Source organism: Acidimicrobiales bacterium (genome assembly GCA_035630295.1).
Taxonomy (GTDB): domain Bacteria; phylum Actinomycetota; class Acidimicrobiia; order Acidimicrobiales; family Iamiaceae; genus Iamia.
The window spans coordinates 1-57,671 of sequence record DASQKY010000051.1; the positions used below are offsets into that span (position 1 = coordinate 1).

At 75.2% G+C, this 57,671-nt stretch carries 49 protein-coding genes and 1 pseudogene (1 of these 50 running past the window's edge); 16 read left to right on the top strand and 34 right to left on the bottom strand.

Features of this window, described 5'->3' with window-relative positions; translation table 11 throughout:
• The 16 genes and pseudogenes from VEW93_14120 to VEW93_14195 all read right to left on the bottom strand — a co-directional run.
• Window positions 1-844 (bottom strand): glutathione S-transferase C-terminal domain-containing protein (locus VEW93_14120; protein ID HYI62925.1); only part of this gene is annotated, 844 nt, incomplete at its 3' end.
• A gap of 41 nt (window positions 845-885) precedes the next feature.
• The gene (locus VEW93_14125) at window positions 886-1,257 is read right to left on the bottom strand and encodes a YraN family protein (protein ID HYI62926.1); all 372 of its coding nucleotides are present in this window, start codon (window positions 1,255-1,257) and stop codon (window positions 886-888) included.
• 15 nt (window positions 1,258-1,272) lie between these two features.
• Window positions 1,273-1,641, bottom strand: a complete 369-nt coding sequence (gene rplS / locus VEW93_14130) for a 50S ribosomal protein L19 (protein ID HYI62927.1) — start codon at window positions 1,639-1,641, stop codon at window positions 1,273-1,275.
• Window positions 1,642-1,754: 113 nt separating this feature from the next.
• Complete coding sequence (trmD, locus tag VEW93_14135; GenBank protein HYI62928.1) at window positions 1,755-2,498, bottom strand: tRNA (guanosine(37)-N1)-methyltransferase TrmD; 744 nt, start codon at window positions 2,496-2,498, stop codon at window positions 1,755-1,757.
• Window positions 2,495-2,977 (bottom strand): ribosome maturation factor RimM, encoded by a 483-nt coding sequence (gene rimM / locus VEW93_14140; protein ID HYI62929.1) that lies wholly within the window; start codon window positions 2,975-2,977, stop codon window positions 2,495-2,497. The genes trmD and rimM overlap by 4 nt, the downstream gene beginning before the upstream one ends.
• A gap of 10 nt (window positions 2,978-2,987) precedes the next feature.
• A complete protein-coding gene (locus VEW93_14145; GenBank protein ID HYI62930.1) occupies window positions 2,988-3,344 on the bottom strand; it encodes a KH domain-containing protein in 357 nt (118 codons plus the stop codon).
• Window positions 3,345-3,451: 107 nt separating this feature from the next.
• Window positions 3,452-3,685 (bottom strand): annotated as a pseudogene (gene rpsP / locus VEW93_14150) (30S ribosomal protein S16).
• Window positions 3,686-3,770: 85 nt separating this feature from the next.
• The gene (ffh, locus tag VEW93_14155; GenBank protein ID HYI62931.1) at window positions 3,771-5,243 is read right to left on the bottom strand and encodes a signal recognition particle protein; all 1,473 of its coding nucleotides are present in this window, start codon (window positions 5,241-5,243) and stop codon (window positions 3,771-3,773) included.
• 40 nt (window positions 5,244-5,283) lie between these two features.
• Window positions 5,284-5,526, bottom strand: a complete 243-nt coding sequence (locus VEW93_14160) for a YtxH domain-containing protein (GenBank protein HYI62932.1) — start codon at window positions 5,524-5,526, stop codon at window positions 5,284-5,286.
• A gap of 36 nt (window positions 5,527-5,562) precedes the next feature.
• Complete coding sequence (ftsY, locus tag VEW93_14165; protein HYI62933.1) at window positions 5,563-6,678, bottom strand: signal recognition particle-docking protein FtsY; 1,116 nt, start codon at window positions 6,676-6,678, stop codon at window positions 5,563-5,565.
• Window positions 6,679-6,691: 13 nt separating this feature from the next.
• On the bottom strand, window positions 6,692-8,854 hold the full coding sequence (locus tag VEW93_14170) for an acyltransferase (protein ID HYI62934.1): 2,163 nt from the start codon (window positions 8,852-8,854) through the stop codon (window positions 6,692-6,694).
• 72 nt (window positions 8,855-8,926) lie between these two features.
• Window positions 8,927-9,946: a trypsin-like peptidase domain-containing protein gene (locus VEW93_14175; GenBank protein HYI62935.1), complete on the bottom strand. Its 1,020-nt coding sequence runs from the start codon at window positions 9,944-9,946 to the stop codon at window positions 8,927-8,929.
• 368 nt (window positions 9,947-10,314) lie between these two features.
• Complete coding sequence (locus tag VEW93_14180) at window positions 10,315-11,556, bottom strand: phosphatidylinositol-specific phospholipase C1-like protein (GenBank protein ID HYI62936.1); 1,242 nt, start codon at window positions 11,554-11,556, stop codon at window positions 10,315-10,317.
• An 86-nt stretch (window positions 11,557-11,642) separates the two neighbouring features.
• A complete protein-coding gene (locus tag VEW93_14185; protein ID HYI62937.1) occupies window positions 11,643-12,458 on the bottom strand; it encodes a PIG-L family deacetylase in 816 nt (271 codons plus the stop codon).
• 43 nt (window positions 12,459-12,501) lie between these two features.
• On the bottom strand, window positions 12,502-13,644 hold the full coding sequence (locus tag VEW93_14190) for a CaiB/BaiF CoA-transferase family protein (protein HYI62938.1): 1,143 nt from the start codon (window positions 13,642-13,644) through the stop codon (window positions 12,502-12,504).
• Window positions 13,645-13,658: 14 nt separating this feature from the next.
• Window positions 13,659-14,570: an alpha/beta hydrolase gene (locus VEW93_14195; GenBank protein ID HYI62939.1), complete on the bottom strand. Its 912-nt coding sequence runs from the start codon at window positions 14,568-14,570 to the stop codon at window positions 13,659-13,661.
• Between the two features lie 61 nt (window positions 14,571-14,631).
• Between VEW93_14195 and galK the strand changes: the two genes are divergently transcribed.
• Both galK and VEW93_14205 read left to right on the top strand, forming a co-directional pair.
• Window positions 14,632-15,663: a galactokinase gene (gene galK / locus VEW93_14200; GenBank protein HYI62940.1), complete on the top strand. Its 1,032-nt coding sequence runs from the start codon at window positions 14,632-14,634 to the stop codon at window positions 15,661-15,663.
• A gap of 44 nt (window positions 15,664-15,707) precedes the next feature.
• Window positions 15,708-15,896, top strand: a complete 189-nt coding sequence (locus VEW93_14205) for a DUF6458 family protein (protein HYI62941.1) — start codon at window positions 15,708-15,710, stop codon at window positions 15,894-15,896.
• On the opposite strand, the gene VEW93_14210 is transcribed toward VEW93_14205, so the two are convergent.
• Genes VEW93_14210 through VEW93_14220 form a run of 3 tightly spaced genes read right to left on the bottom strand, consistent with a single transcriptional unit; the run spans window position 15,890 to window position 17,621 of the window.
• Entirely contained in the window at window positions 15,890-16,576 is a 687-nt protein-coding gene (locus tag VEW93_14210; protein ID HYI62942.1) for a helical backbone metal receptor, read from the bottom strand. The genes VEW93_14205 and VEW93_14210 overlap by 7 nt on opposite strands.
• 21 nt (window positions 16,577-16,597) lie before the next feature.
• Window positions 16,598-17,227 carry a PH domain-containing protein gene (locus VEW93_14215; GenBank protein HYI62943.1) on the bottom strand — a complete coding sequence of 210 codons (630 nt, stop codon included), beginning with the start codon at window positions 17,225-17,227 and terminating at the stop codon, window positions 16,598-16,600.
• A 49-nt stretch (window positions 17,228-17,276) separates the two neighbouring features.
• Complete coding sequence (locus VEW93_14220; GenBank protein ID HYI62944.1) at window positions 17,277-17,621, bottom strand: metallopeptidase family protein; 345 nt, start codon at window positions 17,619-17,621, stop codon at window positions 17,277-17,279.
• Window positions 17,622-17,680: 59 nt separating this feature from the next.
• On the opposite strand from VEW93_14220, the gene VEW93_14225 reads away from it, so the two are divergent.
• A complete protein-coding gene (locus VEW93_14225; GenBank protein HYI62945.1) occupies window positions 17,681-19,678 on the top strand; it encodes an ATP-dependent DNA helicase UvrD2 in 1,998 nt (665 codons plus the stop codon).
• A gap of 30 nt (window positions 19,679-19,708) precedes the next feature.
• Window positions 19,709-20,197, top strand: coding sequence for a DUF2505 family protein (locus VEW93_14230; GenBank protein ID HYI62946.1), 489 nt, complete (start codon window positions 19,709-19,711; stop codon window positions 20,195-20,197).
• Window positions 20,198-20,200: 3 nt separating this feature from the next.
• Here the strand turns inward: VEW93_14230 and VEW93_14235 are convergent, their stop codons facing one another.
• From VEW93_14235 to VEW93_14245, 3 genes are all read right to left on the bottom strand, one after another.
• Complete coding sequence (locus VEW93_14235) at window positions 20,201-20,932, bottom strand: PaaI family thioesterase (GenBank protein ID HYI62947.1); 732 nt, start codon at window positions 20,930-20,932, stop codon at window positions 20,201-20,203.
• Between the two features lie 8 nt (window positions 20,933-20,940).
• Window positions 20,941-21,723 (bottom strand): exodeoxyribonuclease III, encoded by a 783-nt coding sequence (locus VEW93_14240; protein HYI62948.1) that lies wholly within the window; start codon window positions 21,721-21,723, stop codon window positions 20,941-20,943.
• Between the two features lie 121 nt (window positions 21,724-21,844).
• Window positions 21,845-23,374: a histone H1-like repetitive region-containing protein gene (locus tag VEW93_14245; protein ID HYI62949.1), complete on the bottom strand. Its 1,530-nt coding sequence runs from the start codon at window positions 23,372-23,374 to the stop codon at window positions 21,845-21,847.
• Between the two features lie 82 nt (window positions 23,375-23,456).
• On the opposite strand from VEW93_14245, the gene VEW93_14250 reads away from it, so the two are divergent.
• Together VEW93_14250 and VEW93_14255 are read left to right on the top strand one after the other, a co-directional pair.
• Window positions 23,457-24,806 (top strand): M20/M25/M40 family metallo-hydrolase, encoded by a 1,350-nt coding sequence (locus VEW93_14250; GenBank protein ID HYI62950.1) that lies wholly within the window; start codon window positions 23,457-23,459, stop codon window positions 24,804-24,806.
• Window positions 24,803-25,435, top strand: coding sequence for an HAD-IA family hydrolase (locus VEW93_14255; GenBank protein HYI62951.1), 633 nt, complete (start codon window positions 24,803-24,805; stop codon window positions 25,433-25,435). Before VEW93_14250 ends, VEW93_14255 begins: the two co-directional genes overlap by 4 nt.
• A 15-nt stretch (window positions 25,436-25,450) precedes the next feature.
• On the opposite strand, the gene VEW93_14260 is transcribed toward VEW93_14255, so the two are convergent.
• The 4 genes from VEW93_14260 to VEW93_14275 are packed head-to-tail and all read right to left on the bottom strand — an operon-like array spanning window position 25,451 to window position 31,350.
• The gene (locus VEW93_14260) at window positions 25,451-26,401 is read right to left on the bottom strand and encodes an amidohydrolase family protein (GenBank protein HYI62952.1); all 951 of its coding nucleotides are present in this window, start codon (window positions 26,399-26,401) and stop codon (window positions 25,451-25,453) included.
• Between the two features lie 32 nt (window positions 26,402-26,433).
• Window positions 26,434-26,898: a hypothetical protein gene (locus VEW93_14265; protein HYI62953.1), complete on the bottom strand. Its 465-nt coding sequence runs from the start codon at window positions 26,896-26,898 to the stop codon at window positions 26,434-26,436.
• 43 nt (window positions 26,899-26,941) lie between these two features.
• Window positions 26,942-30,718 carry a multifunctional oxoglutarate decarboxylase/oxoglutarate dehydrogenase thiamine pyrophosphate-binding subunit/dihydrolipoyllysine-residue succinyltransferase subunit gene (locus tag VEW93_14270; GenBank protein HYI62954.1) on the bottom strand — a complete coding sequence of 1,259 codons (3,777 nt, stop codon included), beginning with the start codon at window positions 30,716-30,718 and terminating at the stop codon, window positions 26,942-26,944.
• A 56-nt stretch (window positions 30,719-30,774) separates the two neighbouring features.
• Window positions 30,775-31,350, bottom strand: a complete 576-nt coding sequence (locus VEW93_14275; GenBank protein ID HYI62955.1) for an acyltransferase — start codon at window positions 31,348-31,350, stop codon at window positions 30,775-30,777.
• A gap of 108 nt (window positions 31,351-31,458) precedes the next feature.
• On the opposite strand from VEW93_14275, the gene ettA reads away from it, so the two are divergent.
• The gene (ettA, locus tag VEW93_14280; protein ID HYI62956.1) at window positions 31,459-33,138 is read left to right on the top strand and encodes an energy-dependent translational throttle protein EttA; all 1,680 of its coding nucleotides are present in this window, start codon (window positions 31,459-31,461) and stop codon (window positions 33,136-33,138) included.
• 205 nt (window positions 33,139-33,343) lie between these two features.
• Here the strand turns inward: ettA and VEW93_14285 are convergent, their stop codons facing one another.
• Window positions 33,344-35,431, bottom strand: coding sequence for a DUF5054 domain-containing protein (locus tag VEW93_14285; protein ID HYI62957.1), 2,088 nt, complete (start codon window positions 35,429-35,431; stop codon window positions 33,344-33,346).
• Window positions 35,432-35,547: 116 nt separating this feature from the next.
• Here VEW93_14285 and VEW93_14290 point away from each other — a divergent pair, with 116 nt between their 5' ends.
• Window positions 35,548-37,581: a glycoside hydrolase family 36 protein gene (locus VEW93_14290; GenBank protein HYI62958.1), complete on the top strand. Its 2,034-nt coding sequence runs from the start codon at window positions 35,548-35,550 to the stop codon at window positions 37,579-37,581.
• Window positions 37,582-37,655: 74 nt separating this feature from the next.
• Entirely contained in the window at window positions 37,656-38,051 is a 396-nt protein-coding gene (locus VEW93_14295; protein ID HYI62959.1) for a hypothetical protein, read from the top strand.
• Here the strand turns inward: VEW93_14295 and cysC are convergent.
• From cysC to cysD, 3 genes are read right to left on the bottom strand one after another with little or no spacing between them, the layout of a single operon-like run.
• Window positions 38,048-38,629, bottom strand: a complete 582-nt coding sequence (gene cysC, locus VEW93_14300) for an adenylyl-sulfate kinase (GenBank protein ID HYI62960.1) — start codon at window positions 38,627-38,629, stop codon at window positions 38,048-38,050. The two genes, VEW93_14295 and cysC, sit on opposite strands and share 4 nt — an antisense overlap.
• A 2-nt stretch (window positions 38,630-38,631) precedes the next feature.
• Window positions 38,632-39,879 carry a GTP-binding protein gene (locus VEW93_14305; protein HYI62961.1) on the bottom strand — a complete coding sequence of 416 codons (1,248 nt, stop codon included), beginning with the start codon at window positions 39,877-39,879 and terminating at the stop codon, window positions 38,632-38,634.
• Window positions 39,879-40,805 (bottom strand): sulfate adenylyltransferase subunit CysD, encoded by a 927-nt coding sequence (gene cysD, locus VEW93_14310; protein HYI62962.1) that lies wholly within the window; start codon window positions 40,803-40,805, stop codon window positions 39,879-39,881. The genes VEW93_14305 and cysD overlap by 1 nt, the downstream gene beginning before the upstream one ends.
• Before the next feature lie 86 nt (window positions 40,806-40,891).
• Between cysD and VEW93_14315 the strand changes: the two genes are divergently transcribed.
• Window positions 40,892-41,668, top strand: coding sequence for a 3'(2'),5'-bisphosphate nucleotidase CysQ (locus VEW93_14315; GenBank protein HYI62963.1), 777 nt, complete (start codon window positions 40,892-40,894; stop codon window positions 41,666-41,668).
• Here VEW93_14315 and VEW93_14320 read toward each other — a convergent pair.
• On the bottom strand, window positions 41,655-44,375 hold the full coding sequence (locus VEW93_14320; protein ID HYI62964.1) for a SpoIIE family protein phosphatase: 2,721 nt from the start codon (window positions 44,373-44,375) through the stop codon (window positions 41,655-41,657). The two genes, VEW93_14315 and VEW93_14320, sit on opposite strands and share 14 nt — an antisense overlap.
• Before the next feature lie 95 nt (window positions 44,376-44,470).
• On the opposite strand from VEW93_14320, the gene VEW93_14325 reads away from it, so the two are divergent.
• Both VEW93_14325 and nucS read left to right on the top strand, forming a co-directional pair.
• Window positions 44,471-46,141 (top strand): AarF/UbiB family protein, encoded by a 1,671-nt coding sequence (locus tag VEW93_14325; GenBank protein ID HYI62965.1) that lies wholly within the window; start codon window positions 44,471-44,473, stop codon window positions 46,139-46,141.
• Between the two features lie 28 nt (window positions 46,142-46,169).
• Window positions 46,170-46,829: an endonuclease NucS gene (nucS, locus tag VEW93_14330; GenBank protein ID HYI62966.1), complete on the top strand. Its 660-nt coding sequence runs from the start codon at window positions 46,170-46,172 to the stop codon at window positions 46,827-46,829.
• On the opposite strand, the gene VEW93_14335 is transcribed toward nucS, so the two are convergent.
• Window positions 46,781-47,968, bottom strand: coding sequence for a glycosyltransferase family 1 protein (locus VEW93_14335; protein ID HYI62967.1), 1,188 nt, complete (start codon window positions 47,966-47,968; stop codon window positions 46,781-46,783). The two genes, nucS and VEW93_14335, sit on opposite strands and share 49 nt — an antisense overlap.
• Window positions 47,969-48,128: 160 nt before the next feature.
• Between VEW93_14335 and VEW93_14340 the strand changes: the two genes are divergently transcribed.
• The 3 genes from VEW93_14340 (at window position 48,129) to VEW93_14350 (ending at window position 53,132) form a co-directional block, all read left to right on the top strand.
• Window positions 48,129-50,105, top strand: coding sequence for a DUF4214 domain-containing protein (locus VEW93_14340; GenBank protein ID HYI62968.1), 1,977 nt, complete (start codon window positions 48,129-48,131; stop codon window positions 50,103-50,105).
• 67 nt (window positions 50,106-50,172) lie between these two features.
• Window positions 50,173-50,676 carry a hypothetical protein gene (locus VEW93_14345; protein HYI62969.1) on the top strand — a complete coding sequence of 168 codons (504 nt, stop codon included), beginning with the start codon at window positions 50,173-50,175 and terminating at the stop codon, window positions 50,674-50,676.
• Window positions 50,673-53,132 carry a glycosyltransferase gene (locus VEW93_14350; protein HYI62970.1) on the top strand — a complete coding sequence of 820 codons (2,460 nt, stop codon included), beginning with the start codon at window positions 50,673-50,675 and terminating at the stop codon, window positions 53,130-53,132. Before VEW93_14345 ends, VEW93_14350 begins: the two co-directional genes overlap by 4 nt.
• On the opposite strand, the gene VEW93_14355 is transcribed toward VEW93_14350, so the two are convergent.
• Both VEW93_14355 and VEW93_14360 read right to left on the bottom strand, forming a co-directional pair.
• Window positions 53,129-54,400 carry a glycosyltransferase family 1 protein gene (locus tag VEW93_14355; GenBank protein HYI62971.1) on the bottom strand — a complete coding sequence of 424 codons (1,272 nt, stop codon included), beginning with the start codon at window positions 54,398-54,400 and terminating at the stop codon, window positions 53,129-53,131. The two genes, VEW93_14350 and VEW93_14355, sit on opposite strands and share 4 nt — an antisense overlap.
• Window positions 54,397-55,569 carry a glycosyltransferase family 1 protein gene (locus VEW93_14360; GenBank protein HYI62972.1) on the bottom strand — a complete coding sequence of 391 codons (1,173 nt, stop codon included), beginning with the start codon at window positions 55,567-55,569 and terminating at the stop codon, window positions 54,397-54,399. The genes VEW93_14355 and VEW93_14360 overlap by 4 nt, the downstream gene beginning before the upstream one ends.
• A gap of 208 nt (window positions 55,570-55,777) precedes the next feature.
• Here VEW93_14360 and VEW93_14365 point away from each other — a divergent pair, with 208 nt between their 5' ends.
• A protein-coding gene (locus tag VEW93_14365) for an FG-GAP-like repeat-containing protein (GenBank protein HYI62973.1) crosses the window boundary here: on the top strand, window positions 55,778-57,671 show its 5' portion. Its footprint extends 302 nt past the window's final position; only the first 1,894 of its 2,196 coding nucleotides appear in the window; it begins with the start codon at window positions 55,778-55,780; its stop codon lies off the right edge, out of view.

Genomic DNA, 57,671 nt, shown 5'->3' on the forward strand with positions numbered 1-57,671 from the left:
TGGTGTCGCCGAACCCGGGTGTCTGGAACAGGTCACGGGCGTAGGCCCACAGCACCGGCATCTCGGTGAGCTTGTTCCGGTTGCACTTGAAGTGGCCGTGGTACACCGGGTCGAAGCGGGCCAGGGTGGTGAACAGACGCACGTCGGCCTCGGTGATGGTGTCGCCCACGAGGTAGCGCTGGCGGGCGAGCCGCTCGACGAGCCGGTCGAGCGCCGCGAACAGCCGCTCGTAGCCGCGCTCGTAGGCGTCCTGCGAGCCGGCGAACCCGCACCGGTAGACGCCGTTGTTGACGTCCCGGAACACCAGCTCCATGACCTCGTCGATCTCGTCCCGCCGGGCCTCCGGGTACAGGTCGGGGGCGCCGGGGCGGTGGTGGGCGGCCCACTCGGTGGACAGGTCGAGGGTGATCTGCTTGTAGTCGTTGGTCACCACCGCCCCGGTGGGGACGTCGACCATGGCCGGGACGGTGATGCCCCGCGGGTAGCCGGGCACCGCGGCCTCGTAGGCGTCCTTGATGCGGGGGATGCCCAGCACCGGGTCCACCCCGCCGGGGTCGAGGTCGAAGGTCCAGCTCTCGGCGTCGTGGGTGGGCCCGCAGACGCCCATGGACAGCACCGGCTCCAGGCCCAGCAGGCGGCGGACGATGATGGCCCGGTTGGCCCACGGGCAGGCCCGAGCCACCACCAGCCGGTACCGCGCGGGTTCGACCGGCCAGCCCTCCCGCCCATCGGCGGTGATGCGGGCCGACAGGTAGCGCTCGTCGCGCTGGAACGACCCTCCCCCGACCACGTAGACGCCCTGCGCCTGCTCCCCGTCGGTCCCGGTCGTCGTGTCGTCGGCCATGGGGCGACGGTACCGAGCGAGGGCCGGGCTCGCGCCCGTCCCTAGAAGGCGGCCTCGATCACCTCGATCTCGCCGGCCAGCACGCAGGCCACGTCGAAGCGCACCGTGCCCCGGGCCCCGCTCTGGGCCAGCCAGGCCGCGGCCAGGCGCCGGATGCGGGCCTGCTTGGCCGGGGTGACGGCCTCGGCCGGGATGCCGAAGGCGGCCGTGGCCCGGGCCTTGACCTCGCACACCACCACCACACCTCGGCGGCCGGCGACCAGGTCCAGCTCACCGAGCCGGCCGCACCGCCAGTTGCGGGCCAGGACGGTCCAGCCCCGCTCCTCGTACCACCGGGCGGCCAGGTCCTCGCCCTGGGCCCCCAGGGCGCGGCGGTGCTGGCCGATCCCCCCCGGCCCGCCCGGTCGCTCCACCGCCACCACCCGCCGTCAGGGGGTGCGCTTCTCCTTGATCTTGGCCGCCTTGCCGACCCGATCACGGAGGTAGAAGAGCTTGGCCCGCCGCACGTCGCCCCGGGAGACGACCTCGATGCGGCTGACGTTGGGGGTGTAGAGGGGGAAGGTCCGCTCCACGCCCACGCCGTAGCTGACCTTGCGCACGGTGAAGGTCTCGCGCACGCCGGAGCCCTGGCGGCGGATGACCGCGCCCTGGAAGATCTGCACCCGCTCCTTGTTGCCCTCGATCACGCGCACGTGGACCTTGAGGGTGTCACCGGCCCCGAAGTCGGGGACGGCCTCGGCCCGGGCCCCGCCGCTGGTGGCGATGGTGTCGATGTCGATCACGTCGAGGCGGTTCATGGCGCGCGTCGGTCCTTCGAGTGGGGTCGGCGAGGGTGCTCGGCCGGGCCTGCGGGCGACGCAGGGGCGACGGACCACGGTAGTCCCCGTCGCCCGCCGGCGGGAAACCCGCCTCAGGCCGGTCCCAGGAGCCCGTCGACGGGCGGGTGGGCGGCCATGAGGGCCTGGTCCTCGGGCCCCAGGCCCCCCCGGGCCGCCACCAGGTCCGGGCGCAGGGCGGCGGTGCGGTGCAGGGCCTGGGCCCGGCGCCAGGCCGCGATGCGGGCGTGGTCGCCCGAGCGCAGCACCTCGGGCACCTCGTGGCCCCGCCAGTCGGCCGGCCGGGTGAACTGGGGGTACTCCAGCAGGCCCTCGGCGAAGGACTCCTCCTCGGCGCTGGCCTCGTTGCCCATGACCCCGGGGACCAGGCGGCCCACCGCCTCCAGGACGACCATGGCCGCCACCTCGCCCCCGGCCAGGACGTAGTCGCCCACGGACAGCTCGCCGTCGACCACGTGGGCCCGGACCCGGTGGTCGACGTCCTCGTAGCGACCGCACAGCAGCGAGAACCCGGTCCCGGCGGCCAGCTCCCGGGCCACGCCCTGGTCGAGGCGGCGCCCGCCCGGGCCCAGCAGCAGCAGCGGCCGGGGCGGCTCCGCGGCCTCGACCACCCGGGCCACGGGCTCGGCCCGCAGCACCATCCCCGCTCCCCCGCCGAAGGGGGCGTCGTCGACCGAACGATGGGGGTCGTCGGTGCCGGCCCGCAGGTCGTGGACCCGGACATCCAGCAGGCCCCGGTCGCGGGCTCGGCCCAGCAGGCTGCGGGCCGCGAAGTCCTCCAGCATGGGCGGGAAGATGGTGAAGACGTCGACCCTCACAGGGAGAGCAGCCCCTCGGGGGGATCGATCACGACCCGGCCGGGGAGGCCCGAGGCGTCGGTGACGAACACCAGCGGCACCAGGCCCCCGCCGTCGAGGACCAGGAGGTCGTGGGCCGGGTTCTCCTGGACGGCCTCGACCGTGCCCACCGCCTGGCCGTCGGGCAGCACCACCGTCGCCCCCACCAGCTCGTGGACCCACAGCGTGCCGTCGTCGACGTCGAGTGGCGCGGCGCGCAGCACCGCGCCCCGCAGGGCCTCGGCGTCCTCGCGCCGCTCCATCCCGGCGAAGCGGACCAGCCACCGCCGCTGGTGGGGCCGCGAGGCCACCACCTCGCGCTCGTCGGGACCCACCCACAGGCGGGCGCCGGGGGCCACGCGCTCGGCCCGGTCGGAGGTGAGGGTGACCACGACCTCCCCGCCGAGGCCGTGCACCTTGTCGACCCGGCCGACCTCCAGCAGGCCGGCGGGAAGGGTCATCGAGCGCTCGTCAGTCGACGAACTCGATGGCGACGCCGGCCTCGTCGTCCTTGGCCGCCGCGGCCCGGCCCACGACGCGGATGGCGTTGGCCACCCGGCCGCGCTTGCCGATGACCCGGCCCATGTCGCCGTCGGCCACGGTGACGTTCAGCGTGATGCCCTCGGTGTCGTCCACCTCGACCTGCACCCCGTCGGGGTCGGCCACCAGGGCCTTGGTCAGGTACTCGAGCACGGTGGCGGCGGTGGGGACCAGCGGCCCGTCGTCGGCACCGACCTCGTCGGCCCCGTCGTCGGTTCCGGCCACGTCGGCGTCCACCTCGGCGTCGTCCATCTCGTCAGCCGTGTCGACCCCGTCGTCGACGCTCACGAGGCCTCCGCGGCGGCCACATCGGCCGCCTCGGCCACGGGGCGGTCGTCGGGGCCGGGCGCCTGCAGGGGCTCGGGCTCGGTGCCGTCCTTGAAGTGGGTCCAGGCGCCCGACACCTCGAGCAGCTTCTGCACGCGGTCGGTGGGCTGGGCGCCGTGGCGCAGCCAGTGGACGGCCCGCACGTTGTCGATGCGGACGCCGGACGGCTCGCGACGGGGCTGGTAGGTGCCGATGATCTCGATGAACCGGCCGTTGCGGGGCGAGCGGCTGTCGGCGGCGACGAGCCGGTAGGTCGGCTGCTTCTTCTTGCCCATCCGCATGAGGCGGAGCTTCACGGCCACGTTTCGCGTCTCTCTCTGTCGTCGATCTCGCCGGCTGGTCTCGATCTCGCCGGCTGGTCATGCTGCCCGCTGGCCGGGCCCCGGTTCAAGTGGGCACCGTCGGACCGGACAACCCGGGGAGCTGGAACCCGCCGCCGTCGGGGCCGGCGAGGCCGGGCACGGCGCGGGGAGCCTGGCCCTTCGGGTGGCCTCCCTTGGGCGTGGTGCGCCCGCCCTTCTTGCCCTTCCGCCCGCCCTTCTTGGCCTTCTTCGGGCCCAGCCCGAAGCTCTTCATCATCTTCTGCATCTGGCGGAACTGGTCGAGGAGGGCGTTCACCTCGGTGACGTCGGTGCCGCTGCCGGCGGCGATGCGCGACCGGCGGGAACCGTCGATGATGTCGGGCTGGAGGCGCTCCTTCCGGGTCATCGAGGTGATCATGGCCTCCAGGCGGCCCAGCTCCCGGTCGTCGATCTCCTGGTTGCGCAGCTCCTTGGGCACGCCGGGCAGCATCCCGATGAGCCCGGAGATGGGGCCCATCTTCTTCACCTGCTGCATCTGCTCCAGGAAGTCCTCGAAGGTGAACTGGCCGTCGATCAGCCGCTGGGCGGCCTCCTCGGCCTGATCCTCGTCGAAGGCCTCCTTGGCCTTGTCGATGAGGGTCAGGACGTCGCCCATGCCCAGGATGCGACCGGCCAGGCGGTCGGGGTGGAACAGGTCGAAGTCGGCCAGCTTCTCGCCGTTGGAGGCGAAGGCGATGGGCCGGCCCACCACCTCCTTCACCGACAGGGCGGCGCCCCCCCGGGCGTCGCCGTCCAGCTTGGTCAGGATGACCCCGTCCAGCTCCAGGGTGGCGTGGAAGTTCTCCGCCGTGGTCACCGCGTCCTGGCCGGTCATGGCGTCGACGACCAGGAACGTGTACTGCGGCTGGGTGGCCTCGGAGATGCGCCGCACCTCGTCCATCAGCTCGGCGTCGATGGAGAGGCGGCCGGCGGTGTCCACGATGACCACGTCGCGGCCCAGGCGCCGGGCCTCGCCCACCGCCCGCTGGGCCACCGCCACCGGGTCGCCGCCCTCGCCACCGATGGCCTCGTCGTCCCGGCTGAGGACGGGCACGTCGACCTGGCGGGCCAGGGTGCGGAGCTGCTCGATGGCCGCCGGGCGCTGGAGGTCGGCCCCGACCAGCAGCGGGTTGCGGCCCTGGGCCTTGAACCAGCGGGCCAGCTTGGCCGAGGTGGTGGTCTTGCCCGAGCCCTGGAGGCCGGCCATCAGGATGACGGTGGGGGGCTTGGAGGCGTAGGTGATGCGCAGCGTCTCGCCGCCCAGGGTGGCGATCAGCTCCTGGTGGACGACGTCGATGACCTGCTGGGCCGGGTTCAGGGCCCCCGACAGCTCCAGGCCCACGCACCGCTCCCGCACCCGGGACACGAAGCCCCGAACCACGGTGAAGCTGACGTCGGCCTCCAGCAGGGCCAGGCGGATCTCCCGGAGGACGTCGTCGACGTCGTCCTCGCCCAGGCGGCCCTTGCCGCGCAGCCGGGAGAAGATGCCCTCGAAGCGGTCGGTCAGTGCGTCGAACATGAGCCGGCGATGCTACCCGCCCCCCGGCGGGCCCGGGCCGTCAGACCTCGGGGGTGACCGCCTCGCCCGCCACCTGGGCCGGGGTGACCGGCTCGGCCACCCGATCCATGCGCTTCTCGACCTCCTCCTGGAGCCGCCGGCGCATCTCGGCCCCGGTGGTGGGGGCCACCAGCAGGCCCACGGCCACACCGAGCAGGAAGAGGAACAGGCGGTTGTAGCCCAGGACCCGGGCCACGAACAGCACGATCTTGACGGGCGAGAAGAGCAGCCGGAACAGGAACATGGCCGTCACCGTACCCAGGCGAGCGGGCCCCGTCGCTCAGGTGGTGGCGAAGAGGGCGTCGACGAACTCGTCGGGGTCGAAGGCCACCAGGTCGTCGACCGTCTCCCCCAGGCCCACCAGCTTCACCGGGATGCCCAGCTCGGCCTGGATGGCCACCACGATGCCGCCCCGGGCCGAGCCGTCGAGCTTGGTCAGGACCACACCGGTCACGTCCACCGCCTCGGTGAACACCCGGGCCTGGGCCAGCCCGTTCTGGCCGGTGGTGGCGTCCAGCACCAGCAGCGTCTCGGTGACGTGGCCCGGGTCCTTGTCCGCCACCCGCCGCACCTTGCGCAGCTCGTCCATCAGGTTGGACTTGTTGTGGAGGCGGCCGGCGGTGTCGGCCAGGACCAGGTCGGCGCCCATGGCCGCGGCCTTGGTGATGCCGTCGAAGACCACGGAGCTGGGATCGGCGCCCTCGGCCCCCCGCACCAGGGTGGCCCCGGCCCGCTCGGCCCAGGTGCCCAGCTGCTCGGCCGCCGCCGCCCGGAAGGTGTCCCCCGCGGCCATGACCACGGTGCGGCCCACCTCGGCCTCCCGCTTGCCCAGCTTGCCGATGGTGGTGGTCTTGCCCACGCCGTTCACGCCCACGAACAGCCACACGTTGGTGCGACCCTCGTCGGCCCGCAGGGACCGGTCCTCGACCTGCAGGCGGGCCTTGACCTCGGCCTTGAGCGCCTCCAGGAGGTCCTCGGAGGTCTCGATGCCCTGCTCCTTGACCCGGGCCCGGAGCGCGTCGAGCACCTCGGTGGTCGGCCCCACCCCCACGTCGGCCCGGATGAGGGCCTCCTCCAGGTCCTCCCAGGTCTCCTCGTCGATCCCCGAGCGGGACAGGATCGACCCCAGGTAGCCCGAGACGGTGGAGCGGGCCTTGCCCAGCCGGTCCCGGAACGAGGGCCGGACGGGGGCCACGACCTCCGGGGCGGGGGGCGCCTCGGCCACCCCGACCTCGCCGGCGGGCTCGTCCCGGGGCGGGGCCAGCGTGATGCCGCCCGGGCGGGGCGACGACGGCGGCTCCAGCTCCGGCCCCCGACCCGGCCGGCGGGCGGTGACGAACCAGGCGGTGGCGGCCACCAGGGCGGCGACCACGATGAGGGCGACGACGATCTCCATGGAGGGGCCGATGCTACGCGGGTGGTGCCCCGGCCCCCGCGGCCGGGGGCGTGGTGGGCGCCCCGTCAGCCCGCCCGTCGGCCGGGGCCGGGGCGGGGGCCGGCGCCTCGATCGGCTGCTGGGCGAAGGGCACGATGCGCTCGGCCAGCCACCGCCACACCGGCCCGGTGCCGGCCTGCGTGTAGTGCAGCCCGTCGCTCTGGAGGGGCACCCCGTCGACCTGGTCCCGGAGCTCGCCGCCCGGGCACACCAGCTCGCCCAGGTCCACGTAGGTGGCCCGGTCCCCCAGGTCCCGGGCGTAGCCCTCGATCACCCCGTTGACCCAGGCCACGCGCTCGGGGTCGTTGCGGGCGCTGTCCCCCCCGCCCAGCTCCAGGTCCTCCTCGTGCATGCAGGGCACACCCAGGAACATGAACCGCACGTCGGGCTTGACGGCCAGCAGGGCGGCCACCCCCCGGTCGAAGCCGACCCGCATCAGCTCCGCCATCTCCCGGGTGCCGCTGCGCACGGTGCGGCGCCCCACCTTGTGGTCGAAGACCTCCCACGCCCCGAACTGCACCAGGGCCACGTCGGGCTGGGAGTCGGCGGCCAGGTTCTGCCAGTGCAGGGCCCAGTCCCCGCAGTTGACGGCGGAGGGGTCGATCCGGCCATCCGGCAGGGCGAAGCCGTCGACGATCCCGCAGCCCACGATGGCCCCCGAGGCCACCTCCAGGCTGGGGGGCACGACGGGGTTCTCGAAGCTGAGGGTGAAGGCCACGGAGTCGCCCACCGACAGCACCCGGACCGGGCGGTCGGCCGGCACCGGGGGGATGCCGTTGGCCTCGATCACGGCTCGGATCTCGGCCGGGATGGTGGGCACCGGCTCGGGCGGCTGCTCGGGCACGCCCCGGGGGGCGGCGGCCACCCGGGGATCGAGGCCGGCGGCCTGGGTGGCGGCGCCCCCGTCGGGCACCCGCAGCGTGCCGGCCACCAGCAGCCACACCACCAGCGCCCCGCACATGGCCACCGCCGCCGGTCGGGACCGGCGCAGGCCGGGCACCCGCAGGCGCAGGCCGTCCAGGCCCCGCCGCCGCACCGGCACCTCGACCAGGTGGTACGAGGCCACGGTGACGGCCACGGCCACCGCCGTGCGGAGGGCCAGCAGGGCCGGCTCCTGCCACCAGCCCGAGCCGTCCAGGCCCGTGCGCCGGGGGGTGAGGGCCACGTTCACCGGCCAGTGCCACAGGTACAGGCCGTAGGACACCTTCCCGATGGCCACCAGCGGGCGGGCGGCCAGCACCCGGGCCAGGGGCAGGTCGGGCCGGGGCAGGGCGATGCCGGCCACCAGGGCGGCCGACAGGGCGGCCAGGGCCAGGAAGCCGCCCCGGTACATCCAGGTGTCGGACTCCTGCACCAGGGCGTAGGCGGCCACCACCCCGGTCGCCCCCACCAGCCCGGCCCCGGCCAGGGTCCGGCGGTAGCGGTGCAGGGGCCACTGGGCCGCCACCACGGCCAGGATGGCCCCCACCAGCAGCGAGTGGGCCCGGGAGTCGGTGCCGTAGTAGGCCCGGGACGGGTCGACGGTGCCGGAGACCATGTGCGCCATCCACAGCGCCGAGGCCACCGCGGCGACCACCAGGCCGGCCAGCAGGGGCGTGACCCGCCGGGCGCCGCGCAGGGCCACGGCCACCACCACCGGGAACACCACGTACCACTGCTCCTCCACGGCCAGGGACCACAGGTGGCGCAGCGGCGAGGGCACGCCGGCGAAGTACGACTGCTCGGTGACGATGAAGCGCCAGTTGGCCACGTAGCCCAGGGCGGCCAGGCCGTCGCCCCGCACGTTGGCCCGCTCCACCGGCTCGACCAGGAACGGGGCGGCGATGCCGATGGCCGCCAGGAGCAGGAGCAGGGCCGGCAGCAGGCGCCGCAGGCGCCGGACCCAGAAGGCCCGCAGGTCGATGTGGCCCTCGCCCACCCGCTCCCGCAGGAGGAGGGTGGTGATGAGGTAGCCGGAGAGGACGAAGAAGACGTCGACGCCCAGGAACCCCCCGGGCGCCCAGGACACCCCGCCGTGGAACAGCATGACGCCGACCACGGCCACGGCCCGCAGCCCGTCGAGGGCCGGGATGTGGCGCAGGGGCCGCGGCGAGGTCCGGGCCCCGGTGCCGGCGGGGGTCTCGGGGTCGGCGGCCATGACCGCGCCACAGTAGTGAGGGCGTCCGGGCCCTCCCAGGTCGATGGCGGCCGGCCCGGGGCCGGCCCGGGCTCAGCGGACGGGGGCCTCGCCCAGCGCCACGGTGACCTCCGAGGCCTGGCCCCGGCGGTCGATCCCCAGGGTGACCTCGGTGCCCGGGGCCCGGCTGCGCACCCCGGCCACCAGGTCGGCGGCGGACTCCACCGGCGTGTCGTCCAGGCGGGTCACCAGGTCGCCGACCTCGACGCCGGCGGCCGCGGCCGGGCCGTCGCCCTCCACCTGCTGGACCAGGGCGCCGGTGCGACCGTCGGTGGGATCGGCGGCCCCCACCCCCAGGTAGCCGTTGGTGATGGGCTCGCCGGCCACCAGCGCGTCGGCCACCTCCTTGGCGGTGGCGATGGGGACGGCGAAGCCGACGCCCACGTTGCCGCCCGACTCCGAGGCGATGGAGTCGTTGACGCCGATGACCCGGCCCTGGCGGTCGGCCAGGGCCCCGCCCGAGTTGCCGGGGTTGATGGGGGCGTCGGTCTGGATCATGGGGATGGCCCCGCCGGGGGTCTCGACGGTGCGGCCCACCGCGCTGACCACCCCGGAGGTGACGGTCTGGTCCAGGCCGAAGGGGCTGCCGATGGCCACCGCCAGCTGCCCCACCTCCACCGGCTCGTCCAGGGCCAGGGCGGCGGCGGTGAGGCCGTCGGCCTCGACCTGGACCACGGCCACGTCCGAGCCGTCGTCGGCGCCCACCACCGTGCCGTCCACCGAGCGGCCGTCGGCCAGGCGCACCGTGACCTGCGAGGCCCCGTCGACCACGTGGGCCGCGGTCATGACCAGGCCCGCCCCGGCGTCGTAGACGAAGCCCGAGCCCAGGCCCTGCCCGGTCTCGATCTGGACCACGGCCGGGCCCAGGGTGGCGGCCACCGCGGCCACCGGCTCCTCGGCCCCGGCGGCGCCGGGCACGGTGGGGGTGGTCTCCTCGGCGACGGGGGTGGCGGTCACCGCGGTCCGCTCCGGCTGGTCGCCCAGGGCCTGGCCGATGGCCACGCCGGTCCCACCCACGGCCAGGGCCCCGAGCAGGGCCATGACCAGGGCCACGGCCCACCCCCGGGGGCGCCGGGGGGATGGGAGGCGCTCCGGGGGTGGGCCGGGAGGAGGGGGCGGCGGGGGCAGGCCCGGGCCGAGGGGCCGGGTCCCGCCACCCGCCGTCGGGCCCCAGAGAGGCGGGGGGCCCGACGGCGGAGGTGGCCACGAGGCGGTCGATGGACCCGGCGGGTCCGGCGGTCCGGCGGGGGCCGGCTCGGCCGGTGGAGGGGGTGGAGGGCTCCAGCGGGTCGGGTCCATCGGGGGTCACCTCGGCGGCTCGGGGGTACCGGGCCGACCGTACGGACCTGCCCCGAAAGCACCCGCAAGCCCCCCGGCAACCTCACCGAAGGCCCGGGGCAAGCCGACCTAAGCGACGGCCCTCAGCCGGTGAAGCGGGCTCGGGCGGGGACGGGGGCCGCCGGGGGGGCGGCGGTCCGCTGCTCGGGCGGGGGGGCGGGCGGGACCGCCGGGTACGGGGTGAAGATGGTGTCGATCTGGGCCGAGACGCAGTCCGGCGGGGCGTTCACCGGGTTGCAGCGGGCCACCGTCCCGCCGGGGATCTCGACCACGTAGCCGGTGCCGAAGGGGGCCGCGTAGGACGGGGTCGGGTAGTCGGTGGACACCCACTGGGCCCCGCTGGCGAAGGCGGCGTCGCGGGTCGACGTGTCGCCGTTGCGGGCCTGGAGGGTGTCGGCGTCGGCCCGGGTGCGGACCACGTAGCCGTCGGCCACCAGCTGCTGGATGTGCTCGACCTGGCCCACCGGCTCGTTGACCTTCACGAAGGCGGCGTCGGGGTCGCCGGGCCCGGCGTTGGTGAACATCACCCGGTCCTCCAGCGTGGGGTGCCCGGCCAGGTAGTCGGTGCGGTAGCCACCGCCGTTGTCCATCAGGAACAGGACCTTGCCCCGGCTCTGGCCCAGGGTGGGCCACCCGTCGGTGAGGATGGCCTCCTCCAGGGTGGCGTGGCTGCCCCGCACGTCGTCGGGGGTGATGATCTGGTCCCGGGGGACGACGCCCAGGATCTCGTCGTCCAGGCGGTCCATGGCCCCCTGGTCCCAGGGCTCGGGCACCACGAAGGGGAAGCCGTCCAGGCCGACCTCGCTGTCCTTGAGCTCGATCAGGATGGCGATGGGCATGTGGCCGGGGTTGGCGCTCGACCAGGCCTCGACGGCTCCGAGGCAGGCCACCAGCGACAGGCAGGTGCTGCGGTAGTCGACGTCCTGGACGTGGAGGACCTTGGTGCCCGGCTCCTGCATGGCCGGGTCGTACGGCCCCTCGCCGGCGGCGGCGCGGATGAGCGGGTCGGCGTAGGCGCCGCCGGCGTCATCCCGGAAGACGTCGAGCTCGATCTGGCGCACCTTCTGGCTCTGGAACTGCTCGGGCAGGGGGGCGTGGGTGTACTGCATGAGGTCGTCGCCGTCCCCGATGAACTGGCGGCGCAGCCCGCTCTCGGCCGGCGAGGCAGCCAGGTGGTAGCTGTTGTGGCTGCCCACCACCTGCAGCTGGTTGATGCGCAGGTCGTCGACGGCCACGGCGTCGACCGGGCCGCTCCCGACGCCCAGCACGGCGAGGGCCAGCGCCCCCGCCACCAGGAACCGGTGCATGTGCGGACGTGGGCTCACCTCGTCCCCCTGACGTGGCCGGCGAGTGACGTCACGGTAGCGCGGAGGTGGCGAGGCCTGCTCCGGCCGACGACCGGCCGGCCCGGCTAGGGAGCGGTGAACGGCTCGGCGATGCCGTGCAGGGGGCAGCCCTCGTCGCCCACCGGGCCGTGGCCGATGTACCACTCGACCCCCATGGCCACCGCGAACACCTCGGGGGGCATGGCCAGGAGGAAGTGGTCGTCGGCCATCTGGCTCCGGTGGGCCAGCATCGAGGCCCGCTTGGCCTCCACCGCGGCGGCCACGTCGACCCGGTGGGTCAGGAGGTGCTCCTCGACCCCCAGGTCCATCTCGTCGGGGTCGGGGGGCGCCGCCCCCTCGGGCAGCTCGGGGCCGCCCCCGGCGGCCACCAGGGCCAGCATCCGGCGCAGGGCGGTGCGGTTGATGGTGCCCTCCACCACCCGGGGCACGCCGGCCAGCTCGGCGGCCCGCACCCCCACCCGGTGGACCTGGATGTGGTCGGGGTGGCCGTAGCCGCCGTGGTCGTCGTAGACGGTCAGGGTGTCGGCCTCCTCCTCGGTGAGGATGGACGCCAGCCGCCGGGCCGCGCTGTCCACGTCGGCCTGCCAGAACGTCCACGGCTCGTCGTTGGTGGCCTCACCCACCATGCCCGAGTCGACGTAGCCCAGGAACTCGACCCGGGCCACGCCCAGCGCCGCGGCCGAGGCGTAGGTCTCGGCCGTCCGGCGCAGGGCCAGCTGCTCGCCCTCGTGGAGGACGCCGGGCACGATCTCGCCCCGCTCGCCCCGGGTGGCCACCACCAGCACCACCCGGTGGCCGGCCCGGGCGGCCAGGGCCATGGTGCCCCCGGTGCCGATGCTCTCGTCGTCGGGGTGGGCGTGGAAGCAGACCAGCGTCGCCATGCCGGCCCGACGCTACCGGCCCGCGGCGCCGGGCTGGCGCCGGTCAGCCGATGGCGCCGCTGTCGCGGAGGGCGGCCAGGCGGGCCTCGTCGTAGCCGATCTCGGCCAGGACCTCGTCGCTGTGCTGCCCGGCGTGGGGCGGGGGGCGGCGGATCTGGCCCGGGGTGCGGCTGAAGCGGGGGGCGGGGGCGGGCTGGGTGATGCCGGCCACCTCGGTGAAGGTGCCCCGAGCCACGTTGTGGGGGTGGCGGGCGGCCTCGTCCATGGTCAGCACCGGGGCGAAGCACACGTCGGTGCCCTCCATGAGGGCGCACCACTCGTCGCGGGTCTTCTCCTTGAACACCGCCTCCAGGCGCTGCTTCAGGGCCGGCCAGTGGGCCTTGTCCTGCTGCCACGGCAGGTCCTCGCCCTCCAGGCCGGTGAGGCGCAGCAGCTCGGCGTAGAACTGGGGCTCGATGGAGCCGATGGACACGTAGCCGCCGTCCGCGCACTGGTAGGTGTCGTAGTAGTGGGCGCCGGTGTCGAGCATGTTGGTGCCCCGCTCGTCGCTCCACAGGCCCATGGCCCGGAACGAGTGCATCATGGTCATGAGCAGGGCGGCCCCGTCGACCATGGCCGCGTCGACCACCTGGCCCCGGCCCGAGCGCCCGGCCTCGACCAGCGCTGCGCACACCCCGAGGGCCAGGAGCATGCCCCCGCCGCCGAAGTCGCCCACCAGGTTGATGGGCGGGGTGGGGCGCTCGCCCGCCCGGCCCAGGTGGGCCAGCGCGCCGCCCAGGGCGATGTAGTTGATGTCGTGGCCGGCCATGGAGGCGTACGGGCCGTCCTGGCCCCAGCCGGTCATGCGGCCGTAGACCAGCTTGGGGTTGCGCCCCAGGCAAACCTCGGGCCCGAGGCCCAGGCGCTCCATGACCCCGGGGCGGAAGCCCTCGATCAAGGCGTCGGCCGAGGCCACCAGGTCGAGGACGGCTTCCACGCCGGCCGGGTCCTTCAGGTTGACCGCCACCGAGCGCCGGCCCCGGTTGAGGAGGTCGGCCGGGGGCGAGGCGGGATCGCCGCCCATGCGGGGCCCGGTGCGGTCGACGCGGATGACCTCGGCCCCCAGGTCGGCCAGGGCCATGGCGCAGAACGGGCCGGGCCCGATGCCGGCGATCTCGACGACGCGGGTGCCGGAGAGCGGTCCCACGGCGGGCTCCCCGCTCAGCCCGGCACCGGGGCGGCGGTGAGGGCGCCGGCCCGGGCGGTGAGGGCGCAGACCTCGTCGACGATGTCCTCCCAGTGGCCCCGGGGCAGGTCGTGGCCCATGCCCTCCACGATGCGCAGCTCGGCGCCGGGGATGGCCGCCGCGGTGGCCCGGCCGCCGCTGACCGTCACCAGCGGGTCGGCGTCGCCGTGGACCACCAGGGTGGGGACGGTGATGCGGGCCAGGCCCTCGGTGCGGGGGCCGGAGACGGCGATGGCCAGGAGCTGGTGGCCCACCCCCTGGGGGTACGCGCACCGGTCCCAGGCCCGGCCGGCCTTGTCGGCCGAGGCGGCCTCGTCGACCAGGCCGGGGCTGCCGATGACGTGGGCCAGGGCCACGCCCCGGGCCACGGCCTCGTCGCGGGTGGTGGGCTCCGGCCCGAGCAGGGCGCCCAGGATCGACGGGTCGGGCTGGCCCACGTCGGGCTCCCCCGTGGTCGACATGACGGAGGTGAGGCTGCGGACCCGCTCCGGGTGCTCGATGGCCAGGGTCTGGGCGATCATGCCGCCCATCGAGGCCCCGACCACGTGGGCCGAGGCCAGGCCCAGCGCGTCGAGGACGGCCACCGCGTCGCCGGCCATGTCGGTGAGCCGGTAGGGCGCGTCGACCTCGGCGCCGCCGAGCGAGGCCACCAGGAGGGTCAGGGCGTCGATGTCGCCCTCGACCGGCTTGGTGGACAGGCCGACGTCCCGGTTGTCGTAGCGCACGACGTAGTAGCCACGCTCGACCAGGAGGGCGACGAGATCCTCGTCCCAGCTCAGGTGCTGGGCCCCGAGGCCCATGATCATGAGCAGGGGCTCGGCCGTGGGATCGCCGTCGGTCGTGTACCAGATCTCGATGCCGGCGGGTGAGGGTGAGGTGGTGGGCACGGCGACATGGTGGCCGGCCTTGACCACTCGGTCAAGGAGGGGGCGGACGTAGGGTGCCGCCATGGACGAGGTGCGGGCCGTGGCCCCGGGCCGGGTCAACCTGATCGGCGACCACACCGACCACACCGGCGGCCTGGTGCTGCCCATGGCCGTGGAGCTGGCCACCACGGTGGAGGGGGTGCGGGGCGGCGACCGGGTGGTGCTGCGCTCGGACCACGACCCGGACCCCGCCGTCGTCCCCCTCGACGTCGGGGACCCGGCCGCGGTGGCCCCCGGCTGGGCCCGCTACGTGGCCGGGGTGGTGGCCGAGCTGCGTCCCCCGGTGGGCTTCGAGGGGACGGTGTCGACCACGCTGCCCATCGGCGGGGGCCTCTCCTCCAGCGCCGCCCTGGAGGTGGCCGTGGCCCTGGCCCTGGGGGCGGACGGGGCCGACCCCCGGGCCCTGGCCCGCCTGGCCCAGCGGGCCGAGCAGCGGGCCTCGGGCGTCCCCTGCGGGATCATGGATCAGCTGGCCTCGGTGGCCGGGCGGGCCGGCCACGCCCTGCTCATCGACTGCCACTCCCTGGACGTGGTGCCGGTCCCCCTGCCGGCCCGGGCCGAGGTGGTGGTGGTCGACTCCGGCCAGGCTCGGGCCCTGGCCGGCTCGGCCTACGCCGAGCGGGCGGCCCAGTGCCGGGCCGCCGAGGCCGCCATCGGCCCCCTCCGCCGGGCCGCGCCGGGGGCCGAGGCCGCCATCGCCGATCCCGTGGTCCGGGCCCGGGCCCGGCACGTGCTGACCGAGAACACCAGGGTCCGGGCCACGGCCGAGGCCCTGGCCGCCGGGGACCTGGCCCTGGTGGGGGCGGCCATGGCCGAGAGCCACGCCTCCCTGCGCGACGACTTCGGCGTGTCCACCCCGGTGCTGGACGCGCTGGTGAGCCGGCTGGCCGCCACCCCCGGGGTGCACGGCGCCCGCCTCACCGGGGCCGGCTTCGGGGGCTGCGTGGTGGCCCTGGCCGATCCCGGGGCGCTGGCCGGTTGGGGCCCCGAGCGGTCCTGGTCGCTCCGACCGGGGCCCGGCGCCCGGTGCGTGCCGGCCATCCCACCCGGGTAGGGGGGTCGGGTCGCACTCCCCGCAACCGGAGAGGTCCTTCCCCCATGACCATCGGCACCAGCATCTTCCTCCTCGCCGTGGGCGCCATCCTCCGCTTCGCGGTGGCCGACTCCTGGGACGGGGTCGACCTGGCCGTGGTGGGCCTGATCCTCATGGCCTGCGGGGCCATCGGCCTGCTGTTCGGCCTGATCCAGATGGCCTCCACCCGGCGCCGCCCCGGCGACCCCTACTGAAGGGCGGCGCGCAGGCGGGCCACGGCCCCGGCGGTGCGGGCCCCCCACCAGAACAGGTCCTGGCCGTCCACCAGCACGGCCGGGGCCCCGGCCAGGGCCTCCAGCTCCGGCAGGTCGTCGTCGGTGAAGGCCCAGGGCTCGGTGGGGGCCAGCACGGCGTCGGGCCGGCGGGCCCGGACCTCCGCGGCGGTGACCTCCGGGTAGCGCACCGGCTCGTCGGCCCAGGCGCTGGCCCACCCGGCGGCGGCCAGCACCGAGGCGCCGTAGGTGTCGCCGTTGAGCGTCATCCACGGCCGCCGCCACACGGGCACGAAGGCCCGCCGGGGTGGGCCGGCAGGCGGATCGGGCGGGCCCCACGGGCCCGGGGGCGGAGCCTCGACGGCGGCGGCCAGGTCGGCCAGCACGCCGGGGACGTCGCCCACGGTGCGGGGTGAGGCCACGTGGACCCGGAGGCCGACGGCCACCAGCGCGTCGTGGTCCTCGATCCGGTTCTCCTCGTCGCACATGACCACCAGGTCGGGCGCCAGGGCCACGATGCGATCGATGCGGGGCCGCTTGGTCCCCCCGACCTGGGGGAGGCCCGGCTGCTCGCAGAACCGGGTGCAGGCCACCGGCGGCCGGTCCCAGGACAGGAGGGTCTCGGTCACCGACGGGACCAGGCTGACGACACGGGGCGGCACCACCCCAGCCTGCCCTCCGCCTCAGCCCTCCAGCACCCGGGCCTTCTCGGCCTCGAACTGGGCCGGGGTCAGGGCCCCCTGCTGGAGGAGGGCGTGCAGCCGCTCGAGCTGCTCGGCCCGGGACAGGCCGCCCCCGCCGCCGGTGGTGATGCGGTCGAACTTGCGGTTCTCGTTGTCCTCCATCTGCACGTAGATCTCGCGCTGCACGATGGCGGGCCGGCGGATGTTCTCGAAGGTCTCGGTGCCCCGCTCGCCGGCCGACTCGACGGCCAGGTCGCCGGCCCCCACCATCCGCTCGAACAGGTGCTGGTTGAAGAACACGGTGTTGATGCGGTCGAGGGGGATCTCGATGCCCGACTTGGACAACACGCCCCGGCGGGTGATGACCCGGTCGGAGGTGAGGACGAAGTTGGTGGAGCTCCAGCCCAGCAGGCGCACCCCGAACCACAGCAGGGCCAGCACCAGCAGGGCCAGGGCCACCAGGGTGACGACCGTGCCCAGCCCCCCGTCCAGGTCGGCCACGGCCACGGCGATGCCGGCGACGATGGTGGCCGCCACCGCCAGCACCGGGACGGCCAGGCCCAGCCAGTGGGGCCGCAGGTCGAGGATCAGCTCCTCGCCGGTGTTGAGGAGCTTGCGGGGGAAGGCCACGGCGGGAATCTAGGCCGGCGGGGCGGCGCCGGCCGGAGATCGGCCCCGGTCAGCCGAAGCCCAGCTCGTGGAGCCTGGTGTCGTCGATGCCCAGGTGGTGGCCGAGCTCGTGGGCCACCGTCACCCGTACCTCGTGGACCAGCTCGTCCTCATCGGCGGCCAGGGCGCAGAGGGGCCGGCGGTAGACGGTGACCCGGTCGGGCATCTCCATGAAGCCGTACTGGCCCCGCTCGGTGCGGGGCGTCCCCTCGTAGAGGCCCAGCAGCCCCCGGTCCCGGCCCTCGGCCACCACCACGACCACGTTGTCGAGCAGGGCGGCGATCTCGTCGGGCAGCCCGTCCAGGGCGTCGCCCACCAGCTCCTCGAACCGGGCCGGGTCCACGTCCACGGGCATCGGGCGACGGTACCCGGGATCCCGGCACCGGGCGGCCGCGGCCGCCGTAGGGTCTGGAGGTGGACGCCGCCCGCCTGCTCGCCGGCCTCGACGCCCCACAGCGCCGCGCCGTCACCGACCCCGGGCAGCCGCTGTGCATCCTGGCCGGGGCCGGCTCGGGCAAGACCCGGGTCCTGACCCGCCGCATCGCCCACCGCTCCCTGGAGGGCAGCGCCGATCCCCGGCATGTGCTGGCCCTCACCTTCACCCGCAAGGCGGCGGCCGAGATGGGGTCGCGCCTGGCCGCCCTGGGGCTGCGCGACCGGCCCACGGTGGGGACGTTCCACGGCGTGGCCTGGGGCCAGCTCCGCACCCTGTGGGGCGACCAGGGCCGGGCCGCCCCGGCGCTGCTGGACCGCAAGGGCCGGGTGCTGGCCTCCCTGCCGGGCCGGGGGTCGCTGGCCCCGGTGGAGCTGGCCACGGAGATCGAGTGGGCCCGGGCCCGGCTGGTGCCGCCCGACCGCTACGCCGAGGCCGCCCACCGGGCCGACCGCCGGATCTCGGCCTCCTTCGAGGTGGTGGCCCGCCTGTTCGCCGCCTACGAGGAGGAGAAGCGCCGGCGGGGGGTGATCGACTTCGACGACGTGCTGGCCCTGTGCGCCGAGGCCCTGGCCGCCGACCCGGTGTTCGGGGCCGCCCAGCGCTGGCGCTTCCGCCACCTGTTCGTGGACGAGTTCCAGGACGTCAACCCGTTGCAGCACCGGCTGCTGGAGGGGTGGCGGGGCGAGCGCGACGACCTGTGCGTGGTCGGCGACCCCCGCCAGGCCATCTACCGCTGGAACGGGGCTGATGCCTCCTACCTGACCCGGTTCGCCGACCACCACCCCGGGGCCACGGTCGTCGAGCTGACCGGCAACTACCGGTCGACGCCCCAGATCCTGCACGTGGCCACCGCGGTGCTGGGCTCCCGGGACCCGGGCCGGTCGGTGGCCCACCGACCGGCGGGGGCCATCCCCACCGTGGCCGCGCTGGCCACCGACGCCGACGAGGCCCGGGCCGCGGCCGAGGCCGCCCGCCTCCTCCACCCCCCGGGCACCCGGTGGGACCGCCAGGCCGTGCTGGTCCGCACCAACGGCCAGGTGCCCCTCATCGAGCAGGCCCTGGTCCAGGCCCGCATCCCGTACCGGGTCCGCGGCACCGAGCCCCTGCTGGGCCGGCCGGTGGTGCGCGACGCGCTGCGGGCCCTGACCGCCGAGCGGTCCCGGCCCCTCGGGGTGGTGCTCGACGACCTGGAGGCCATGGTCGACGCCGCCGCCGCCGCCGCCGGCCCCGAGGGGGCGGAGCGGGCCGACACGCTGGGCACCCTCCTGCGCCTGGCCCGCGAGCTGGGCGCCCTGGAGCGCACCGCGGTGGCCGGCGACCTCCGCGGGTGGCTGGCCACCGCGGTGGGCGCCGGCGACATCGACGCGGTCGACGCCGTGGACGTGGTGACCTTCCACGCCGCCAAGGGCCTGGAGTGGCCGGTGGTGCACGTGCTGGGCCTGGAGGACGGGCTGGTGCCCGTCGCCCACGCCCGCACGCCGGAGGCCGAGGCCGAGGAGCGCCGGCTCCTGCACGTGGCCCTGACCCGGGCCGAGGACGTGCTGCGCTGCTCGTGGGCCGCCGAGCGCACCCTCCGGGGCCGGCCCGTGACCCGCCGCCCCTCGCCCTACCTCGCCCTCGTGTCCGACGCCCTGTCCACCCTGCGGGCGGCCGACCGCCCCGTCGACCCCGAGCCGGCCCTGGCCCGGGCCCGCCACGCCCTGGCCGGGGCCCGGGCCCGGGCCGACGACGAGGCGGCCGCCCTCCTCCGCGACCTGCAGGCGTGGCGCGACCGCACCGCCCGGGGGGCCGGCACGCCGGCCGCGGTGGTGCTCAGCGACCGGACCCTGGCCGAGGTGGCCCGGTCCCGGCCCCCCGACCTCGACGCCCTGGGCCGGGTGCGGGGCCTCGGCCCCCTCGCCCTCGACGCCTACGGCGCCGACCTGCTGGCCGTGGTGCGCGGCCGCCGGTCCCACCGCTCCCCCGCCCGTCCCTGAGGCCCCCGCCTCCCCACCCCAGGAGGCGCCGTGCGCTTCGAGCTCTCCCAGGCCATCGCCGCCCCGGTCGACGACGTGGCTGCGGCCTACGCCGGCGCCGAGCTGTACCGGGCCATGGGCGGCACGTCGAGGATCGGGCCGCCGGAGGTGCTCGACCGGGTCGAGGACGGCGACGTGGTGACCCTCCGCATCCGCTACCGGTTCGTGGGCCAGCTGTCCCCGGCCGTGACCGCGGTGGTCGACCCGGCCCGGTTGAGCTGGGTCGAGGAGTCGGTCCACGACCTGGCGGGCCGGGCCGTGGCCGTCACCCTCCACCCCGACCACTACGCCGACCGGCTCCGGTGCACGGCGACGGCCCGCTACCAGGCCGACGACGACGGCACCCGCCGGGTGGTCCGGGGCGACCTGCGGGTCAAGGCCCTGCTGGTGGCCGGGGCCGTGGAGCGGGCCATCGTGTCGGGCCTGGAGGAGCACCTGGCCGCCGAGGGGCCGGTGGTCGAGGCCCACCTCGGGGGCTGAGGCTCAGCCCCGCTCCGGCTCGCCGTCGGCCAGGCGGCGGTTGAAGCCCTCGGCCAGCTCCCGGAACTTGGACACGTCGATGGAGACGAACAGCCCCTCGGCCTCGGCCGTCACCTCGCCGTCGGCCACGATGCGGCCGCTGGTGAACACCTTCCGGCCCTCCCGGCGGTCGAACCGGCCCTCGATCACCAGGGGGACGTGCAGCGGGGTGGGCCGCCGGTAGTTCACGACCAGCCGGGCGGTCATGCCCGGGGCGCCGGAGAGCGTCTGGGCCGAGCCCAGCACCTCGTCGAAGGCGGCGGCCACGAACCCACCGTGGACGCACCCGGGCGGCCCCTCGTACACGGAGCCGAAGGTGACCCGACCGGTGACCAGCTCGGAACCGAACTCGATGGTGATGGGCGGGGCCAGCGGGTTGGCCAGGCCGATGAGCGGGCTGTGGTCGAAGAAGGGCTCGATGTCGCCGCCCGACATGGCCGTCTCGGCCATGCCCTCGTAGATGCTGCGGGGCCGGTCGTGGCGGCGGAAGCGGGCGGCCAGCTCCTCCAGGGCGTCGGCCACCCGGTCCAGGTCGGCGGGCGGCACGTCGGTGCCCACCATGTCCTCGATGAGGGCCCGGTCGGCGGCGGCGATGCGGCGCAGGGCGGCCCGGCGGGGTGACAGGTCGGCATCGGCCTGGGCCAGCACCCGGGGCGACGGCTTGGACATGTCGAAGGGGTTGTCGGGGGCGTCCACGATCCTCCTCAGAGCCGGTCGGTGTCGACGTCGATCAGCACCGGGGCGTGGTCGCTGGGCAGCTTGCCCTTGCGGGCCTGGCGGTCGACGAGGGCGAAGGTCACGGTCTCGACCACCGGCGCGGTGGCCAGGAGCAGGTCGATGCGCATGCCCTGGCGCTTGTGGAACATGCCGGCCCGGTAGTCCCAGTAGCTGTAGAGCCCGGGCTCGGGGTGGAGGCGGCGGAAGGCGTCCTCCAGGCCCCACTCCTCCAGGGCCCGCAGCGCCTCCCGTTCCGGCTCGGTCACGTGGGTGGAGCCCTCGAAGGCGGCGATGTCCCACACGTCGGCGTCCGCGGGGGCGATGTTGAAGTCGCCGCCGATCACCAGGGGCCGAGCCGGGTCGTGGGCCGCCTCCAGGTGCTGGCGCAGGCGGGCCAGCCAGTCGAGCTTGTAGCGGTAGTGGTCGTGGCCGACCTCGCGCCCGTTGGGGACGTACACGCTGCACACCCGGACCGGGCCGCAGGTGGCCCACAGCATGCGGGCGTCGACGTCGGGCTCGCGGGAGTCGTCGAAGCCGGCGACGACGTCGTCCAGGCCGACCCGGCTGAGGATGGCCACGCCGTTCCACCGGCCCTCGCCGTGGTGGGCCGACCGGTAGCCCAGGGACTCGAAGGCCAGGCCGGGGAAGGCGCTGTCGGCCAGCTTGGTCTCCTGCAGGCACAGGACGTCGGGCCGGGCGTAGGCCAGCCACTCCTCCACGCGGGGGAGGCGGGCCTTGAGCGAGTTCACGTTCCAGGTGGCGATGCGCACGCCGGCGACTCTACGGCGGCGCGGCGGGCCGAGGCCCTGGCCCGCGCTCGGGCCGGGCCCGTCCGGCAGCGGCCGGCCGAGGGGACGACGGCCCCCTCGGCCCACCCCTGCAGGCGGTGGCTCAGCCCCGCTTCTTGGCCGGAGCCTTCTTGGCCGGAGCCTTCTTGGCCGGAGCCTTCTTCGCCCCGGCCTTCTTCGCCCCGGCCTTCTTCGCCGGAGCCTTCTTGGCCGGTGCCTTCTTGGCCGGTGCCTTCTTGGCCGCAGCCTTCTTGGCCGGTGCCTTCTTGGCCCCGGCCTTCTTCGCCGGTGCCTTCTTGGCCGCAGCCTTCTTCGCCGGTGCCTTCTTGGCCCCGGCCTTCTTCGCCGGTGCCTTCTTGGCCGCAGCCTTCTTGGCCGGAGCCTTCTTGGCAGGTGCCTTCTTGGCCCCGGCCTTCTTGGCCGGAGCCTTCTTGGCCGGAGCCTTCTTTGCCGTCGCCTTCTTGGCGGCGGCCTTCTTGGCAGGTGCCATCTCTTGTGCCTCCTGGGCAGGGGTGGGGTCGCTGTCGGTGGGCCCGGCCGGAGCCGGTTCCACCGTCACGTGGTGACCTGGCACAGCCAGGTCGATGCTTCGCCGTGGGGTGTCGAACGACTCCACGACGAAGGTCCGGGTCTCCCCGACGCTGAGCACCTCGCGTGCGCTGCGGGGAGGGGGGTCGGCCATCGAGCGCAGGGGCACGTAGCACTGCGCATCGTTGACGACCACGTACGCACCGTGGGACGAGAAGCGGTCGACGACGGCGTCGACCTCGCTCCCCACGGGATGCGAGCTCACGAAGGCCAGGAAGGCCGACGGCTCGTTGACGGCCTCGGGGGCCGGGGCGGCGCCGGTCCGCCGGCGCCGGCCACGTCCGCCTTCGGTGCCCCCCACCGGAGCACCGACCGCGTCGGCCGCCACCTCGGCCACCTCGACCTCGACCGCGGCCTTGGCCTGGCGCCGGCGGCTGCGGGGCGCCGGCGTGTCCGCGGTGTCCGCTCCGGTGGCCGCCCGTCGGGCCGCCACCTCGGCCTCCACCGCCTTGGCCGCCGCCTCCTTCTCGGCCTTGGTCAGGCGCTTGGCCGTGGTCTTGGTCGCCGTCTTGGAGGCCGTGGCCCTGGTGGCCGTGGCCCTGGTGGCCGTGGCCTTGGTGACCTTGCCCTTGGCGTCCCGCGACGTGCGCTGCGAGCGACGGCTGGCGGGGCCCCGCACCGGCAGCCGGGCCACGAAGACCCAACCCACCCCGTCGACCGGCTTGCCCCCGATGAGGCGGCCCTCGTCGAAGAGCCACTGGTACTCGCCGTGGAACTCCTGGAACGAGTCGTTGGAGAGGATGGTGGCCGACGCCTTCTGGGCGATGGCCAACACGAAGGCGTCGCCCCGGCCGACGGCACCGGCCGGCGGGGCCACGAGGTCGCCGTCCAACACGGCCTGCTCGTAGGCGTCCTTCTCCCCCTTGGCGATGCGATGGCCGAAGGTGGCGTCGACCACGGCGGTGATGCGCGTCCCCGGGAACTCCTCGAGGAACGACCGCACCGCCTCGTCGAGCTGGGCGAGGCTCGGCAACGTCCGGCCCTCGGTGGCGATGTTCGATCCGTCGACGATGACGTGATCACGGATGGTGCGTACGTCGGACATGTCGCGCAAAGTCAACCAGGCCCGTCAAGGCCCGACGCGGATGGAGGGCCGTCGCCACCGCGCGTTGGTAGGTTGCGACGCCATGGCCGCCCCGGTCGACGACCCCACCGCAGAGGTCACCGACCTCCTGCAGCACCTGATCCGCAACGCCTGCGTCAACGACGGCACGGTGGGCTCGGGGCACGAGGCGCGCTCGGTCGACCTGCTGCGCGCCCACCTCGGCGGCACCGGCCTGGACGTCGAGACCTACGAGCCGCAGCCCGGTCGCGAGAGCCTGGTGGCCCGCATCGAGGGCACCGACCCGACGGCGCCGACGCTCACGCTGCTCGGCCACCTCGACGTGGTGCCGGCCAACGTCGACCGCTGGCAGCGCGACCCCTTCGGCGGCGAGCTGGTCGAGGGCGAGGTGTGGGGCCGGGGCGCCATCGACATGCTCAACCTCACCGCCTCCATGGCCGTCGCCGTGCGGCGCCTGGCCCAGCGTGGGTGGCGGCCGGCGGGCACGCTCGTCTTCGCCGCCGTGGCCGACGAGGAGGCGGCCGGCATCTGGGGGGCCCGGCACCTGGCCGAGGCCCAGCTCGACGCCGTGCGCAGCGACTACGTGCTGACCGAGTCGGGCGGCATCCCCATGCGCAGCCCCGGCGGCCTCAAGCTGCCGGTCATGGTGGGCGAGAAGGGCTGCTACTGGTGTCGCATCACGGTGCGGGGCACGGCCGGCCACGGGTCTCAGCCCTACAAGGCCGACAACGCGCTGGTGAAGGCGGCCGAGGTGGTGCGCCGCATCGCCACCTTCCGGCCCGAGGCCCAGATCGGCGAGGTGTGGCGCCGCTACCTGGCCTCCATGGGCCTGCCCGACGAGGTCACCGCGCCGCTCCTCGACCCGGACCGCCTCGACGACCGGCTCGACGAGCTCCCGCTGGGCATGGCCCGCATGTTCCACGCCTGCACCCACACCACCATGAGCCCCAACATCGCCCACGGCGGGTCGAAGGTGAACACCATCCCCGACCACGTCACCCTGGAGGTCGACGTCCGGACCCTGCCGGGCCAGGACCGCGAGGCGGTGGAGGCCATCCTGCGGGAGGCGGTGGGCGACCTGCGCGACGACGTCACCATCGAGCCCGCCGTGTTCGACCCGGCGTCGGAGTCGCCCATGGACACGCCGCTGTGGGACACCCTGTCGCGGGTGGCGGGCCGCTTCTACGAGGGCTCGCAGACCGTGCCCATGCTGATCGTGGGTGCCACCGACGCCCGCTTCTTCCGCCGGCTGGGGGCCACCGCCTACGGGTTCGGCCTGTTCAGCCGGAACCTGCGCTACGAGGACTTCGGCAAGATGTTCCACGGCGACGACGAGCGGGTCGACATCGAGTCGTTGCGGCTCTCGACCGAGATGTGGGAGGCGGTGGCCGTCGACCTCCTGGGCGGCGCGTGATCCGGGCCGCGCTGTTCGACTTCGGCGGCGTCATCCTGTCCAGCCCCTTCGAGGCCTTCGCCCGCTACGAGGCCGACCGGGGCCTGCCCGCCGGGTTCCTGCGCCGGGTGAACGCCACCGACCCCGACGCCAACGCCTGGGCCCGGTTGGAGCGGGCCCAGGTGGACCTGGAGGAGTTCTGCGACCTGTTCGAGGCCGAGGCCCGGGCCCTGGGTGGCGAGGTGGACGCCCGGGCGGTGCTGGGCCTGCTGCGGGGCGAGCTGCGCCCGGCCATGGTCGAGGCCGTGCGCCGCTGCCGCCAGCGGCTGAAGACCGGCCTCCTGACCAACAACGTGGTGACCATGCAGGCCGGGGCCATGTCCGGCGCCGCCGACCCGCACGCCGAGGTGCTGGGGCACTTCGACGTGATCGTGGAGTCGTCCCGGGCCGGCGTGCGCAAGCCCGACCCCGCCTTCTACGAGATGGCCTGCCGGGAGCTGGACATCGAGCCCTCCGAGGCGGTGTTCCTCGACGACCTGGGGGTCAACCTGAAGCCGGCTCGGGCCCTGGGCATGACCACCATCAAGGTCGACGACCCGGCCGCCGCCCTGGCCGAGCTGGAGGACGTCGTCGGCTTCCCCCTGGGCTGAGGGGGAGGGTCGCGGTCAGGACGGCGGGTCGGGCGGGGCCGCGGGCGCGATGGAGAACACCCGGGCCGCGTTGTCGCGCAGGAACAGGGGCCAGACGTGGTCGCGGAACGGCACCGACGGCAGCTCCGAGAAGATGCGGTCCAGGGTCAGGCCCGAGGCGTAGTAGCCGGCGTAGAGCACCTTCTCAGCCCCGCGGGTGTTGGCGAAGCGGACGATGTCGTCGGGGTAGTAGCGGGGGGCGAAGGCGCTGGTCGAGTAGTGGAGCCCGGGGTACTTGAGCAGCAGCTTGACCATGAGCTCGGTCCACGGGTCGGCGCCGTGGCGCACCACCACCTGGAGCTCGGGCCAGAACCAGCACACCTCGTCGAGCAGCATGGGCAGCTGGGGGGCCATGGGGATGCGGGGCCCGGGCACGCCGGCGTAGACGATGATCGGCCGCCCGATCTCGATGCACTTGGCGTAGATGGGCCACATGCGCTTGTCGTCCAACGGCACCTGGGGGATGCAGCCGGTGCCCCAGCAATGAACGGCCTTGAGCGAGTCGCCCCACTCCTCCACCGCGGCATCGATGGCCCGCAGGGCCCCCATCCCTTCGTTGGGGTCGACGTCGAGCATCCCGGCGAAGTGCTGCGGGTGCTCGCGCACGGCCCGGCGGGAGTGCTCGTTCTCGTGCACGCCGACCACGAAGGTGGAGATGCGGTGGCGGGCCATCTCCCCCAGCACGGTGCGCACCGGGTCGTCGACCTCGTCGCCCTCGAAGGTGGGGACCCCCTTGAACATGTACTGGGCCGGCATCTCCATGGCCTGGGTGCCCTCGTCGTTGGCCAGGGCCCGGATGCGGTCGTACTTGGCCGCCTGCTTCTCCCGGGTGTCGGGCATGGCCAGGAAGGTGTCGATGACCCCTCCGGCCTGGGCCGAGGCGAAGGCGGAGCCGTCGAGGGCCTGGTCGGTGGCGTCGTCGGTCACGGCGCCGACCCTACCCCGAACTGGAACACGTTCTACTTCTCCCGGGACCGGGTCCACGACGGGCGATCGTCGGCCGGGGCGTCGGGGTCGGCCAGGTCCAGGCCCACGTCCAGCCGGCCCAACAGGTCGCCCAGCTCCCCGGCACTGGCCACCGAGGCCCGGTGGGCGAACCACAGGAACGGGATCCACGGGATCCAGCGCAGCCGGCCGCCGTCGCGCCGGATCAGCACCACCCCCCGGCGCATGCCCCCGGGGCCGGCCCGGTCGACCTCCACCGCGGCCACCTCGGCCCAGTCCACGACCTGGGTGGTGCGCATCCAGCGCACCTCCACCCCCTCGGCGTCGGCCACCGCCCGAGCCGTCCAGCCCAGGTACGCCAGCGAGCCGGCCCAGGCCGCGCTGGCCAGCCCCACCAGGCCCAGCACGCCGTCGCCCAGGACGGCGGCGGCCAGCGCCAACGGGACGGTGACCGCGGCCAGCAGGCCGATGACCCGCAACGGCCCCCGGGGTGGGCGGGCCTCGACCCGCCCTCGGTCGGGGTCAGAGGCCCTCGAAGGCACGGGCCAGGATCTCCTCCTGCTCCTGCACGTGGATGGCGTGGCTGCCCCCCGCCGGCGAGCCGGAGCCGACCCGGGACACCTCGCGGTAGGTCGTGCCCTCGGGCACCAGCGGCCACAGCCGCTCGCCCACGAAGGAGCGGGGGCCCATGTTGTCGGGCTCCTCCTGGAGCCACACCACCTCGGTGGCCCCGCCGTACTGCTGCAGCAGCTCGCGGATGCGCCGCCGCGGGAAGGGGTAGAGCTGCTCCAGCCGCACCACGGCGGCGGGCACGCCCAGCTCGTCCCGCTTGGCCAGGGCGTCGTGGCTCACCTTCCCGCTGCAGAACACCACCCGCCGGACGGCGTCGGCGTCGGGGACGCCCGGGTCGTCGAGCACCTCGTGGAACGAGCCGGAGAGGAGGTCGCCCACCGACGACCGGGCCGAGCGGGCCCGCAGCAGCGACTTGGGCGTGAACACCACCAGGGGCTTGCGCACCTCCTGGTGGATCTGGCGCCGCAGCAGGTGGAAGTACTGGGCCGAGGTCGAGGCGTTGGCCACCTGCATGTTGTCCTCGGCGCACAGGTTCAGGAACCGCTCGATGCGGGCCGAGGAGTGCTCGGGGCCCTGGCCCTCGTAGCCGTGGGGCAGGAGCAGGGTCAGGCCCGAGCGCTGGCCCCACTTGTCCTCGGCGGCTGAGAAGTACTGGTCCAGGATGATCTGGGCGCCGTTGACGAAGTCGCCGAACTGGGCCTCCCACAGCACCAGGGTGTCGCTGGCGATCACCGAGTAGCCGTACTCGAAGCCCACCGCCGCGTACTCCGAGAGCAGCGAGTCGTAGATCCAGATCTTGCCCTGCTCGGAGCTCAGGTGGGCCAGGGGAGCGTGTTCGGCCCCCGTCTCGTAGTCGACCAGCACGCTGTGGCGCTGGGAGAAGGTGCCCCGGCGCGAGTCCTGCCCGGCCAGCCGGATGTTGGTGCCCTCCAGCAGCAGCGAACCGAAGGCCAGGGCCTCGGCCAGGGCCCAGTCCACCTCGCCCCCCTCGAACATCTGGTCGCGGGTGGCGAACTGCTTGGCCAGCTTGGGGTGGACGGTGAAGCCCTCGGGCCGGGTGGACAGCCCCTGGTAGACTCGGTCGATGACCCCGGAGCCGACGCCGGTCTGCACGTGGGGCAGCACGCCCCGGGCCGGGGCCGGCGGCCTGGCCCGCACCTCGGTCTCGGGGGCGTGGGAGCGGGTCTCCTCCAGGGCCCCGGCCAGCTTCCCGGAGAAGTCGTCGAGGGCGGCCTCGGCCTCCTCCATGCTGATGTCGCCCCGCCGCACCAGGGCCTCGGTGTAGAGCTTGCGCACCGAGCGGCGGGCGTCGATGCGCTTGTACATGAGGGGCTGGGTGTAGCTCGGGTCGTCGCCCTCGTTGTGGCCGTGCCGGCGGTAGCAGACCATGTCGATGACGACGTCCTTGCGGAAGCGCTGCCGGTAGTCGTAGGCCAGGCGGGCCACCCGCACGCAGGCCTCGGGGTCGTCGCCGTTCACGTGGAAGATGGGGGCCTGCACCATCTTGGCCACGTCGGTGCAGTACTCCGAGGAGCGGGCGGCGTCGGGCGGGGTGGTGAAGCCGAGCTGGTTGTTGATGATCAGGTGGATGGTGCCGCCCACCCGGTAGCCCTTGATGCTGGACAGGTTGAGGGTCTCGGCCACCACGCCCTGGCCGGCGAAGGCGGCGTCGCCGTGGACCAGCACCGGCAGCACCGAGAAGGCCCGGGGGTCGTTGATGACGTCCTGCCGGGCCCGGGCCATGCCCACCACCACCGGGTCCACCGCTTCCAGGTGGCTGGGGTTGGCGGCCAGCTCGACGGTGATCTCGTGGCCCAGGCGGGAGGTGAAGGTGCCGGTCTGGCCCAGGTGGTACTTCACGTCGCCCGAGCCCTGGGTCGAGTCGGGGTCGATGTAGCCCTCGAACTCGGTGAACAGCTTGTCGAGCGACTTGCCCACGATGTTGGTGAGGACGTTCAGGCGCCCCCGGTGGGCCATGCCGATGATGGCCCCGTGCAGGGCGAAGGAGGCGGCCCGCTCCAGGATGGCGTCCAGGATGGGGATGGCCGACTCCGCCCCCTCGATGCCGAAGCGCTTCTGGCCCAGGTACTTGGTGCCCAGGAACTTCTCGAAGGCCTCGGCCGCGTTGACCCGGTCCAGGATGTGGCGCTGGTCCTCGGGGGGCAGGAACGTCGAGGCTCCCTCCACCTGCTCCTGGATCCAGGCCTTCTCGTCGGGCTCCTGGATGTGCATGTACTCGATGCCGATGCGGCGGCAGTAGGCGTTGCGGAGCACGCCCAGGATGTCGCCCAGGACCATGCGGTCCTTGCCGGCCAGGCCGTCGGTCAGGAACTCCCGATCGAGGTCCCAGATGGTGAGCCCGTAGCTGGCCGGGTCCAGCTCGGAGTGCATGTGCGGCTCCTTGGCCGCCAGCGGGTCGAGATCGGCGATCAGGTGGCCCCGGACCCGGTACATGTTGATGAGGGTCTGGACGTGGATCTGCTTCTGGAGGGTCGACTCCTCCTTGTCCACCGGGTTGGTGTCCTGCAGCCACCGCACCGCCTCGTACGGCACGCCGATGGACCGGAAGACACCGTCGTAGAAGCCGTCCTCGCCGGTGAGCAGCTCGTGCACCCGCTTGAGGAACAGGCCCGACTCGGCGCCCTGGATGATGCGGTGGTCGTAGGTGGAGGTGACGGTCATCACCTTCGACACGCCCAGGTCGGCCAGGGCGGCCCGATCGGCGCCCTGGAAGGCGGTGGGGAAGTCCAGGCGGCCCACGCCCACGATGGCGCCCTGGCCGGGCATGAGCCGGGGCACGGACTGGACCGTGCCGATGGTGCCGGGGTTGGTGAGGGTGACGGTGGCTCCGGCGAAGTCGTCGGGCGAGAGCTTGCCGGTGCGGACCTTGCGGATCATGTCCTCGTAGGCGGCCCAGAAGCCGGCGAAGTCGAGCGTGTCGGCCCCCCGGATGACCGGCACCAGCAGGGTCCGGCTGCCGTCCTTCTTCTCCAGGTCCACGGCCAGGCCCAGGTTGACGCGCTCGTTGCTGACCTTGCGGGGCGTGCCGTCGGGGCCCTCGACGAACGTGCCGTTGAGGGCGGGCACGGCATCGGCGATGGCCCGCACCACGGCGTAGCCGATGAGGTGGGTGAAGCTGACCTTGCCACCCCGGGTGCGGGACAGGTAGCCGTTGATGACCTTGCGGTTGACCTCGAGGAGCTTGGCCGGGACCTCGCGGAAGCTGGTGGCGGTGGGGACGCCCAGGCTGGCCTCCATGTTGGCCACGATCCGGGCCGCCGCCCCCCGCAGCGGCTCGCCGCGAGGCGCGGGGGCCGGGGCGCCCCCGGCCTCCTTGGCGCCGTCGGCCTTGCCCCCGGACCCCTTGGCCCCGGACCCCTTGGCGCCGGACCCCTTGGCGCCGTCCCCCTTCGGCCCGTCACCCTCGGCCGTGTCGGCCTTCTTCAGGACCGTGGTGCCGGCAGGCGCCGGCGGGGCCTGGGCCGAGGCCCCGTTGGCCGGGGCCTCGGAGGGGGCGGCAGCGGTGCCGGAGGCGTCGGCGCCCCCGGACCCGGAGGCGGCCGGCGCCTCGGAGCCGGCCGGCCCGGCGGGCTGGTAGCCGGAGAAGAACTCCCGCCAGCTCTCGCTCACCGACGACGGGTCCTCGGCGAAGCTCTCGTACATCTCGTCCACCAACCAGGCGTTGGGGCCGAGGGTGTCGGACGGCGGTGCGGTGTCCTCAGGCATCGGGGCCGAGCCTACCGACCGTCCCCACCCGCCCGAGGGGGGCGGTCCGGCCCTGGTCAGGGGTGGTTGGCGGCGGACCCGGGGCTCAGGTCACGGACCCGGCGGGCCGGCACCCCGGCGTAGAGGCCGCCCGGCTCGCAGTCGGCGGTGACCACCGCTCCGGCCGCCACCACGCACCCGTCCCCCACCGTCACCCCGGGCAGGATGCTGGCCCGGGCCCCGATCCAGACCCGGTCGCCCACCGTCACCGGGGCGTGGCGGGAGCGCCGGTCGTAGCCGCCGTCGTCCCGCAGGTCGTGGGTCATGCCGAACAGGCCGACCTGGGGGCCGAGGTTGCAGTCCCGCCCGATCCGCAGCCGGCCCCGGCCCACGTCGAAGTAGCACTCGCCGTTCACGAAGGTGCCGGCCCCGATGACCACGTCGGTGCCGGTGAAGCGGGAGCCGGGGAGCAGGTTGGCCCCCAGGGCCCGGATGCCGGCCGCCCGGTAGACGACCACCCGCCCGGCCCGGGGCATCCACACCGCCCCGCCGACGGCGTTGACCACCAGGTGCCGCACCATGATCCGCAGGTCCACCCGCAGGCTCTCGACCAGGCTGGCCCACGGGTTCCGTCGGGCACGCGTGCCGCTCATGTCCGGCTCTCCTCTCGCCCGTCCACCATGGCACAGCCGGCCGGCGGCACCGGGCCCGCCCGGCGGCCTACGGCGCTGCCGGCGGCGACCGGTAGCGTCGTCCCCCTCATGAGCAGCGCGCAGTTCATCTACACGATGCACAAGGTGGGCCGGTTCCACCCGCCCGACAAGGAGGTCCTGAAGGACATCAGCCTGTCCTTCTACCCGGGGGCCAAGATCGGCGTCCTGGGGGCCAACGGGGCCGGCAAGTCGTCGCTGCTGCGGGTCATGTCCGGCGTCGACCAGGACTTCACCGGCGACGCCCGCCTCACCCCCGGCTTCTCGGTCGGCCTGCTGGAGCAGGAGCCCCACCTGGACGAGGCCAAGGACGTGAAGGGCAACGTGATGGACGGCGCGGCCGAGGTGGCCGGGCTGCTGGCCGCCTACGACGCCTGCCTGGCCAAGTACGCCGACCCCGACGCCGACTACGAGAAGATCGGCGAGGAGCAGGCCCGCCTGGAGGCCGAGATGGCGGCCAAGGGGGCCAACGGCCTGGACCGCACCATCGAGGTGGCCATGGACGCCCTGCGCCTGCCCCCCGGCGATGCCGAGGTCACCACCCTGTCCGGCGGCGAGCGGCGCCGGGTGGCCCTGTGCCGCCTGCTGCTGTCGTCGCCCGACCTGCTGCTGCTGGACGAGCCCACCAACCACCTCGACGCCGAGTCGGTGGCCTGGCTGGAGCGCTTCCTGCGCGACTACGCCGGCACCGTGGTGGCCATCACCCACGACCGGTACTTCCTGGACAACGTGGCCGGTTGGATCCTGGAGCTGGACCGGGGCCGGGGCCTGCCCTTCGAGGGCAACTACTCGTCGTGGCTGGAGCAGAAGCAGGCCCGCCTGGCCCAGGAGGACAAGGCCGACAGCAAGCGGTCCCGCACCCTGGCCCGGGAGTTGGAGTGGGTGCGCATGGCCCCCAAGGCCCGCCAGGCCAAGGGCAAGGCCCGCCTGGCCGCCTACGACAAGCTGCTGGCCGAGGCCAAGGAGGCCGAGGGCCGGGGCGGCGACCTGCAGATCACCATCCCGGCCGGCGACCGGCTGGGCGACAAGGTCATCGAGGTCTCGCACCTGTCCAAGGGCTACGGCGACCGGCTGCTCATCGACGACCTCAGCTTCTCCCTGCCCAAGGCCGGCATCGTGGGCGTCATCGGCGGCAACGGCGTGGGCAAGACGACCCTGTTCCGCATGCTGACCGGGGCCGAGGAGCCCGACTCGGGCACCGTCGAGGTTGGCCCCACGGTGCAGCTGGCCGACGTGGACCAGAGCCGACAGAGCCTGGATGCCGACAAGACCGTCTACGAGGAGATCACCGGCGGCCGCGACGACATGGTCATCGGGGGCCGGTCGGTCAACGGCCGGGCCCACGTGGCCTCGTTCAACTTCAAGGGCTCGGACCAGCAGAAGCTGGTGGGCGTGCTGTCCGGGGGCGAGCGCAACCGCGTCCACCTGGCCAAGGTGCTCTCCGAGGGAGGCAACGTCCTCCTCCTGGACGAGCCCACCAACGACCTCGACGTCGACACCCTGCGAGCCCTGGAGGACGGCCTGGAGTCGTTCCCGGGCTGCGCCGTGGTCATCAGCCACGACCGCTGGTTCCTGGACCGCATCGCCACCCACATCCTGGCCTTCGAGGGCGAGAGCCAGGTCCGGTGGTTCGAGGGCAACTTCAGCGAGTACGAGGCCCAGCGCCGCAAGGAGCTGGGCGCCGCCGCCGACCAGCCCCACCGCATCAAGTACAAGCCCCTGGCCCGCTGATCGGCGCCGGGCCGATCGACGCCGGATCCCCTCGGACGAGGGGCCCCGGTCCGGCGCCCCGCCACAGGAGGACGCACCCAGCACGCCGACGACGTCTGGCGCTACGCCCGACGTCGGTGCCCGTCGGCCGAGGCCGCCGACGACGTCCTGGCCGAGACGTTCGCGGTGGCCTGGCGGCGCCGGGCCGGGCTCCGCCTGACGGTCGTCAGGGGGCGGCCGGCTCCCAGGCCACCGCGAAACGGAATCGGGCCGCTCCCTCGGACCACATGGGGAAGTTCGTGCCCCACACGTTGTCGTGGAGGCCGACCCACACCCCGGCGGCCAGGTCCAACGGACCGGCGTCGGGGTCGAGCAGTCGGGGCTGGCCCGGCGCCACCAGCGGGGCGTCGAGGGTGCGGAGGGCCACGGTGCCCTCCACGCTCGGCCATCGCACCCCCTCCCCCACGGCGTGGAGGTGGCGGCCGCCGCCGGGCACCACGTCGAGGGGCGACACGTCCTGGCCCAACTTGTCCAGCACCATCGCCTCCGGGTCGACGCCGGCCGGCCGCCACCCCAACCAGGTCGCCTCGGGGAGCCGGTTGGCCGGCTTGCCCTCCCACCGCAGCTCGACGCCCAGGGTCGAGGGCCCCTCGTCCGGGGTCGCGTCGGTGAGGACCAGCGCCACCTCGGCCGGTGCCCCGGACCGGGTGACGGCCTCCTCCGGCAGCCGGGCCCGCACCACGAGGGCCTCGACCCGTCGAGCGCCGGGACCGGTCGCGACCGGATCCTGGCCACCGGCCGCAGGCCCACCGTCTCGGGCCGACCAGCGGCGGCCGACGTGGACGGTGCCGACCTCGGGCTCCCACCAGGCGGAGACCGCGCCGGACGTGTCGATGCCGGGCTTGGTGTTGTCCTCCACCGCCCACCACTCGTCCTCGGGCCGGGCACGCACGTAGGCGGCCCGGTAGCGGGCGTAGTCAGCACCGGAGAAGGCCTGGTGGGCCAGCAGGCCCAGGGGGTGGGACGTGTCGGCCAGGACCCGGCCCGTCACCCGGTCCCGCAGGTGGGCCACGGCGCCGGTGACGGGATCGACACCGACCTCCCAGCACCCGAGCACCACCGGCTCGCCGGGCGGCACCAGCTCCCCGGCGGCGTAGGCCGGCACCGGGGAGCGCAGGGCGGCCAGGGTGGAGCGGGCCGAGCGGCGCAGGCCCTCGCTGTCGATGGCCTCCACCGCGGCCTCCACGTAGGCCCGCTGCTCGGCCCACGACGCCTCGTAGGCCCGGGTCCGCGGCTCGGCCCGCAACCCGGGCAGGTCGGCCCGTCCCCACCGCTCCCGGTCGGGCAGGTGGGTCTTCTCGTCCAGGCCCCAGGTGTGCTCGGCCACCAGCAGCAGGTTCTCGTGGAAGACCCGCAGGCGCGAGTCGTCGGGGGCCACCATGCCGGCCGCGGCCCACGACCGGCGCAGGCGCAGCAGCTCCCGGAAGGCCGCCACCTTCTGCGGGTCCGAGCCGGCCCCGTGGATCCAGGTGTCGCCGATCTCGGCCGTCACCACCGGCAACCCGGCCACTGCGGGGCGCAGGGCGGCGGCGAAGGCGTCGAGGGTGGAGGCCCGCACCTCGGCGCCGGGCACCCGGGCCCGTAAGGCCGCGAACGAGGCCACCACCTCGTCGATCGACGGGGGGCCCAGGTTGTCGCCGGTGTGGGCGAAGGCCAGCCGGTCCGGGCACCCCGGCACCTCGGTGAGGTCGCCGTAGCCGCCGGGTTGGTAGACGACGGTGACCTCGGAGCCGTCGGGGGCCTGCCACCGGAAGCAGGCGGGCACCTCGGGCACGGTGGCCACCGGGTTGACCCCGACGTGGAGGAGCTCGACCCCGGCCCCGGCCAGCAGGGGCACCAGACCCCGGGTGTGGCCGGGCACGTCGGTCAGCTTGGCCGCCACCGTGCGGCGCCCGAAGCGGTGGTCGAGGCGGGCGGCGATGGCCAGGCCGGCCTCGACCAGGCCCGGGTCGCACAGCTCGGTGTGGGTGGTGAAGGGGAGGGCGTGCCAGGCCAGGTCACCGGCCTCGATGGCGGCCTCGGCCGCGGCCCGCCCGGCCGGGTCGGCCCGCTCCAGGAACGTGTGGACCAGCCACGACCCGGTGGTCCACACGAAGCGCTCGGCCCCGCCCCGGGCCCGCAGCTCGGCCCCCAGGGCCAGGGCGGCGGGGATGAAGCGGTCGACGTAGCCGGCCACCACCTCGGCGGCCGGGGCGGTGAAGCCCACGTCCAGGTGGGTCTTGGCCACCAGGTGGACCACGGGCGCCTCGCTCACCGGCCCAGCCTCGCGCCCCGCGACCCGCCCCCTTCGCTTCTGAGGCGCCAGCGCGCACGATCACGTGCTCTGGCGCCTCAGAAGCGAGCCGCCCGAGGGCGGTAGCGTCGGCCCGTGTGAGAGCCGAGGCCCGCGACGGCGCCGTCGACCTGGTCGGGGACGTGGCCACCCTGCGGGCCACGCGGCCCCGGGTGACCTACCGGGTGGAGGGCCGGGCGGCCGAGCTGGCGCCCACCGCCCTGGACGGCCCGCCCGACGGGCCGTGGACGGCCGAGGACGACCACCTCCGCGTCGTCCTGTCGACCCGCCCGGCCCCGGGCCCGGCCCGGGGCCTGCTCCTGCGGCTGGCCGTCACCGTGCTCGGCGACCTCCCCGTCCGCCTGGACGACACCACGGTGCTGGCCGCCGGCGGACCCTCGGGCCTGCAGCTCGGGGCCGGGCCGGGGTCGTGGTCGCTGTACCGCAACGGCTGGAGCTCGTGGTCCAACGCCCGGTCGTTCCGCATGGACGAGGCCGACCCCGACCCCTGGCTCTTCGCCATCCGCCGCACCACCGTCGACCCCGGGACCCCCCGCGGCGGGGAGCCGGGCCGGTTTCGCAGCGAGCTGGTGGCCGGCCTGGCCGACCTCGACGGCGGGGGCGGCCTGGTCCTGGGCTTCGTGGGCGGGGCCCGCTGCCTGTCGGTCATCGACCTGGCCGTCGACCTCCCGGCCGAGGGCGGTGCCACCCGGGCCGAGCTGGCGACCCTGGCCGCCACCTGCCGGTTCGACGGGGCCACGGCCGAGCCCGGCACCACGCTGGCCACCGAGGACCTGCTGGTGGCCGACGGCCCCGACCCCGTCGACCTGCTGGAGGGGTGGGCCGCGGCCCTGGGGGCGGCCCAGGGGGCCCGGGTCCCGGCCCGGCCCCCGCACGGCTGGTGCTCCTGGTACTACCACTACTCCAAGGTCACCGAGGCCGACGTGCGGCGGGCCCTGGCCGCGGCCGACACCGTGGCCGCCGGTGTGCCCCTGGGCTACGTGATGGTCGACGACGGGCACCAGATGGCCATCGGGGACTGGCTGGCCACCAACGGCAAGTTCCCCTCGGGCCTGGCCGCCCTGGCCGCGGACATCCGGGCCACCGGGCGCGACGCCGGCCTCTGGCTGGCCCCCTTCCTGGCCGACCACGGCAGCGACGTGGCCCGGGCCCACCCCGAGTGGCTGCTGCGGGACGAGGCCGGCGACCCGGTGACCGCCCTGTGGAACCCGACCTGGAACCGGCGCCACGGCCAGTGGGTCCTGGACTGCACCCGACCCGACGTGCAGGCCCACCTGGAGGAGGTGGCCCGCACCCTGGCCGTCGACTGGGGCTACCGGGTGCTCAAGTTGGACTTCTGCTACGCCGCGGCCCTGCCCGGGGTGCGCCACGACCCGGCCTCGACCCGGGCCCAGGCCCTGCGGGCCGCCCTCGACGCCGTCCGCCGGGGGGCGGGCCACGACGCGCTGCTCGTCGGCTGCGGCCTGCCCCTGGGCCCGGCGGTGGGCGTGGTCGACGGGATGCGCGTCGGCACCGACGTGGCTCCCACCTGGGGCGGCCGGGTGACCCGGTGGGCGTTCAGCGACCAGGGCGGCCTCAGCACCCGCATCGCCATGCGCAACACCGTGACCCGAGCCTTCCTCCACGGGCACCTATGGGCCAACGACCCCGACTGCGTGATGGTCCGCACCGACCGCACCCGCCTGACCGAGGCCGAGGTCCGGTTCCTGGTCGCGGCGGTGGCCCTGACCGACGGGATGATCGTCTCGTCCGACCAGCTCGACCTGGTGCCTCCCGAGCGGCTCGACCTGTTGCGCCTGGCCCACGAGCTGTCCGGGGGCCACTGCCGGGTGGTGGACCTGTTCGCCCGGTCCGAGCCCGAGCGCCTGGTCTCGACCAAGGCCGACGAGGTGCTGGTCGGCCACCTCCACTGGGGCGACGCGCCGGCCGCGGTCACCGTCACCCTCGACGGCCCGGAGTGGGACCGCCTGGGCCTCGCCCGGCCCGACGAGGTGGTCGAGGCCCTCACCGGTGCCCGACTCCCGGTCCGGGGCACCCGCGTCGACCTGGGCGTGCTCGACCCCCACGACGCCCGCATCCTCCGCCTGCCCCGCCGAGCCCCCTCCGTGTGACACGGGGGTTCCGGGGTAGGGCCGCCGAGGACGACCTGGTCGCCACGGCCCGTCCCTGACGCTGCGGAGGTCCGATGTCCGGCATCGCCATCATCACCGAGGCCTGCATCGACACCAAGGACCGAGCCTGCGTCGACGTGTGCCCCGTGCAGTGCATCTACGAGTACGACCCGACGGGCGGCGTCCTGTTCTCCGAGGAGGAGGCCGGGAACGGGACCGTCGAGAACACGCACGCCCCGGATCCGGACGCCATCGCCGTCTTCGCCGACAGCATCCTCTACGTGAACACCGAGGAGTGCACCTCCTGCACGGCCTGCTACCAGCCCGACGTGTGCCCGGTGGGCGCCATCTACCCGGAGGAAACCCTCCCCGACGGTTCGGCGCGGGCCCGGTACAACGCCGAGGACCCCCACCAGGGCCACGATCACACGTTCTTCGCCGCCCACACCCGGGCCGTCTTCGCCGACTAGAGCAGAGGCGTCAGGCGGGCCAGGACGGCGGCGGCCTGGGTGGCGGGGTCGCCGTCGGCCGGGGTGAGGCGCAGCTCGGGGGCCTCGGGGGCCTCGTAGGGGTCGTCCACCCCGGTGAAGCCGGTGATCTCGCCGGCCCGGGCCTTGGCGTAGAGGCCCTTGGGGTCGCGCTGCTCGCACAGCTCGATGGGGGTGTCCACGAACACCTCCACGAAGGGCACCCCGGCCGACGTGTGGGCGGCCCGGGCCCGGGCCCGGCCGGCCCGGTACGGGGAGATGAGGGGGACCAGGGCCACCACCCCGGCGTCGGCCAGCAGAACGGCCACCGCGCCGGCCCGGCGCACGTTCTCGTCCCGGTCGGCGGCCGAGAACCCGAGGTCGGCGTTGAGGCCGTGCCGCAGGTTGTCGCCGTCCAGGCGGTAGGCCGGTCGCCCCTGGGCCACCAGCAGGCGCTCCAGGGCCACGGCCACGGTCGACTTGCCCGACCCCGACAGGCCGGTCAGCCACACCGTCGCCCCCCGGTGGGGCCGCTCGTCCCGGCCCACCTCCCCGCCGTGCCAGGTCACGTCGGTGGACACGGCTAGAGGATCATCCCCGCGGCAACCGTCGCGTTGGTGTTCTCGTCGATGAGGATGAAGCTGCCGGTGGTGCGGTTGCGGCGGTACTCGTCGCAGAACAGCGGCAGGGTGGTGCGCAGGGTGACCCGGCCGATCTCGTTGAGCGACAACTCGGTGGCCGCCTCGTCGCGGTGCAGGGTGTTGACGTCCAGCCGGTACTGCAGGTCCTTGACCAGGGCCCGGGCCGACCGGGTGGTGTGCTTGATGCCCAGCTTGGAACGGGGGGCCAGGGTGGAGGCCTCGCCCATCCAGCACACCATGGCCTCGACGTCCTGGGTGGCGCGGGGCTGGTTGTGGGGCCGGCAGATCATGTCCCCGCGGGAGATGTCGATCTCGTCGGCCAGGGTGATGGCCACCGACATGGGGGCGTAGGCCTCGTCCACCGGGCCATCCGCGGTGTCGATGGAGGTGACGGTGGAGGTGAAGCCCGAGGGCAGGACCAGGACCTCGTCGCCGGGCTTGAACGTCCCCCCGGCCACGGTGCCGGCGTAGCCCCGGTAGTCGTGGAGCTCGTTGGAGTAGGGCCGCAGCACGTACTGGACCGGGAACCGGGCGTCGATCAGGTTCCGGTCGCTGGCGATGTGCACCTCCTCCATGTGGTGGAGCAGGGAGCTGCCCTCGTACCAGTCCATCTGGGTGCTGCGGGAGACGACGTTGTCGCCCTCCAGGGCCGAGATGGGGATGGTGGCCAGGTCGGTGATGTCGAGCTTGGCCGCGAAGTCGCGGAACTCGTCCGCGATCTCCCGGTAGCGCTCCTCGCTCCAGCCGACCAGGTCCATCTTGTTGACGCACAGCACCAGGTGGGGGATCTGCAGCAGCGAGGCCAGGAAGGCGTGGCGCCGGGACTGCTCGACCAGGCCCTTGCGGGCGTCCACCAGCACCAGGGCCAGGTCCGCGGTGGAGGCCCCGGTGACCATGTTGCGCGTGTACTGGATGTGCCCGGGGGTGTCGGCGATGATGAACTTCCGCCGGGGGGTGGCGAAGTAGCGGTAGGCCACGTCGATGGTGATGCCCTGCTCCCGCTCGGCCCGCAGCCCGTCGGTCAGCAGGGCCAGGTTGGTGTACTCGGCCCCCATGCGCTGGGAGGTGGCCTCGACCGCCTCCAGCTGGTCCTCGAAGATGGCCTTCGAGTCGTACAGCAACCGCCCGATCAGCGTCGACTTGCCGTCGTCGACCGATCCAGCCGTGGCCAGGCGGAGGAGCTCGCTCATCAGAAGTAGCCCTCTTTTTTGCGGTCTTCCATGCCGGCCTCGCTGATGCGGTCGTCGGCCCGGGTGGCACCCCGCTCGGTGATGCGGGTGGCGGCCACCTCGGCGATGACCTCGTCGATGGTCGAGGCGGTGGAGTCGACGGCCCCGGTGCCGGTGGCGTCGCCGATGGTCCGGAAGCGGACCGAGCGGACCTCCACCTCCTCGTCGTCGCCCACGGTGATGTGGCGGGTCACCCCGATCCACATGCCGTCGCGGCGGACGACCTCGCGCTCGTGGGCGAAGTACAGGTCCGGCAGGCGGACCTCGTCGGCCCCGATGTACTGCCAGATGTCCAGCTCGGTCCAGTTGCTGAGGGGGAAGACCCGGATGTGCTCGCCCTTGTGGTGGCGGCCGTTGTAGAGGCTCCACAGCTCGGGCCGCTGGTTCTTGGGGTCCCACTGGCCGAACTCGTCGCGGAAGCTGAACACCCTCTCCTTGGCCCGGGCCTTCTCCTCGTCGCGCCGGGCCCCGCCGAACACGGCGTCGAACTCGTGCTCCTCGATGGCCTCCAGCAGCACCGGGGTCTGGATGCGGTTGCGGCTGGCGCCCGGACCCCCCGGGTCGACCACCTTGCCGGCGGCGATGGCGTCCGGGACCGAGGCCACCACCAGGCGCAGGCTGTGGCGCTCGGCCTCGGCGTCGCGGAAGGCCAGCACCTCGTCGTAGTTGTGGCCGGTGTCGATGTGCATGACCGGGAACGGCAGGGGGCAGGGCCAGAAGGCCTTGCGGGCCACGTGGAGCATCACCGCCGAGTCCTTGCCCCCGCTGAACAGCAGCACCGGCCGCTCGAAGGTGGCCGCCACCTCCCGGACGATGTGGATGGCCTCGGCCTCCAGGGCGCGCAGGTGGGAGAGCCGGTAGTGCGGCGTGGCGGTGCGGGACGACACGGCTGGCGAGCGTAGCGGGACCCTCCGGGAGGCCCCGACCCCGTCCGGCGGCCGGCCCCCCGGCCCCGGAGGGCCAGACTGGCCCGATGCCCCCCTCCCCCGCCGCCGACGGCGCCCCCCTGGCCACCGCCGCGGACCACCGCCTGGCCGTCGACATGGCCGACGACGCCGGGCGGCTGCTCCTGGCCCTGCGGGAGGAGCTGGCCGGCGCCGACGCCGCCACCCTGAAGCGGGAGGGCGACCGGCGCAGCCACGAGCTGCTCATGGCCCGGGTGGCGGCGGAGGCCCCCGGCGACGCCGTGCTCTCCGAGGAGGGCGCCGACGAGGCGGCCCGCCTGGGGGCGGCCCGGACCTGGATCATCGACCCCCTCGACGGCACCCGCGAGTACGGCGAGCCGCCCCGCGACGACTGGGCCGTGCACGTGGCCCTGGTGGCCGGCGGGCAGCCCGTGGCCGGGGCCGTGGCCCTCCCGGCCCAGGGCGTCACCCTCTCCACCGCCGAGCCGGCGGCCGGGCCCGGCCCCGTGCCCGACCAGCCCCGGGTCATCGTCAGCCGCAGCCGCCCGCCGGCCGTGGCCCTGGCCGTGGCCGAGGCCCTGGGGGCCCGCCTGGTGGAGATGGGCTCGGCCGGGGCCAAGGTGGCGGCCGTGGTGCGGGGGGCGGCGGATGTCTACGCCCACGCCGGGGGCCAGTACGAGTGGGACAGCTGCGCCCCGGTGGCGGTGGCCACCGCCGCCGGCTTCCACGCCTCCCGCATCGACGGCGCCCCCCTGGCCTACAACCGCCCCGACCCGTGGCTGCCCGACCTCCTGGTCTGCCACCCCGCCCTGGCCGAGCAGGTCCTGGCCGTCACCCGCCGCTGAGCCCGGGGACCCGGATGACGACGACGGCGATGTCGTCGGCCGCCGCCGCCGGGTCGCGGAAGTCGTCGACGGCCCGCACCACCCGGTCGGCCACCTCGACCGCCGAGCCGGCCCCCGCGGCGGCGCGCAGGGCCTCCATCAGGCGGTCCTCCCCGAACTGGTGGGGCCCCTGGCGGGCCTCGGTGACGCCGTCGGTGTAGAGCACCAGGGCGTCGCCGGGGTCGAGGTCCAGGTCGACCTCCTGGAGGGGCGGGTCGGGCAGCACCCCGAGCAGGGTGCCGGCGGCCTCGACCCGCTCGATCCGGCCGTCGGCCCTGACCAGGATGGGCCGGGGGTGGCCGCCGCACGACACGGTGGCCTCGGCCCGCCCCGGGCCGGGCCGGAGGTGGACCAGGGCCGCGGTGGCGAAGCGGGTGTCGTCGATCTGGTCGAGGATGGCGTCGTTGGTGGCGGCCAGCACCGCGGCGGGGCCGTGGGGCCCGTCGCCGGCGGCCAGGCCCGGCGCCACGGCCCGCAAGGTGTGGCGGAACAGGCCGGTGACGGCCGCCGCGGCCGGGCCCTTGCCGCACACGTCGCCCAGGACCACGCTCCAGCCGGCGGCGGTCTCGAACACGTCGTAGAAGTCGCCGCCGATCTCGATGCCGGCCTCGGCCACCCGGTAGCGGGCCCCCAGGTCGATGCCGGGGATCTCGGGCAGGGCCGGGGGCAGGAGGGTCTGCTGCAGGGCCCGGGCCACCTCGGAGCGGGAGTCGAACAGGTGGGCGGTGTCGATGGCGGTGGCCGCCCGCCCGGTGATGTTCTCGACCAGGGCCTGGTCGTCGGCCTCGTAGGACCGCTCGCCGGTGGCCACCAGCGTGATGCCGCCCAGGACCCGGCCCCGGGCCACCAGGGGCGCCACCAGGGCCGAGCGGGGGGCCAGGGTGCGCAGGAGCCGCAGGTGGTCGCCGTCGACCGCCGCGGCCTGCAGGTCCTCGTCGGTGATGTCCTCCACCCGCTCCGAGCGACCGGTGCGCATGGCCCGCCGCACGCTCCAGATGCCGTCGCCTCCGGCCCGGCGGCGAATCTCCCGCATCTCCCGCACCAGGGGGACCTTGCCCGGCTCGACGTGGACGATGGCCGTCTCCCGCAGGCTCCCGTCGTCGTCGAGGGCGTCGAGGATGCACCAGTCGGCCACCCGCGGCACCAGCAGCGAGGCCAACTGGTCGTAGACCCCCTGCGGGTCGAGGGTGGAGGCCAGGATGCCGCTGACCTCGGCCAGGAGGGCCAGCCGCTCCCGCGACGCCTCGGCGGCCAGGCGGGCCTGGTGCTCCCGCTCCAGGAGCTTGAGCTTGACGTCCTCCATGAGGTGGCGCTCGGTCACGTCCGAGGCGACGCCGATCATGCGCAAGGGGGTGCCGTCGTGTGACGCCACCACCCGGCCCCGGGTCTCGACCCAGCGCAGCTCGCCGTCCGGGCGGACCAGCCGGAACTCGTCGTGGTAGTCCCGCCCGGTGCGGGCCGCCTCCACCAGCCCGACCCGGACCCGGTCGCGGTCGGGCTCGGGCACGGCGTCGAGGACGGTGACCCCGGTGCGGTCGCTGGTGCCCGGCTCCAGCCCGGCGATGGCCTCCAGGCCCGCCGACCAGGTCACCTGGCCGGTGGCCACGTCCCAGTCCCAGGTGCCCAGGCCCCCGGCCTCCAGGGACAGGTCCAGGCGGGCGAGGCTCTCGCGCTGGCGACGGGAGGCCAGTCGCTCCTCGGTGACCTCGGCGAAGATCAGCCCGGCGCCGAACAGCACGCCGTCGGCCCGACGGATGGGGAAGGCCGTGACCTGCCAGTGGCGGCGGTGCCCGGGCTCGCCGGTGCGGATCTCGGCCGGCGCCGCGGCCTGGCCCCGGTCCAGCACCTGGGCCACGAGGGCCTCGACGCCCGCGGCCACCTGGGGCACCAGGTCGTGCAGGGGCCGGGGCAGGGCCGGGTCGTCGCCGTCGGCCGGCGAGGGCCGGGGCGCGGTGTCGTCCATGGCCCGGAGGGCGTCGTTGTGGTGCAGCACCCGGCCCCCGGTGTCGACCACCGCGGTGGCCACCGGGGCGTGGGCCAGGAGGGTGTCGAGCACGGCCCGCACCCGGAGGCGTTCGCCCTGCTCGGCCTGGGCCCGACGGGCCAGCCGGGCCGTCTCGGCCAGCAGGGCGCACTCGGCGGCCAGGCTCTCCAGGGCCGTCACCTCGGCGGGGGTGAAGCTGCCGGGGTCGGCCGACATGAGGGCCAGGACCCCGACGGGGCGGTCGCTGGCCACCAGGGGCAGCAGCACCCCGCTGCGCAGGCCGAGCCGGCGCCACAGCTCCCGCACCTCGGGGCTGGGGGCCATGGCCGCCAGCTCGGCCGCGGTGGAGCGCGACACCGCGGCCCGCCGGGTCCGCAGCGGCTCGGCCATGAGGTCGGCGGCCACCGGGTCGACGCTCTCGGCCGCCATGAGCCGCTCGATGAGGGGGGCCGCGGTGGGGTCCCGGTGGTGGGCGGCCACCCGCTGGAGCGACCCGTCGGGCTGGACCAGGTGGACGGTCCCCCAGTCCGAGAAGGCCTCGACCACCAGCTCCAGGAGGCGCTGGGTGGAGCCCGTGGCCTCGGGCGTGGCCGCGAAGGCGGCGGCCACCCGGGCCGCCAGCGCGGAGGGATCGACGGCCGCCGTCATGGTGGCCTCGCCCCCCACGTCGTGCCCCGGACCCACACGGCGACTGTACGCCCTCGGCCCCGGGACCGGGGCCAAGGCCGGGGCCGCGCTCCGCCACGACGCCGGCACCCGTCGCCGGTCAGACTGCCCGGGTGACGCCCGTGCCCGCTCCCGCCGCCGACCTGGCCGTCGGCACCTTCACCGACGCCGGCCCCTGGACCATCGACCTCGACGACCTGCCGTGGCGCGACGCGGTGCCCGCCGAGCGGGCCCGGGTGCGGCGCCGGTTGCCGTCGCTGGTGCGGCCGCCCCGGGTGCCGCCGCTGCGCCGCCTGGCCCGGGTCACCTCCCGCCTGGCGCCCCCGCTGGCGGCCTGGGCCCTGGGGGCCCGGCGCCAGGGGGGCAGCGCGTCGCGGGCCGACATCTCCCGGCGCCTGCGGCTGGCGGCCGAGGCCCTGGGCCCCACCTACATCAAGCTGGGCCAGATCATCGCCTCGGGCGAGGGGCTGTTCCCGGCCGAGCTGGTGGAGGAGATGCGGCGCTGCCGCGACCAGGTGCCCCCCGAGCCCTTCGCCTCGGTGCGGGCCGTGGTCGAGGGCGACCTGGGCCGGCCCCTGGAGGAGGTGTTCGTCCGCTTCGACCGCCGGCCCCTGGCCGCGGCGTCCATCGCCCAGGTCCACGCCGCGGCCCTGCCCCCGGCCGAGCCGGGCGGCGAGCCCATCGAGGTGGTGGTCAAGGTCCAGCGGCCCGACGTGGCCCGCCTGGTGGAGGCCGACCTGCGGGTCATGGCCTGGCTGGCGCCGCCCATGGTGGGCCGCATCCCGGTCACCGCCCTGGCCAACCCGCCGGCCCTGGTCGAGGTGTTCGGCGAGACCATCACCGAGGAGCTCGACTTCCGCCTGGAGGCCGACAACATGCTGGCCCTGGCGGGCGTGTACGCCGCCCTGGGCCAGGGCCACTACGTGGTGCCCCGGCCGCACCCCCGGCTGGTCACCCGCCGGGTGCTGGTCATGGAGCGCCTGTCGGGCTTCGCCTTCGAGGACGTCGAGGGCATGCGGGCCGCCGAGATCGACACCACCGCCCTGGTGCGGGGCGGGATGATCGGCTTCCTGGAGGGGGCCATGCTGCACGGCATCTTCCACGGCGACCTCCACGCCGGGAACCTGTTCGTCCTGCCCGACGGGCGCACCGCCCTGCTCGACTTCGGCATCACCGGCCGCCTGGGCGAGGAGCGCCGGCTGGCCTTCCTGCGCCTGCTGGTCAGCGCCACCGTGAACGACCTGCACGGCCAGCTGGCCGCCATCCGCGACCTGGGGGCCCTGCCGGCGGACGTGGACCTCGACGCGGTGATCGCGGAGCTGGGCCTGGACCGGCCCACCATCGACCCCACCACCCTCACCCCCGAGCAGCTCACGGCCGAGATCCAGGTGGTGGTGAAGGGCCTGATCGGCTACGGCGCCAAGCTGCCCAAGGAGCTGATGCTGTTCGTGAAGAACATGGTGTTCCTGGACGGGGCCATCGCCACGTTGGCCCCCGACCTGGACCTGTTCGCCGAGATCAGCCACATCGCCACCTACTTCGCCTCCCAGCACGGCAGCCGCATCGCGGCCGAGGCCGGCCTGGACGACACCTCGTGGGAGCTGGACATGGACGGGGTGCGGGCCCTCTACGGGGTCGACGCCGGCACCGACGCCCTCACCCACCGGGAGCTCCAGGCCCGCCGGGAGGTCATCGCGGCGCGGCTGGGGTCGCGCCGGCGGCCCGGCCCGCTCCATCGGGTGCGGCGCCGGGTCACCCGACGGCGGGGTGGCCCCGGGGCTTGAGCCCCAGCTCGCCTCCTACGCTCCACCCGTGCGCATCGTGATCGCCCGCTGCCAGGTCGACTACTCCGGCCGGCTCACCGCCCACCTGCCCATGGCCACCCGGCTCCTCATGGTGAAGGCCGACGGCTGCGTGGCCATCCACGCCGACGGCGGGGCCTACAAGCCGCTCAACTGGATGAACGCCCCCAACCGGCTGGTCGAGGGGGACGGGCGCTGGCTGGTCACCAACCCGAAGGGCGAGACCCTGACCATCACCATGGACGAGGTGCTGAGCGACACGTCCTGGGAGATGGGCGTCGATCCCGGCCTGCAGAAGGACGGCGTGGAGGCCCACCTCCAGGTCCTGCTGGCCGAGCGGCCCGGCACCATGGAGGAGGGCCTGACCCTCATCCGCCGCGAGCACCTCACCGACATCGGCCCCGTCGACCTGCTGTGCCGGGGCGCGGACGGGACCACCGTGGTGGTGGAGGTCAAGCGGCGGGGCGAGATCGACGGGGTCGAGCAGCTCACCCGCTACGTCGAGTTCCTGCGCCGCGACCCCCGGCTGGGCACGGTGCGGGGCATGTTCGTGGCCCAGCAGATCAAGCCCCAGGCCAAGGTGCTGGCCGCCGACCGGGGCCTGCTGTGCGTGGAGGTCGACTACGACGAGCTGCGCGGCATCGAGTCGAACGTGCCCCGCCTGTTCTGACCGGCGTCCTCGACGGCCCGAGCGTGGAGGGCGGCCACCTCCTCCACCGCGGTGGACCACCGGAAGCGGGCCCGCCGGGTGTGGCCGGCGGCCACCAGCTCGGCCCGGCGGGCCTCGTCGGACAGCACCCGGTCCAGGGCCTCGGCCAGGGCGTCCCCGTCACCCACCCCGACCAGCTCGGCGGCATCGCCCACCACCTCGGGGATGGCCCCGGCCCGGGTGGTGACCAGGGGGACGCCGGCGGCCATGGCCTCCAACGGGACCAGGCCGAAGCCCTCGTAGACCGACGGGTAGGCCACCACGCTGGCCCCCCGCAGCAGGGCGGCCCGGGTGGCCTCGTCCACGTAGCCCAGGGCGGTGATGCGGTCGCGGTGGGCGGCGGCGGCCACCGCCGCGTCCAGGGCGTCGGCCCCCCAGCCCCGGGCCCCGGCCAGCACCAGGCGCACCTCGGGGTCGCGGGCCGCCACCGCGTCGAAGGCGGTGACCAGGCCGGGCAGGTCCTTGCGGGGCTCGACGGTGCCCACGGCCAGCACGTAGCGCTCGGCCCGGGCCACGGCCCGGCCCCGGGCCGCGTCCCGGCCGGGGCCGTCGGGGCCGAGGTCGGGGGCGCCGTTGGCGATGGCCACCACCCGGTCGGGCGCCGCGCCCAGCCGGTCGACGACCTCGTCGGCCACGAAGCGGCTGGGGGCGTGCACCCACGCCCCGGCGGCCAGGGCCCGGGCCACCAGGGCCGGGTAGGCGGCGCTGGACCGGTCGACCATCTCCGGGTGGTGCCAGGCGGTGAGGTCGTGGACGGTCACCACCCGGGCCGCCCGCCGGGTCGGGGGGACCACGAAGTTGGGCCCGTGCACCACGTCGACCGGGCCGGTCCAGGCCTCGACGGCGGGCCGGTCGGACCGCGACCACAGGGCCCGCAGGGGGCGGGCGGCCATCGGGAGGCGGGCCCGGGCCACCCCGGGGGGGAGCTGGGCGGCCAGCGCCCGCCGCCCCCGCCAGGTCACGGCGAAGGCCCGGAGGTCGACGTCGGGGCGGGCGGCCAGGCCCTCGACCAGGGCGGCCGTGAGGGCGGCGACGCCGGTGCGGGGGCCGAGGAGGCTGGTGACGTCGAGAGCGACACGCCGGGGAGCGGTCGGGGCCATGGGGGCCGACCCTACGACCCCGGCCCCGCCCCCGGCCGGCCACTCGTCGTGAGGCCGGGTCCCACAGGCAGTGGTCTGCATCAGCCCTGGTCAGAGCGAGTTGCCTCTCGCCATGTGACGAAATCTTCACACTGCGTGAGCCGAGGCCGATCATGCCAGGGTGACCACGACGACCTCCTCCCTCCCCCGCCGGGGGCGTCGCCGGACCGGCCTGCGGGCCTCGGTCGGCCGGCTCGCCGCCCTCGTCGTCGGCACCTCCCTCCTGGTCGGCGCCACCACCGGCGCCGCCCCCGGGCCCGCCGCCGCGGCCCCGGCCCCCCTCGACGCGGCGCCCGCGGCCGGGCCGGGCGCCATGGACGCCGACCAGATCCCCCTCAGCGGGCCGGCCGGCGCCTCGTCGGCCCGGGCCGCGGGTGATGCCCCGGCCCCCACCGGCTGGTCCGAGACCATCGTCCTGCTCCCCGGCACCCAGATGGTGGCCCTGTCCTGGGACGGGGGCACCAGCGGGCCGGCCGGGCCGGCCAGCGCCCGCCTGGCCCTGCGCAGCCGGGGCCCCGCCGGCTCCTGGACCGACTGGCTCCCCCTCGCCCCCGACCCCGCCGACCAGGGCGGCGAGGGCGCCGGCCGGGTGGGCAGCGACGTGGTGTGGCTGGGCTCCGACGGCGCCGACACCCTCGAGGTCCGGGTCGACGCCGGCCCCGTGTCCGGCCTGGAGCTCCTGCGCATGCGCTACCACGAGGGCGAGCCGGTGGCGGTCGAGGCCCCGCCCGAGAGCACCTCGCGGGCGGCCGCGGCCCGCCCCACCATCCGCCCCCGCAGCGACTGGGCCTCCGGCGGGTGGAGGTCGGGCACCAGCGGCTGCGGCTCCGGGCCCTCGGTGGCGTCGCGGCTCGACCACGTGGTGGTGCACCACACGGCCAGCACCAACTCCTACACCCAGGCCCAGGTGCCCGGGCTGATCGACGGGATCTACCGCTACCACACCGGCTCCCTCGGCTGGTGCGACATCGCCTACAACTTCGTCGTCGACAAGTACGGCACCATCTGGCAGGGCCGCAGCGGCGACGTCACCAAGCCGGTGGTCGGCGGGCACGCCATGGGCTTCAACACCTACAGCTCCGGCGTGACCCTCCTGGGCCAGTTCGAGCCCGGGGCCTCGCCGGCGGCGGCCACGCCCACCTCGGCCATGATCAACTCGGCGGCCCGGCTGATCGGCTGGAAGCTGTCGCTCCACGGCCTCAACCCCAAGGGCAGCGTCACCGTCACCAGCGGCGGCAGCACCCGCTACAGCGCCGGCACCCGGGTGACCCTGCCGGTGGTCAACTACCACCAGCAGTCGAGCACCACCGCCTGCCCGGGAGCCAGCGTCATCAGCCGCATGGGCACCATCCGGGACCTGGCCGCCCAGCACATGGGGGGTAGCGGCCCGGACCCCGATCCCGACCCCGAGCCCCCGACCGGTGACCCCGACCCGTCCCGGTGGCGGCCCTTCCCCGACGCCCAGACCCTGACCTACCGGCAGTACGTCGACTTCCTCCGCAACCCCGGGACCTACGAGGGCCGCACGTGGTGGAACACCAACCTGGTCAACGGGAACACCAACCGCAACGCCCTGGTGGTGGCCCTCCTCGAGTCCGGCGAGCTCCAGCGCCGCACGGCCGCCCCGGTGCGGCTGTACCTGGCCTACTTCGACCGGGCCCCCGACCACCCCGGCCTGCGCTACTGGTGGGCCCGGATGGACGCCGGGACCAGCATCCGCAAGGTGTCGGCCTCCTTCGCCGACTCGGCCGAGTTCCGCCGCCGCTACGGCTCGCTGTCCGACCGCGAGTTCGTGCGGCTCGTCTACCGCAACGTCCTGGGGCGCGAGCCCGACCCGTCGGGCCAGCAGTACTGGGAGGGCCGGCTGTCCAGCGGGGCCGAGGACCGGGGCGGCGTGATGGCCCAGTTCTCGGAGTCCTCGGAGTACCGAGGCCAGACCCGGTCCGTGGTCGAGGCCGTCGTCACCCACGACGCCATGCTCCAGCGGGCCGCCACCACCGACCAGATGCACGACCTGGCCGTCTTCGTCGAGGCCGACCGCAGCTCCCTGGTCAACCAGATCTTCGGCTCCGCCGAGTACGCCGCCCGGTTCTCCTGACCGGCGCCGGGCGGCCCGGTCGCCGTCCGGGGGCCCGGGCCGGGCGCCGTGAGTACGATCCCGCGCCATGAGCGACACGCCCGCCGCCCGCCGCGCCGTGGACGAGGCCGGGCCCGGCCCCACCCCGGCGGGCGACGAGGCCGGCCCGGAGGCCGGCGACCCGGTCGCCCCGCCCCCCTGGCCGGCCGACGACGAGGGCGACGACGACCCGGTGGCCGAGGCCGCCCGCCTCCTGGCCATCGCCCGCCAGGCCCTCGACGACGGCGTCACCGTCCCCGACGGGGCCCGGCTCCGCCCGGTCAAGGAATCGGTCCTGCGGGCCGTGCGGCCGGTGACCGACGTGCAGCACCGGGTGGAGGACCACACCATCGGCGCCGTCGACGTGCTGGTGCGGGAGGCCACCCTCCAGCGGGCCCGCACCACCCGCCTGCTGACCGGCATGACCACCGTCGACCTGGCCGTGGACGTGGTCGACGAGCAGGTCCGGGCCCTGCGGGACGAGGTGGCGGCGCTGCGCCGCGAGGTCGAGGAGCTCCGGCGGGCCGCAGGGGACGCGACCGACCCCCGATGAGGGTCGCGGTGGTGGCGCCGGCGCCCGTGCCGCCGGTGTACGGAGGGGCGGAGCGAGCCGTCGACGGCCTGCACGCCGCGGTGGCGCGCCTCACCCCCCACCAGGTGGAGACGGTGAGGGTCCCGGTGGACGAGTCCCACCTGCCGGGCCTGGTGGCCGGCTACCGGGCCTTCTGGGAGCTGGACCTGGGCCGGTTCGACCGGGTGGTCACGGCCAAGTACCCGGCCTGGTTGGTGCGCCACCCGCACCACACCGTGCTGATGTTCCACCCCCTGCGGGGGCTCTACGACCACTACCACCTCTTCGGCCGGCCCCGTCGCGCCGAGCCCACCACGCCGGCCACCGCGGCCCTGGTCGCCCTGCTCCGGGCCGGTCCCGACCCGGGCCGGGTGCCCGAGCTGTTCGCCCGCTGGGACGAGATCCTCGACCGCGTCGGGCCCGACCACCCGGACCTGGTGTTCCCCGGCCCCCTGGCCCGGGCCGTGGTGCGGTGGCTCGACACGGTGGCCCTCACCCCGCCGGCCACCCGTCGCCACCTGGCCCTGTCCCGCACGGTGGCCTCCCGGCCGGGCTACCTGCCCCCGGGGGTGGTGCCCCGGGTCCTGCGCCTGCCCGGCGACCTGGGGCCGCCGCCGGACCCGGTGCCCCGGGCCGATCCCGCGCTGCTGTTCACCGCCTCCCGCCTCGACGGGGGCAAGCGCCTGGACCTGCTGGTGGCGGCCATGGCCCACGTCCCGGGCCCGGCCCGCCTGCACATCGCCGGCACCGGCCCCGAGGGCGACCGGCTCCGGCGCCAGGCCGCCCCCGACGGTCGCATCTCCTTCCTGGGGTTCGTGCCCGACGACGAGCTGCGGGCCGGCTACGCCGCGGCCACCGCCGTGCCCTTCGTGCCCGACGACGAGGACCTGGGCCTGGTCACCCTGGAGGCCTTCTCCCAGGGCACGCCGGTGGTCACCTGCCGGGACTCGGGGGGCCCGACCGAGCTGGTGGTCGACGGGGTGCACGGCCGGGTGGTGGAGGCCGACCCCGTGGCCCTGGGGCGGGCCCTGGCCGGCCTGGTGGCCGATCCGGCGGCGGCGGCGGCCATGGGCCGAGCCGGGCGGGCCCGGGGCGCCCTGGTCTCCTGGCCGGGGGCCGTGGCCACGCTGCTGGCCGACGACGACGACACCGGCACCGACGCCGCCCCCCGCCCGCCGGCCACCGCTCGACGTCGCCCACCGGGGCGGCCCCGGGTGGTGGTGGCCACCACCTTCCCCCTGGACGGGCGGGTCGGCGGGGGCCAGCTCCGGGCCCGCCACCTCTACGGCCACCTGGCCCCGGACCTGGAGGTCGAGGTGGTGGCCCTGGGCCTGGCCGACGACCCGGAGGGGACGGTGGACCTCGGGCCCGGGTTCACCCAGACCACCGTCCGCCGGTCCGAGGCCCACCGGGCCGTCGCCGACCGGCTGGGGACCGAGGTCGGCCTGCCCGTCACCGACGTCCTGGCCGGCACCGACATCGCCCTCACCCCCGCCTACCTCGACGCGCTGCGCCGGGCGGCCGACGGCGCCTCCGCCGTCGTCGTGGCCGAGCCCTACCTGCACCCCGCCGTCCGGGAGGCGGGCCTCGAGCTCCCCCTGGTCTACGACGCCTTCAACGACGAGCGGGCCCTGAAGGCCCGGGCCCTCCCCGACACGCCGCGGGGCCGGGCCGTCCTCGGCCTGGTCGAGGCCATCGAGGGCGACGCGGTGGCCGGCGCCGCCCACGTCACCACCACCTCGGCCGCCGACGCCGCCGCCCTGGCCGACCGGTACGGGCGGGCCCCGGCCGACATCACCGTGGTGCCCAACGGCACCGCGGTGCCGGCCGAGGCGCCGTCGCCGGCCCGGCGGCGGGCCCGCTCGGAGCGGTGGCGGGGCTGGTGGCCCGCCGGCGACCCGGCCCGCCCGTCGCACCTGGCCGTGTTCCTGGGCTCGTGGCACCCGCCCAACATCGACGCCGCCGAGCTGCTGGTCGAGGTGGCAGCCTGCGTGCCGGCCGTGCAGTTCCTCTCGGTCGGGCACCACGGCCTGGCCTTCGCCGGCCGCCGCCTCCCGGCCAACGTCCGCTTCACCGGCGAGGTGCCGGACCGGCTGCGGGTCGGCCTGCTGGGCGCCGCCGACCTGGCCCTGAACCCCATGCGCACCGGCTCGGGCACCAACCTCAAGCTGCTGGAGTTCCTGGCCTGGCGACTCCCGGTGGTGTCGACCCCGTTCGGGGCCCGGGGCATCGACGTGGCCGACGGTGAGCACCTGCGCCTGGCCGAGCCCGCCGACCTGGCCGAGGCGGTGATCGAGACCGTGTCCGACCCGGAGGGGGCGGCGACCCGGGCCGCCGCCGGGCGGCGGTTGGTGGCCGAGCGCCACGCCTGGCCCGTGCTGGCCCGGGACCTGGCCGCCGTGCTCGGCCGGGTCGGGGTGGCCGTGCCGTCGGCCTAGCGGCGCCGGCCCCCGCCGCCCAGGTCGGTCACGCCCCGGGCCAGGGCGGCCCCGAAGGCGTCCCAGGTGAAGCCCTCGGCCCACCGGGCCCCGGCCTCGGCGTCGGCCCGCTTCTGGTCCTCGGGCCGGTCCAGCACGGTGGCGATGGCCTCGGCCAGCGCCGGCCACGTCCCCTCGCACAGGTAGCGGTTGGGGCCGCCCAGCTCGGAGATGGACGTGGTGTCGAAGGTGACGACGGTGCAGCCGGTGGCCACCGCCTCCACCACCGGGAGGCCGAAGCCCTCGTGCTCGGTGGGGAAGACGAAGGCCTCGGCCCGCCGGTAGAGCCAGGCCCGCTCGGTCGGGCTGACGAAGCCCAGGAGGTGGATGTCCTCGGCGTAGGACGACTCCTCGATGGCCCGGCGGGCCGACTCGGTGAAGATGGTGTGGAGCCCCTGGAAGTCGTAGCCGGCGAAGACCAGCTTCAGGTCCCGGCCCCGGGCCCGCAGGTCGTTGAACGCGGTGATCAGCAGGTCGATGCGGCGGCGCTCGTCGACCCCGCCCATGAAGAACAGGAAGGGGTGCCGGTCGAGGCCCTCGCCCTCCATGCGGGCCTGCTCCAGGACGTCGAGGTCGCCGGCCCGCAGGGCCTCGGGGTCGTGGCCCAGGTGGGCCACCTCGATCTTGTCCCCCACGCCGGTCACCCCCCGGGACCGGGCCAGCTCGGCCGTGGTCCGGGCGGTGTGCTCGGAGATGGCCAGCACCCGGCCCGCCTTGCGGAGGGCGTCGACCACGCCCCGCTCGTAGGCCTCGCGCCCCAGGGCCCGCTGGGCCGACAGGCGCAGGCCCAGGCCGGCCTGGCGGGCGGCCCGGTAGGTGGGCCGGTAGGCCAGGGGGTAGCGGTCGCCCAGCAGGACGGGGATCTGGTCGTACACCACCACCACGGTGGCGGGCTCGGGCGGCACGCCGAGGGCCGAGTCGAACTGGACGAACACGTCGCAGGCCTCGGCGATGGTGCGGCTCTGGCCGGCGCTGAGGCCGCCCTTCAGGCGCTGGGCCCGGCCCCAGCGGGGGGTGGCCAGGTCCACGGTGGCGGCCACCCGGTCACTGGCCCCGACCTGGTCCAGCACCCCCTCCACCGCCGGCCCGGCCGGGTCGGTGAAGAGGACGAAGCGGTCCTCGTCCGGCAGGGAGGCGGCCAGGTGCCGGCACCCCTCCCGAACCACCTGGCCGATGCCGCGGAACTGGTGGCCGATCTGCATGGCCCGGAAGTCGAAGCCGACCCTCACCGCGCCCACCCCCCGGCGGTGGCCAGCGAGCCCAGCAGCACCTGGGCCGAGTCTCGCCAGTCGTAGCGGTCCACGTTGGCCAGGCCCCGCTCGACCATGGCCGCCCGGGCCCCGTCGTCCATCTCCAGCACGGCCCGCAGGCCCTCGGCGATGGGCTCGGGGGCGCTCACGTCGACCAGGCGGGCCGCCCCTCCCGCCACCTCGGGCATGACCGAGGCGTCGCTCACCACCACCGGGGTCTGGCAGGCCATGGACTCCAGCGGGGGCATGCCGAAGCCCTCGTACACGCTGACGTAGGCGGAGCACCGGGCCCCGCTGTAGAGGGCGGCCAGATGGCGGTCCTCCACGCAGCCCAGCAGCACCTTGACCCGGTGGCCGGCGTCGATCGCCTCCTGGGCCCGGGCCCGGATCTCGTGCTCCCGCCACGCCCCCGCCCCCACCAGGACGAGGGTCAGGTCGCCGGCCACCTCCCGGGGCAGGGCGCAGAAGGCGTCGATCAGCCGCACCTGGTTCTTGCGGGGCTCGATGTTGCCCACCGACAGGACGTAGTCGCCGTAGATGCCGTGGGCCCGCGTCACCTCGGCCACCTCCCGGGCCGAGCGGCGGTAGAAGCGCACCCGGTCCACCGCGCAGCCCACCACGTCGATCCGGTCACGGGGCGTGCCGTAGTGGGTGGCGATCTCGTCGGCCATGGTGCCGGTCAGGGCCGTGACCCGGTCGGAGCGCTCCACGCTGCGGCGCACGGCCCGGCGCAGGAACCGCCCGTTGTCGGCGTCCGCGAACTGGGGCAGCACCTCGAAGGACAGGTCGTGCACGGCCGTCACCGACGGGCTGCCGGCCAGGGGCCAGCGCACGAAGTTGGGGAAGAAGTAGGTGGCCCGGCCGAACAGGCGGTCCATGGGGGGCAGCCGGTCCCCGACGATCAGGCGGCGCTGGACGCTGAGGGGGAGGGGGACGGCCAGGGGGCGGATGCGCCGGAACCGGAAGGGGGCCAGGCGGGGGATCCGCTTGACCGGCACGGCGATGCGGGCGTCGACGTCGGAGCGCTCGGCCAGCAGCTCGTCGAGGCCCCGCAGCACGCCGCTGGCGTACTGGCCGACCCCGCTGAAGTGGTCGTCGACCAGGGCCTGGCCGTCGATGACGAGGCGGTGCCGGGCTCCCCGGGCCATCAACGGCCGGCCCCGGGGCAGGGGGCGGCCCCGGTCCCGGTGCGGGCCGCTGACGTCCGTCGAATCGTCCGCCGCTGGTGCATCCGGGCGAGGCTAGCGTCCCGTCCCGACCCCCCCGGCGGGGCGGCGGCTCACGGGGGAGGCGCACCTGCCGATGGCTGGGGGGGCGGTCCGACCCGAGGCGCCGGCCGCGGCGCGAGGAGACGTGATGACGACCAGGCACCAGCGCCGTCGACCCTGGACGGCGGCCCTCGCCGTCCTGCTGGCCCTGGCCAGCGCCACCGCGCCCGCCGCCCCGGCCGGGGCGGTCCCCTCCCCTCCCGCCGGCCAGGCCCCGGGCCAGCCCGCCCCCCGGGCCACGGCCACGCTGCGCCTGTCCCGCAACCTCGACCACGTCCTGCGAGGCAACTACGACGGCGACGGCTCGGCGGCGTCGTTCTCGTCCCCGGCGGTCACCGACGTCACCGGCGACGGCGTGGCCGAGGTGGTGACGGCCACCGTCGACGGGTGGGTCATCGCCTTCCGGGCCGACGGGTCCCGCCTGTGGGACACCGACCTGGGCCGCACCTCCATCCAGTCGTCGCCGGCGGTGGCCGACATGACCGGCGACGGGCGCCCCGACGTGGTGGTGGGCACCCTCGACGGCCGGGTCGTCCTCCTCGACGGCCCCTCCGGGGGGCGCCTCCGCACCTTCGGGGACGGGGGGCCCCAGGGCTGCCTGCCCATCTGCTTCCCGCGGGGCTTCCACGCCACGCCGGCCCTGGGTGACGTCAACGGCGACCGCCGGCCCGACATCGTGGCCGCCAGCTACAACCACCACGTCTACGCCTGGACCGCGGGCGGCACGCTGCTGTTCCGCCGCAACCTGTACGACACCATCTGGTCCTCCCCCGTCATCGCCGACATCGACCGCAACGGCACCAACGAGATCGTGGTGGGCAGCGACGTCGACGCCAGCAACGCCGTCCTGGGCGGCCCCAGCGGCGGCCTGGTCTGGGTCCTGAACCGCAGCGGCAGCACCTATGGCGGCTACCCCAAGCGCTTCGCCGGCCAGGTCATCTGGTCGTCGCCGGCGGTGGGCGACATCAACGCCGACGGCAACGTCGACATCGTGGTGGGCTCGGGCGTCTACTACCCCAACCCCAACGGCTGGAAGGTCATCGCCATCACCGGGCGCACCGGCCGGGCCGTGCCCGGCTGGCCGGCGGCCACCAACGGCCGGGTCATGGGCTCGCCCGCCCTCGGGGACCTCACCGGCGACGGGCGGCCCGAGGTGGTGGTCACCTCCGAGGGCGGCTACCTGTACGCCTTCAACGGCAACGGCAGCCGGCGCTGGGCGGCGTGCGACCGCACGAACGGCAGCGGCTGCAACCCCGGCGGGGCCGGGACCCACTCCAGCCCGGCCATCGCCGACGTGGACGGGGACGGCCAGGCCGAGGTGGTCTCGGCCCTGGAGTTCACCCTGCGGGTCTACTCCGGCTCCACCGGCACCGTGGAGGACGCCCTGTCCCTGGGCAGCGGGTCCACCCACGTGGTCCCGTCGACCACGCCCAGCATCGGGGAGATCGGGGGCCGGACCTTCATCGCCTACCAGGAGCACGTCCGCCGGGGCCACAGCCAGCCCTACGGCCGGGCCAACGACGTGCACCGGGTCCAGCTCCTGACCACCGACCAGGGGATGTGCGCGGCGCCGTGGGCCACGTTCAAGGCCAACGCCGGGCGCGGCGCCCGGTTCAGCACCGCCCCGCCCCGCTGGACGCCGTTCACCTGCCCGGCCGCCTTCGTGGACCAGCAGTACCGCGACTTCCTGGGCCGGGCCGCCGACGACCCCGGGCGCGCCTACTGGACGGCGCGCCTGCACCACGGCACCCGCAGCGGGTCGTGGGTCATCAACGCCTTCATCCGCACCCCCGAGTTCGAGGACGTGATCGCCCCCGTGGTCCGGGCCCACTTCGGCATCGGCGGCACCTACCCGACCTCCGCCGCCGCGGTGCGGGCCGACGCCAGCCGCCTCCGCCAGGGCACGCCGCTGGCCACCGTGGCCCAGGACCTGATCGACGCCCACCCCACGACGGCGAACCTGACCGACGAGCAGTTCGTCG

Bases quoted from the DNA above. Each gene is read 5' to 3' on its own strand.
- rplS (HYI62927.1), bottom strand. From the start codon at position 1,641: ATGAACCGCCTCGACGTGATCGACATCGACACCATCGCCACCAGCGGC.
- rimM (HYI62929.1), bottom strand. From the start codon at position 2,977: ATGACCCTTCCCGCCGGCCTGCTGGAGGTCGGCCGGGTCGACAAGGTG.
- ffh (HYI62931.1), bottom strand. From the start codon at position 5,243: ATGTTCGACGCACTGACCGACCGCTTCGAGGGCATCTTCTCCCGGCTG.
- VEW93_14160 (HYI62932.1), bottom strand. From the start codon at position 5,526: ATGTTCCTGTTCCGGCTGCTCTTCTCGCCCGTCAAGATCGTGCTGTTC.
- ftsY (HYI62933.1), bottom strand. From the start codon at position 6,678: ATGGAGATCGTCGTCGCCCTCATCGTGGTCGCCGCCCTGGTGGCCGCC.
- VEW93_14170 (HYI62934.1), bottom strand. From the start codon at position 8,854: ATGGCCGCCGACCCCGAGACCCCCGCCGGCACCGGGGCCCGGACCTCG.
- VEW93_14185 (HYI62937.1), bottom strand. From the start codon at position 12,458: ATGGCGACGCTGGTCTGCTTCCACGCCCACCCCGACGACGAGAGCATC.
- galK (HYI62940.1), top strand. From the start codon at position 14,632: ATGGACGAGGTGCGGGCCGTGGCCCCGGGCCGGGTCAACCTGATCGGC.
- VEW93_14205 (HYI62941.1), top strand. From the start codon at position 15,708: ATGACCATCGGCACCAGCATCTTCCTCCTCGCCGTGGGCGCCATCCTC.
- VEW93_14220 (HYI62944.1), bottom strand. From the start codon at position 17,621: ATGCCCGTGGACGTGGACCCGGCCCGGTTCGAGGAGCTGGTGGGCGAC.
- VEW93_14245 (HYI62949.1), bottom strand. From the start codon at position 23,374: ATGTCCGACGTACGCACCATCCGTGATCACGTCATCGTCGACGGATCG.
- VEW93_14250 (HYI62950.1), top strand. From the start codon at position 23,457: ATGGCCGCCCCGGTCGACGACCCCACCGCAGAGGTCACCGACCTCCTG.
- VEW93_14270 (HYI62954.1), bottom strand. From the start codon at position 30,718: ATGCCTGAGGACACCGCACCGCCGTCCGACACCCTCGGCCCCAACGCC.
- VEW93_14275 (HYI62955.1), bottom strand. From the start codon at position 31,350: ATGAGCGGCACGCGTGCCCGACGGAACCCGTGGGCCAGCCTGGTCGAG.
- ettA (HYI62956.1), top strand. From the start codon at position 31,459: ATGAGCAGCGCGCAGTTCATCTACACGATGCACAAGGTGGGCCGGTTC.
- VEW93_14295 (HYI62959.1), top strand. From the start codon at position 37,656: ATGTCCGGCATCGCCATCATCACCGAGGCCTGCATCGACACCAAGGAC.
- VEW93_14305 (HYI62961.1), bottom strand. From the start codon at position 39,879: ATGAGCGAGCTCCTCCGCCTGGCCACGGCTGGATCGGTCGACGACGGC.
- VEW93_14315 (HYI62963.1), top strand. From the start codon at position 40,892: ATGCCCCCCTCCCCCGCCGCCGACGGCGCCCCCCTGGCCACCGCCGCG.
- VEW93_14335 (HYI62967.1), bottom strand. From the start codon at position 47,968: ATGGCCCCGACCGCTCCCCGGCGTGTCGCTCTCGACGTCACCAGCCTC.
- VEW93_14345 (HYI62969.1), top strand. From the start codon at position 50,173: ATGAGCGACACGCCCGCCGCCCGCCGCGCCGTGGACGAGGCCGGGCCC.
- VEW93_14350 (HYI62970.1), top strand. From the start codon at position 50,673: ATGAGGGTCGCGGTGGTGGCGCCGGCGCCCGTGCCGCCGGTGTACGGA.
- VEW93_14360 (HYI62972.1), bottom strand. From the start codon at position 55,569: ATGGCCCGGGGAGCCCGGCACCGCCTCGTCATCGACGGCCAGGCCCTG.